This is a genomic window from Paenibacillus pedocola (assembly GCF_031599675.1).
In the GTDB taxonomy this organism is placed as follows: domain Bacteria; phylum Bacillota; class Bacilli; order Paenibacillales; family Paenibacillaceae; genus Paenibacillus_AQ; species Paenibacillus_AQ pedocola.
On sequence record NZ_CP134223.1, the window covers coordinates 5,964,460 to 6,022,130 of the forward strand.

At 45.3% G+C, this 57,671-nt stretch carries 49 protein-coding genes and 1 pseudogene (2 of these 50 only partly in view); all 50 read right to left on the bottom strand.

The genetic code is table 11. From position 1 onward, the window contains the following. Positions 1 to 133, bottom strand: the start of a protein-coding gene (gene fliT / locus QU597_RS26510; protein WP_310830494.1) for a flagellar protein FliT. It extends 203 nt beyond the left edge of the window; 133 of the gene's 336 nt are visible here — the first part of the coding sequence; the start codon lies at positions 131 to 133; the stop codon falls past the left edge of the window. Continuing rightward, a complete protein-coding gene (gene fliS / locus QU597_RS26515; protein ID WP_310830495.1) occupies positions 126 to 512 on the bottom strand; it encodes a flagellar export chaperone FliS in 387 nt (128 codons plus the stop codon). The genes fliT and fliS overlap by 8 nt, the downstream gene beginning before the upstream one ends. Positions 513 to 534: 22 nt before the next feature. Next, positions 535 to 2,037, bottom strand: coding sequence for a flagellar filament capping protein FliD (gene fliD, locus QU597_RS26520; protein WP_310830497.1), 1,503 nt, complete (start codon positions 2,035 to 2,037; stop codon positions 535 to 537). 16 nt (positions 2,038 to 2,053) lie between these two features. Then, a complete protein-coding gene (locus QU597_RS26525) occupies positions 2,054 to 2,440 on the bottom strand; it encodes a flagellar protein FlaG (RefSeq protein WP_310830498.1) in 387 nt (128 codons plus the stop codon). A gap of 170 nt (positions 2,441 to 2,610) precedes the next feature. Next, positions 2,611 to 3,300: an LbetaH domain-containing protein gene (locus tag QU597_RS26530; protein ID WP_310830499.1), complete on the bottom strand. Its 690-nt coding sequence runs from the start codon at positions 3,298 to 3,300 to the stop codon at positions 2,611 to 2,613. A gap of 43 nt (positions 3,301 to 3,343) precedes the next feature. Continuing rightward, on the bottom strand, positions 3,344 to 4,528 hold the full coding sequence (locus tag QU597_RS26535) for a class I SAM-dependent methyltransferase (RefSeq protein WP_310830500.1): 1,185 nt from the start codon (positions 4,526 to 4,528) through the stop codon (positions 3,344 to 3,346). Continuing rightward, positions 4,518 to 5,453, bottom strand: coding sequence for an NAD-dependent epimerase/dehydratase family protein (locus QU597_RS26540; protein ID WP_310830501.1), 936 nt, complete (start codon positions 5,451 to 5,453; stop codon positions 4,518 to 4,520). The genes QU597_RS26535 and QU597_RS26540 overlap by 11 nt, the downstream gene beginning before the upstream one ends. Further along, positions 5,450 to 5,983 (bottom strand): dTDP-4-dehydrorhamnose 3,5-epimerase, encoded by a 534-nt coding sequence (rfbC, locus tag QU597_RS26545; protein ID WP_310830502.1) that lies wholly within the window; start codon positions 5,981 to 5,983, stop codon positions 5,450 to 5,452. The genes QU597_RS26540 and rfbC overlap by 4 nt, the downstream gene beginning before the upstream one ends. Positions 5,984 to 6,010: 27 nt before the next feature. Beyond that, positions 6,011 to 7,237, bottom strand: a complete 1,227-nt coding sequence (locus QU597_RS26550) for a methyltransferase domain-containing protein (RefSeq protein ID WP_310830503.1) — start codon at positions 7,235 to 7,237, stop codon at positions 6,011 to 6,013. Positions 7,238 to 7,254: 17 nt separating this feature from the next. After that, positions 7,255 to 8,322, bottom strand: a complete 1,068-nt coding sequence (gene rfbG, locus QU597_RS26555) for a CDP-glucose 4,6-dehydratase (RefSeq protein ID WP_310830504.1) — start codon at positions 8,320 to 8,322, stop codon at positions 7,255 to 7,257. A 3-nt stretch (positions 8,323 to 8,325) separates the two neighbouring features. Next, complete coding sequence (rfbF, locus tag QU597_RS26560; protein WP_310830505.1) at positions 8,326 to 9,093, bottom strand: glucose-1-phosphate cytidylyltransferase; 768 nt, start codon at positions 9,091 to 9,093, stop codon at positions 8,326 to 8,328. 3 nt (positions 9,094 to 9,096) lie between these two features. Beyond that, positions 9,097 to 10,710, bottom strand: coding sequence for a glycosyltransferase (locus tag QU597_RS26565; RefSeq protein ID WP_310830506.1), 1,614 nt, complete (start codon positions 10,708 to 10,710; stop codon positions 9,097 to 9,099). Positions 10,711 to 10,738: 28 nt separating this feature from the next. After that, the gene (locus QU597_RS26570; RefSeq protein ID WP_310830507.1) at positions 10,739 to 12,625 is read right to left on the bottom strand and encodes a glycosyltransferase; all 1,887 of its coding nucleotides are present in this window, start codon (positions 12,623 to 12,625) and stop codon (positions 10,739 to 10,741) included. A 95-nt stretch (positions 12,626 to 12,720) separates the two neighbouring features. Beyond that, complete coding sequence (locus QU597_RS26575; protein ID WP_310830508.1) at positions 12,721 to 13,797, bottom strand: tetratricopeptide repeat-containing glycosyltransferase family 2 protein; 1,077 nt, start codon at positions 13,795 to 13,797, stop codon at positions 12,721 to 12,723. Positions 13,798 to 13,888: 91 nt separating this feature from the next. Then, positions 13,889 to 14,701 carry a flagellin N-terminal helical domain-containing protein gene (locus tag QU597_RS26580; RefSeq protein WP_310830509.1) on the bottom strand — a complete coding sequence of 271 codons (813 nt, stop codon included), beginning with the start codon at positions 14,699 to 14,701 and terminating at the stop codon, positions 13,889 to 13,891. A gap of 70 nt (positions 14,702 to 14,771) precedes the next feature. Continuing rightward, entirely contained in the window at positions 14,772 to 15,581 is an 810-nt protein-coding gene (locus QU597_RS26585; protein WP_310830510.1) for a flagellin N-terminal helical domain-containing protein, read from the bottom strand. 70 nt (positions 15,582 to 15,651) lie between these two features. Then, entirely contained in the window at positions 15,652 to 16,461 is an 810-nt protein-coding gene (locus tag QU597_RS26590) for a flagellin N-terminal helical domain-containing protein (RefSeq protein WP_310830511.1), read from the bottom strand. A gap of 220 nt (positions 16,462 to 16,681) precedes the next feature. Next, positions 16,682 to 16,924, bottom strand: a complete 243-nt coding sequence (gene csrA, locus QU597_RS26595; protein WP_310833418.1) for a carbon storage regulator CsrA — start codon at positions 16,922 to 16,924, stop codon at positions 16,682 to 16,684. Between the two features lies 1 nt (position 16,925). Next, a complete protein-coding gene (gene fliW / locus QU597_RS26600) occupies positions 16,926 to 17,372 on the bottom strand; it encodes a flagellar assembly protein FliW (protein WP_310830512.1) in 447 nt (148 codons plus the stop codon). Positions 17,373 to 17,492: 120 nt separating this feature from the next. After that, positions 17,493 to 18,059 (bottom strand): DUF6470 family protein, encoded by a 567-nt coding sequence (locus tag QU597_RS26605; RefSeq protein ID WP_310830514.1) that lies wholly within the window; start codon positions 18,057 to 18,059, stop codon positions 17,493 to 17,495. A gap of 14 nt (positions 18,060 to 18,073) precedes the next feature. Next, positions 18,074 to 18,991, bottom strand: coding sequence for a flagellar hook-associated protein FlgL (gene flgL, locus QU597_RS26610; RefSeq protein WP_310830515.1), 918 nt, complete (start codon positions 18,989 to 18,991; stop codon positions 18,074 to 18,076). Between the two features lie 14 nt (positions 18,992 to 19,005). Next, complete coding sequence (flgK, locus tag QU597_RS26615; RefSeq protein ID WP_310830516.1) at positions 19,006 to 20,601, bottom strand: flagellar hook-associated protein FlgK; 1,596 nt, start codon at positions 20,599 to 20,601, stop codon at positions 19,006 to 19,008. A 55-nt stretch (positions 20,602 to 20,656) separates the two neighbouring features. Further along, positions 20,657 to 21,157 (bottom strand): flagellar protein FlgN, encoded by a 501-nt coding sequence (locus QU597_RS26620; protein WP_310830517.1) that lies wholly within the window; start codon positions 21,155 to 21,157, stop codon positions 20,657 to 20,659. A gap of 12 nt (positions 21,158 to 21,169) precedes the next feature. After that, a complete protein-coding gene (flgM, locus tag QU597_RS26625) occupies positions 21,170 to 21,457 on the bottom strand; it encodes a flagellar biosynthesis anti-sigma factor FlgM (protein WP_310830518.1) in 288 nt (95 codons plus the stop codon). 104 nt (positions 21,458 to 21,561) lie between these two features. Next, positions 21,562 to 21,972, bottom strand: coding sequence for a TIGR03826 family flagellar region protein (locus QU597_RS26630; protein WP_310830519.1), 411 nt, complete (start codon positions 21,970 to 21,972; stop codon positions 21,562 to 21,564). Positions 21,973 to 22,142: 170 nt separating this feature from the next. Next, positions 22,143 to 23,018: a ComF family protein gene (locus QU597_RS26635; RefSeq protein WP_310830520.1), complete on the bottom strand. Its 876-nt coding sequence runs from the start codon at positions 23,016 to 23,018 to the stop codon at positions 22,143 to 22,145. Then, positions 23,006 to 24,345: pseudogene (locus QU597_RS28835) on the bottom strand (helicase-related protein); the annotation flags it as partial. The gene QU597_RS26635 and the pseudogene QU597_RS28835, both read right to left, overlap by 13 nt. A gap of 1,064 nt (positions 24,346 to 25,409) precedes the next feature. Further along, positions 25,410 to 25,820 (bottom strand): glycosyltransferase family 2 protein, encoded by a 411-nt coding sequence (locus tag QU597_RS26645; protein WP_310830521.1) that lies wholly within the window; start codon positions 25,818 to 25,820, stop codon positions 25,410 to 25,412. A gap of 332 nt (positions 25,821 to 26,152) precedes the next feature. Then, positions 26,153 to 26,875: a response regulator transcription factor gene (locus QU597_RS26650; protein WP_236334919.1), complete on the bottom strand. Its 723-nt coding sequence runs from the start codon at positions 26,873 to 26,875 to the stop codon at positions 26,153 to 26,155. Between the two features lie 4 nt (positions 26,876 to 26,879). Next, positions 26,880 to 28,037 (bottom strand): sensor histidine kinase, encoded by a 1,158-nt coding sequence (locus QU597_RS26655; RefSeq protein ID WP_310830522.1) that lies wholly within the window; start codon positions 28,035 to 28,037, stop codon positions 26,880 to 26,882. 58 nt (positions 28,038 to 28,095) lie between these two features. Beyond that, positions 28,096 to 30,813 carry a stalk domain-containing protein gene (locus tag QU597_RS26660; protein ID WP_310833419.1) on the bottom strand — a complete coding sequence of 906 codons (2,718 nt, stop codon included), beginning with the start codon at positions 30,811 to 30,813 and terminating at the stop codon, positions 28,096 to 28,098. A gap of 346 nt (positions 30,814 to 31,159) precedes the next feature. Then, positions 31,160 to 35,182: an Ig-like domain-containing protein gene (locus QU597_RS26665; protein WP_310830523.1), complete on the bottom strand. Its 4,023-nt coding sequence runs from the start codon at positions 35,180 to 35,182 to the stop codon at positions 31,160 to 31,162. A gap of 208 nt (positions 35,183 to 35,390) precedes the next feature. After that, positions 35,391 to 36,593 (bottom strand): methionine adenosyltransferase, encoded by a 1,203-nt coding sequence (gene metK, locus QU597_RS26670; protein WP_310830524.1) that lies wholly within the window; start codon positions 36,591 to 36,593, stop codon positions 35,391 to 35,393. A gap of 222 nt (positions 36,594 to 36,815) precedes the next feature. Beyond that, positions 36,816 to 37,088: an alpha/beta-type small acid-soluble spore protein gene (locus tag QU597_RS26675; RefSeq protein WP_206102272.1), complete on the bottom strand. Its 273-nt coding sequence runs from the start codon at positions 37,086 to 37,088 to the stop codon at positions 36,816 to 36,818. Between the two features lie 165 nt (positions 37,089 to 37,253). Next, on the bottom strand, positions 37,254 to 37,787 hold the full coding sequence (locus QU597_RS26680; protein ID WP_310830525.1) for a hypothetical protein: 534 nt from the start codon (positions 37,785 to 37,787) through the stop codon (positions 37,254 to 37,256). Positions 37,788 to 37,870: 83 nt separating this feature from the next. Continuing rightward, positions 37,871 to 40,681 carry an Ig-like domain-containing protein gene (locus QU597_RS26685; RefSeq protein WP_310830526.1) on the bottom strand — a complete coding sequence of 937 codons (2,811 nt, stop codon included), beginning with the start codon at positions 40,679 to 40,681 and terminating at the stop codon, positions 37,871 to 37,873. Positions 40,682 to 41,193: 512 nt separating this feature from the next. Then, the gene (locus QU597_RS26690; RefSeq protein WP_054942279.1) at positions 41,194 to 41,535 is read right to left on the bottom strand and encodes a hypothetical protein; all 342 of its coding nucleotides are present in this window, start codon (positions 41,533 to 41,535) and stop codon (positions 41,194 to 41,196) included. Between the two features lie 150 nt (positions 41,536 to 41,685). Beyond that, entirely contained in the window at positions 41,686 to 45,630 is a 3,945-nt protein-coding gene (locus QU597_RS26695) for an S-layer homology domain-containing protein (RefSeq protein WP_310830527.1), read from the bottom strand. Between the two features lie 165 nt (positions 45,631 to 45,795). Then, positions 45,796 to 46,923, bottom strand: coding sequence for a glycosyltransferase family 4 protein (locus QU597_RS26700; RefSeq protein WP_054942280.1), 1,128 nt, complete (start codon positions 46,921 to 46,923; stop codon positions 45,796 to 45,798). Between the two features lie 113 nt (positions 46,924 to 47,036). Continuing rightward, a complete protein-coding gene (locus QU597_RS26705) occupies positions 47,037 to 47,801 on the bottom strand; it encodes a WecB/TagA/CpsF family glycosyltransferase (RefSeq protein WP_370656218.1) in 765 nt (254 codons plus the stop codon). Further along, a complete protein-coding gene (gene csaB, locus QU597_RS26710) occupies positions 47,802 to 48,950 on the bottom strand; it encodes a polysaccharide pyruvyl transferase CsaB (RefSeq protein WP_310830529.1) in 1,149 nt (382 codons plus the stop codon). Further along, positions 48,926 to 50,962: a DUF5693 family protein gene (locus QU597_RS26715; RefSeq protein ID WP_310830530.1), complete on the bottom strand. Its 2,037-nt coding sequence runs from the start codon at positions 50,960 to 50,962 to the stop codon at positions 48,926 to 48,928. Before QU597_RS26715 ends, csaB begins: the two co-directional genes overlap by 25 nt. Before the next feature lie 113 nt (positions 50,963 to 51,075). Further along, complete coding sequence (locus tag QU597_RS26720) at positions 51,076 to 52,794, bottom strand: phospho-sugar mutase (protein WP_310830531.1); 1,719 nt, start codon at positions 52,792 to 52,794, stop codon at positions 51,076 to 51,078. A 47-nt stretch (positions 52,795 to 52,841) separates the two neighbouring features. Continuing rightward, a complete protein-coding gene (fabZ, locus tag QU597_RS26725; RefSeq protein ID WP_054942285.1) occupies positions 52,842 to 53,264 on the bottom strand; it encodes a 3-hydroxyacyl-ACP dehydratase FabZ in 423 nt (140 codons plus the stop codon). A gap of 318 nt (positions 53,265 to 53,582) precedes the next feature. Then, entirely contained in the window at positions 53,583 to 53,813 is a 231-nt protein-coding gene (locus tag QU597_RS26730) for a DNA-directed RNA polymerase subunit beta (protein ID WP_206102281.1), read from the bottom strand. Between the two features lie 8 nt (positions 53,814 to 53,821). Continuing rightward, positions 53,822 to 54,643, bottom strand: coding sequence for a flagellar hook-basal body protein (locus tag QU597_RS26735; protein WP_310830532.1), 822 nt, complete (start codon positions 54,641 to 54,643; stop codon positions 53,822 to 53,824). A 43-nt stretch (positions 54,644 to 54,686) separates the two neighbouring features. Next, positions 54,687 to 55,562: a flagellar hook-basal body protein gene (locus tag QU597_RS26740; protein WP_236334935.1), complete on the bottom strand. Its 876-nt coding sequence runs from the start codon at positions 55,560 to 55,562 to the stop codon at positions 54,687 to 54,689. Positions 55,563 to 55,611: 49 nt separating this feature from the next. Continuing rightward, on the bottom strand, positions 55,612 to 56,610 hold the full coding sequence (locus QU597_RS26745) for a rod shape-determining protein (RefSeq protein ID WP_236334936.1): 999 nt from the start codon (positions 56,608 to 56,610) through the stop codon (positions 55,612 to 55,614). A gap of 128 nt (positions 56,611 to 56,738) precedes the next feature. After that, positions 56,739 to 57,026 carry a sporulation transcriptional regulator SpoIIID gene (gene spoIIID, locus QU597_RS26750; RefSeq protein ID WP_019915029.1) on the bottom strand — a complete coding sequence of 96 codons (288 nt, stop codon included), beginning with the start codon at positions 57,024 to 57,026 and terminating at the stop codon, positions 56,739 to 56,741. Between the two features lie 238 nt (positions 57,027 to 57,264). Beyond that, a protein-coding gene (gene spoIIQ / locus QU597_RS26755; protein ID WP_236334938.1) for a stage II sporulation protein SpoIIQ crosses the window boundary here: on the bottom strand, positions 57,265 to 57,671 show its 3' portion. The gene runs 334 nt beyond the window's last position; 407 of the gene's 741 nt are visible here — the last part of the coding sequence; its start codon lies beyond the right edge, outside the window; its stop codon occupies positions 57,265 to 57,267.

The window sequence follows — 57,671 nt, forward strand, 5'->3', positions numbered from 1 at the left end:
ACCTATCTCCAAGGGCATCAATCAAAATTTGACGTTGCTCGACAAATTCCTCTAACTCCTCAAATGAACAAGTATCAAGTCGGTTAGTGATGCTCTGAGTAATTTCAACTAAACGAACGATCCCATCATCCATGAGTATTCTCGGTTGCAGGCAGCTTAGAGGCTTCCATCCATGTTATGCGAAACTCAGTTAAATATTCAAGAGCCTCTTCAGCATGTGATATCTCTTTTTTCACATTCGCCTGAACAAGCAGATAATTGATATACTCATAAAGGCCGAATAGACTTTTGGATATTTCATAGGAGGGATTCAAGGTTGACATCAACTCACTAATAATCGTCTGCGCCTTACCCAGGTTTAAGTTTGCCTTCTGGTGATTAATCTCTTCAATCCCCTCGATACCAGCCCTTACAAATCGGATTGCTCCATCAAACAACATTATAAGCAACTGTGCCGGGGTCGATGTATTCACCGATGATTGACGGTATTTTTCATAAGGAGAATTTATCATTTGTGTCACCCTTCACTTCAAATTAACTCGTGAATAAACCACTTAAACTTGACGACTGAGAATTGTATTTATTCATCGCCGTTTCCATAGCAGTAAATTGTTTGTAGTATCTAGTTTCCAAATCTGCTAAACGATCCTGCAATGAGTCGATACGCGAGTTGTAATCCTTTAACATCCGCCCCATAACGCTTTCCGTTTTATAAGCAAATTTAAGGTCCGTTGAAAATTTCGATGTACCTGCTTTCAATACAATTTTATCCAATGCCTTGTCTGCTGCTGCGGATAGCGCTCCAAAAATTCCTCCGTTTACATCTACTGCAGAACCGCGGAACACATCGTTTACCTTTTGTGGATTATTTAGTATAGCCTGCTTAAGCTTGTCTTCATCGAGATAGAGCTTACCATTCTCGTAATATTGTCCTGTAGTAATCCCCATTCCACTAAGATCACCGAGTTTATCTGTAATTGCCGCACGCATATCCGAGATGGCTGTTTGAAGAATAACATCATTTTTGAGCAGACCACTCTTTGCTTTCTCTTCCCACAATTCAATATCCTTTTCACTCATTGCTTCCTTTTGTTCATCTGTCAGAGGAGCATAGGTTCTGTATTTCTCTTCACCTATTTTGGTAGTCATAGTGTTGATTAGATCATTATATGTTTCTACAAAAGCTTTAATTGTTTCAATAGACTTATCAGCATCAGCCTGAGTCGTAATCGTCGTGGCGCCACCCGTAGTGGCACTTTTAGCAAGAAAAGTGAGCGATACACCATTTACCGTCAGTGAATTTGAAGTGCTGGTGTAGGTCTCCGCAGCGGTCGACTTACTGCTGGAAATCTCCGCAATCGCATTTTTGGCCTTGAAAAATGAATCAACTGTGTCGCTATAATCCATATCCAACAGGGTAAGGAGCGAGCCGCTTATCTTCTGATTTTCAATTACATTATCTGTACCAAACTTATTGGATGTAATTGACAACTTACCGCTCACTTCATCAAAGCTGGCTTTGACATCTGCCGAACTACTGTTTATTTTAGCCATAGCTGTTGAAATCGTATCGTCTGAAGTAAAGGTAATGCTATCCCCCCCAGCTACATCAAAAGTAAGTGGAGAAGTTGCCCCGCTCAGGTCACTCAGTTTGGTAGCAAGTGTAACCTTATCTGTCCCTAAAGTCGTAGTAAGCTTTGTAGCCGATTCTAATGAGGATTTAGTTGCAAGCTGAGTTACTGTAACCGACATCTCAACCCCGTTAGCTGCCGCGCTGGCCTCGGCCCGAACAGCTGTCGTATTACCACTCAGAACTGCTTTTTGGGTGTTCATTTGGGAAGAAGTATTCCACTTAATCAATTTATTCATCTTAAGATCGACTAACTTGGCGTTAAATTCTCTGTAGCTGTCCCGCTGCCATCCCATTAGTGTTTTTTGTTGATTCAGCTTATCCAATGGTGCACGCTTAGCTGTCATCATCTGTTTGACGATACTGTCAATGTCTAATCCCGATGAAAATCCGCTAACTCTAAGCATATCTCACAACCCCTCTCTATACTTTCTCATCGATAAGAATACCGGCAATTTCCATCATTTTCGCTACAAGATCGAGCGTTTTTTCAGGTGGGACTTCTCGTATTAATTCGCCCGTTTCTTTATTCATTACCTTTACCATCAGGGCGTGGGTCTTCTCATGTATGCTTATTTCCAAAGAGGTAGTTGGCCCTTCTAATGCTTTTACTGCACGAGCAATGGTTCGGATTAGCTGCTCTTCTCCAACCGGAACCTTGACTCCTTGCCTTTCGATTGCATTAAGATCCGAGGCACTTGTGACTTGCGCTATCCAGTTGTTGTCGTCTTTTTTTGTGGCAGTCTCATATTTCGGATTACTAATGCTCCGCTCTACTGATTTGGCTGATAGAGAAAACTGAACGTCCATTCCCAAAACCCCCACGGAAACTAGTATTTAGTTTATATATCGGTATAAGATCGGGGTTATTTAGCTTTTTCAACCCATATCTCTAATTTTCTACAGTACAGCAGATAGATGTCTCCACAAGAATGCTTAGATACATAGACAATCTAGTAAGTCGATAATAAGTGTACTTGCTATATTGCATCTACAAAGAACTGTTGTGCCCAGCATTTCTGTTGCGCTTTATACCCTATTGCCCCATTCTCGCCTTTGAATACAACCATTCCACTCTCCACATTCCGCTCATAAACCGAGGCACCTATTCCTACCGATACTCGGTCACCGATTACACAACTTCCGACAATTGAAGAGTGAGGAAGTAATGAAACCCCCTTGCCGAGTTTCGGGTAAATACCATTTTGTGCTCCAACTGTACTACCTTGCGCTGCTATCAAAAAATCGGAGTATTGCGCTTTGCCTAATACCGTACCTACGGTATGAAAAAGAAGAAAAATATCAGGTAACTTTGTATCATACATGCAGCTAAAGCCATGCAGTGATTTGTTTAAGTAAAATATTTTATTGGCTAAGGCAGTATCACCATTCTCATTCCATACACTATTCGACAAAAACCAAAGAAAAACTGCGTACTGATCTGAATGTAGATGATTTAATAATGCAGAGCCATTCTTCTGGTATGACTCAAGAGCTACCCTTGAAAAACAATAACCGGTCCGGTCCAATGCAACATCAATAGCCACCTTCTCAATTCCAGTCTGAAAATCGATGGTTTGATTATCCGGAAAAAAATGATTAAGTTGAGCAGATATATACTTTTTGAAATCATATAATGAAAGGGAGAGTTCTATACTAATTCTAATCACTTCTTTCCTTATAATTCATTCTCTTATTAAATTCGGCTGAAAATCATACATTCCAATGTTCAATATTTATTAATTCAATATCTAAATGTAGTTTTTCAAGAATGAGCTTGTTCTCTCCGAAATAATTAGGATTCATAACAATTATTGTAGAAATCCCTTCATTCCCCAAATCAGAAACGCCTATTATTTCATGTCCCGTACCAGGTACAAAATTCCCTACCTTATTAGGATTGACATCTATTACGCAATTAATATAATATCTATCTGGATCTATTAAATTCAAAAAAGTCACACCTTTTGCTCCAGCACCCCAAATCGCTATTTTACCCTTTTTACAATACCGCGAAAGCTTGTCAGTTACGTTTTTTTTCCAATCTAATTCATACTTAGCAAAACCGATGCTAGTTATATGACTGTGATTTGTGGGTTGAGGTTCATTATAAGGTCTCTCTTCAGTCTCAGCTATCCTAGCTTCTAACCACAAGTATTGATCGTTAAAAATATGCTCAATGTTCACAACTTCAAATCCAGCTAATTCAAATGCCTTTGTCAGTGAAGATTTGCTAAAATATGAACAGTGCTCATAGAAAATATCAAACATAACTTTATTCTTAAAAATCCATTCCACACATGGCGTTTCAAAAAACACTTTGGCATGGGGAGAATGGGTCAGTGCACTTCTTACATCTCTAAGCAAAAGCAATGGTTCTGATATATGTTCTATAACATGCCGACAAATAACAACATCGGTCTTTATATCAACGCATTCTTCATTGAATAACCTTTTTTCAAATTTTAATTTACCCTCTAATTCTATTTCCGATCCTATATAGCTTGGATCAAAACCATATCCGCGATTTTCTCCACCTTCTACTATCTTTCTCAGAAAAACACCTTTTCCACAGCCGATTTCAACCACATTTACGTTCCGCACTTCATTTCTATTTACAAGGGTAGCTACCAGTTCATCTAAATACTTGTCGAAATACTGAGAATGGGATTGAGTATTTTCATAGTCACTACCATAAACAACTTTACTTGAATCAAAGGAGCTGTTATAAACAAAACCACAACTTCCACACTGGAGAATAGTCAAATCTCCTTTTGCAAGCTGCCTTGCATCCTCAGAGTTATTAATCAATATATTTTGAAAAACGGGCATCTGCTCCCGAGTTAGTATACTAATCGTATTTGAAGATTGGCATATCGGACATTGATTATTGTTCACTTGGCCTGCCTCCATAAAGATATAATCGCCACCACTCTATTGTTTCATATAAACCTTTTTCTAACGTTACTGTTTCATTCCACCCAACATCTTGTTTTAACCTTTCGACATCAGCAAGCACTATTCCAGGTTCATCTTTTGGAGCGGGAATTGCATTCAAATGAATAAGTTCTTTTCTCCCTAAGATATCTGCTATAGTATAAACAATTTCAAGCAAACGTATCGGCTCACCTGAACCTACGTTAACCGGGCCTTCAATCTGTGTATCTAAAAGTTTAACCAATGCTTTTGCTGCATCCTTAACGTAAAGATAGTCACGAATTTGCTGTCCATGAGAACACTTGGCCTGGTCTCCTTTTAATAAAGATAAAATCACAGAGGGAACCAGACGAAGCTCATGCTCCCACGGACCATACAGATAGAAAACTCTTGCCCAAGCACATGAAATTCCATAGCTTTGTTGGTATGACATGAGAATATGATGAAGTGAATTTTTACTTGAACCATAAATGCTATTATAAGCCGGCGGAGTATCGAACTCCCTACAAATACCCCATTTTAAATCATATTCCGCACATGAACCTATTCCTACAATTCTTTCGCCCCCTGCTGAACAAAACATATCAAATAACGACATACTGGCTTTCAGCCATTTGAGGTTTGAGGCTGAGTTCCAGTATTGTCCTGGGGTCGTATCCCATGCAAGGTGTAAAAGATGTGTAGGCGAATTAATTAAAGAGAACATTTCTCTCAGCTCGTTCTCATTCAATAGATCTACACTAATCCAAGTAATATTCTTTGTGTTTATTTTATTTTCATGACTTGATGTTAGCGCATATACCTGATCTTCTCGACCTGCCAACTCATTTAATACATGCCTGCCAATGAATCCGTTTGCTCCCGTTATAATAATGGTCTTCTTCATTCTAAATACCTGTTATAGCTAAGATCCTTATCAGATATAATTAATTGATCTTCTTCAGGCCATACCACTCCAAAGACAGGGTCATTCCACATTATTCCTCGTGAGGATTTTTCATTATACGCTGAACCCATTTGATAAAAAACTTCCGTATTGTCAGATAAAGTTTTAAATCCATGTGCAAAACCCTTAGGTATATAAAGCATCTTATGATTTGTCTCAGACAATTCTATAGAAAACCACTGTTTATAGGTCAATGATTCAGGCCGTATATCAATAATCACATCATAAATCGAACCCTTCGTACATCTGACAAGTTTAGTTTCTTCATAAGGTTCTGCTTGATAGTGCATCCCACGAAGAGTATTTTTATTTTTATTATAAGAAATGTTGCACTGCACAAAGGAAGACGCTAATCCAAAAGCTAAGAATTCTTCCTCGCACCAAGATCTAGCAAAAAAGCCGCGTTCATCAGACAATAATTCCAGTTCTACCACGAACGAACCCGATAACGGCGTTTCAACAAAGTACATCTGCTCTTCCTCCGTTCAAAAACTATTTCAGAGCACCCTCATTTCAGGTACTGGAATTATCCATTTACCTCCCCATTCACGTATAAACGCCGTTTGTTCCATGATCTCTTCTTTCAAATTCCACGGAAGAATTAGCACATATTCCGGCTTTGTCTGTTTTAGCACATCAGGTGAATACACCGGGATTCTGGAACCAGGAAGGAAGGTACCTTGCTTATAGGGGCTACGGTCGACTGTATAATCCAAATAATCCCGATCAATACCGCAATAGTTAATTAAGGTGTTACCCTTAGCAGGTGCCCCGTAACCTACAATTGTGTTTCCATTGTTTTTAAGTTCTATTAGAAGCCCCATAATTTCCCTCTTTAATTCAACGGCCTTCTCAGAGAAGCTTTTGTATATGTCTATTTTCCCCATACCTAATGAAGCTTCTTGTTCCAGCAATGCTTGAACCGCTTGGCTTATAGAAAGATCTCTGTTTTCTGAATGTTTTGCATAAATCCGAATGGAGCCACCATGCGTCTCCAGCTGTTCAACATCGTAAATGGAGAGTTTATGCTGTGCAAATAATTTACTCACTGTTGTAAACGAGAAGTATGAAAAATGTTCATGATATATCGTATCAAACTGATTATGCTCTATAAGCTGGAGCAGATGGGGAAATTCCATCGTAATAGTTCCTTGAGGGTTAAGTAGCACCTTCATTCCCTTAACAAAGTCATTCAGGTCAGGTACATGGGCAAGCACATTATTGCCTAGCAGGAGATCCGCTGTCTTCCCTTTTTCTTTCAAGGCATTTGCTAATTGGGTTCCAAAAAAATCAACCACAGTATCGATCCCTTTTTCTATAGCAGATTTCGCAACATTGGCTGCTGGTTCGATCCCTAATACAGAAATGCCCTTCTCCTTAAAATACTGCAATAAATAGCCATCATTACTGGCGATTTCCACCACATTCGTGTCACTTGAATATTGGAATTTATCTATCATATGTTCAACATAATTACGGCAATGGTTTAACCAACTATCCGAATAACTGCTAAAATAAGCATACTCACTAAAAATATGCTCTGGAGTTTCGAAATCTTCTACTTGAACCAGGAAACAATGCTCACAGACATAAGTTCTTAAGGGATACATAATCTCCTTCTGGCTTACAGATTCCACATAGGAATTAGCTAAAGGCGAAATCCCTAGATCCACAAATATGGTGCTTAGTTCCTCACCGCAAAAACGACAGCTTCCCTTAGACATTCATTTGTATCTCCTTATCATAAGGTGTGTTTTTCACCTTTTATCTTTTCGTAATCACGAATTTGTTTTAACGTCAAATCTTGAATACCCTTACTCATATAATTTAAGTACCAGTCCATTGTCCATTCAATAGACTGGTTTATCGGCAGTTCAATTCTCCAATTCAGCATACGTGCAGCCTTCTCACTATTTAACACAAGAGTTGAAGCTTCATAGGGCTGAGTAAGGGAAGGATATAGGACATCCACAGGATGATCCAGATGCTTATTACATTCTTCAATAAGCTGGGCAACAGATATATTTGAAGCTTCGCCAGGACCAAAATTCCAGGAGCCGACATACTTTTCTCCGGATTCTCCCATGTTTTGAGCCAGCAGTAAATATCCATTAAGACAATCCAACACATGTTGCCAAGGCCGTATGGCACTAGGATATCTGATATTTAATTTTTGTTTATGGAGTATAGAGCGGATGATATCGGGAATAATCCGATCTGCCGCCCAATCTCCCCCGCCTATAACATTGCCTGCTCTGGCAGAAGACAATAGTTTTCTGCTATTCGAATAAAATGACCGTTCGTAGGCGGAAGTAACGATCTCCGAACAGGCCTTACTGGCACTATAAGGATCTGCTCCTCCAAGGGGGTCACTCTCAATAAATCCCTGTAACGAGTTAGTATTCTCATAACACTTATCTGTAGTCACATTGATAACAACCCGTACAGATTCCGTATGCCTGGCCACCTCTAACAAATGAGCTGTTCCCATAATATTAACCGAGAATGTTTCAATGGGTTTTAGATATGATTCCCGCACTAAAGGTTGGGCTGCCAGATGAAATATAAACTCCGGTTGAACCTTATGAATAAAGGATTGCAATAGTTCATAATCCAATATATTACCATAAACAGAATCCATATTTTCCCCTACGCCTGCAAGCTTGTACAGATTCGGTTCACTTACTGAGGGTGTATTGCTGTATCCAAAAACATTAGCCCCCAGATACTGCAGCCATAATGCTAACCAACTCCCCTTAAATCCTGTATGCCCTGTGATTAGCACTCTCTTTTTTTTCCAAAATCCCACTCATTACCACACCTTCCAGGGAGCAAAGCCTGTATCCCACAACTCTTCCAGCTTGTTCTTATCCCTTAATGTATCCATCGGTTGCCAGAATCCATCATGCATAAAAGCTGCAAGTTCTCCTGATTTCGCTAACTTTTCCATTGGCCCTTCTTCCCAAATGGTGTCATCTCCACTTATTAAGTCAAAGACCTGCGGCTCCAAAACAAAAAAACCGCCATTAATCCAGTTGCCGTCTCCCATCGGTTTCTCCTGAAATCCAATGATTTCATTATCATGAAACTCAAATGCACCGAACCTGCCTGGTGGACGGACTACAGTTACAGTCGCCGATTTCTTTCTCCGCTGATGAAAGTCTATAAGCTCAGTTATGTTAACATCAGACAACCCATCTCCATACGTGAAACAGAAAGAGCTATCCCCAATATATTGTTGTACCCGCTTTAATCTTCCTCCGGTTAATGTGTGTTCCCCTGTGTCTACTAAGGTCACCTTCCATGACTCTGATTTATTTTTATGAATTTCCATCTCATTTGTTCTGAAATCGAATGTAACATCCGAAGTATGCAGATAATAATTGGCAAAAAACTCCTTAATTAAATACCCCTTGTATCCTAAACATACAATAAACTCATTAATTCCGTAGCTAGAATATACCTTCATGATATGCCAGAGCATGGGAGCACCACCGATCTCAACCATGGGTTTTGGCTTCACTACTGTCTCTTCGCTTAATCTTGTTCCCAAGCCCCCAGCCAATATCACTGCTTTCATCTGCTATACATCCTTTCGAACGATTATATCAAAATCTACAGCAGATTCTTTCATCTGTAAGACGTTGTAGTATGAAATTGATAACCCCCGGTTTGTAAATGAGCTGATTATCTTTTTACAGGCTAATTCATCAAATTCAGGAAAGCTCAGACTCATTCCTAACTGCCCGCCTTTATTGAGCATACCTGTCAGCACTTCAAATACATGAGAAGTATTATCCAACTTGGTAGCATCGTATTCGAATAGAATATAATCAAAGCTCCTGTTAAGCAAATGAGTACTAATTTCATTTACATTTCCTTTAAAATAATAATCCGAAACCGTCTTTATATCCTCCAAGTATTTATCTTCCAAGCAATAGTTAGTGATTTCTGTATTTTGGATCCCTTTGTACTTTAGCATGTTTTTTAATTGCAAAGGGTTCCCCCCACACTTAGCATTTATCCCTAAAATTGTTGGATTTAACATGGACAATTTAACCGAAAATTCATTAAGAAGTAGGGGATTCATTATCGCATCCGACCACGAGTCTAAATTGTATTTTCGAATGAATATGTCTCTACTAACATTTAGTGAGTTATTATTAATCTGATCATCTCGAACCGTAACTGAGCCAAAGTGATATGTGAATGTATCCTTGCAATATACCAACTTGTATCCCGCTCTTCGAATTCGGAAGCTGATATCATCATCAGCAAATTCTCCGTAATAAAATGACGGATCATAGTAACCTATTTGTCTAAGCAATTCTGTTCTTACCATTAACACGCAAGGAAGAAGTCTTACACGTTCCTCCCATTTACGTGGATCAGAGTGGTTATATTTATTTGCAAATTGAATCATCTCTTCAATATTATTGTAATCGCCATTAATTTGCTGCATATTGCTGATCATACTTGCACCAGGAGATACGTAACCAATTCTCTCATCAGATTCTATACATACCAATAGATTATCCAGCCAACGCGGAGTAAAAATAAAGTCGTTACATACACATGCAGTATATTTACCTTCTGCCGCTTTCATCCCTTCATTAAAGCCGTTAGTAACCCCTACATTTTTTATTAAATGCAGTGGTTTGGCATTTGGTAAGCTATTGAAGTAATCCTTAGTTCCATCTGTTGAGCCGTTATTCACTAAGATCAGTTCATAGTTAACATTTTGTGTATATTGCAATATACTATCTATACATAATTTAGTATATTCTAATTTGTTATATGCTAATACTACTATACTGACGAGTGGTTGTTCAGTTAATGAAATGAGTTTTCTATTGTCATCGACCAGTTGTTCTATCACATTTACTAATTCAGCATTTTGTGCTACCTCTTTTGCTTTAGCAAAAAAGTAGTTGGATTGAATTATATTATTACGTAATTTGTAAACATACCCAAGGTTGAAAAGAATATCTACAAATTCTGAATCAATCAGCAATCCTCTCCACAATTCATCTTCCGCCTCTTGTAAGTTATCCTCAGCTACGGCTATCGCTGCTTTCATGGTACAAATCTCAATATTTTCAATCACTGATCCATCAGGTTTTAATTCAGATAATAATTTTTTTGCCTCATCGAGGCTACCTATTTGAATGAGTTCTTGAATTCTTTCCTTTATCATGTGAGTCTCCTCAATTCTCTGTCGAATGTTAGGTAGCAGCCGCCCATGTTGCTACTGGGAATTTTTGCCTAATTGTATTTTTCATTATATCCATGCCTTTAATATCATTTTTCTTTTGATAACATTGGTAACAGCGCTCATAAGTGCTATAGACAGGTTTTAAGTCCATGAGTTTGGTATAGAATAAATGAGCATCTTCGAGATAGTTACTTTGAAAACAAAGATCACCAAGTAATGTAATAACCTTTATATTATTTGGTTGTTCGTCATATAGCTTGATCAAAATATCAATTGCTACCTCTGTAAAACTATAATCCGCGAGTATAAGACATATGTTGTACTTCGTTTCTATGCTTCCCTTCAAAAGGAGCCCTAACACACTTTCAAAGATTTCAAATTCCTGCAGTATGATAAGATGACGGCAAACTTCAATAAGCAGTTTTTGTAAACCTGTAGTTAATCGAGCATTGGAACTATCTTGTCTGTTGACTAAACATATTAGCACGTCACTCTCTCTGTTGCTTAAATTCAAAAGTGGACGCGCTCTATGAAAGAGGGCAGGATCCTTAAGAATAACAGAAAGCAGAAGCAGATCTTCTCCCGCTTCAACAGGATATTCGGTAATATCAGACCATTGTTCACGTGCCTGCTCATATTTCTTATCATATTGTAAAGCTACCGCGATAATATGAGGTGGTGGTTCGATATTAAATTTCCCTACATATTTACTAAGCAACGGGTGCCTCAAGACGTATAGGGTATCCAGCAACAGCCTTAAGTCATTAATATTCTGAACATTATATATGATCTCTATATTGTGATAAACCTCCTCAACAGGGAGATTTGCTTTCGTTACGATTTCAAAATACTTTTTCAAAGCCGGAGAGTACGTTTTCTTTTCTCGTAGGACCTGAACGGTTTCTTCATAGCTTTGAGTTATTTGTCTTTGCTTGTCATATATTTCAGCCAGCATAAACCGGGCTTTATAACCACCTGAACCTTCAGATATCATCGTTCCTTCTGTTTGATCCCCAATGAGGAGACACTTCTTGAACGATAATATCGCTTCTTCCAGATAACCGGCTTCCAAGAGCATTTGTCCTTGAACATAACGCATTTCAGAGTCTGAAGGAAATAGCTGAAGAGCATCCTCTATGATTCTTAAACCATCTTCATGCTTATCCAACTTCCCCAGACTCGAAGCAAGAAAGGACAGCAGATCCGGCAAAAATGCTTTATCTTTACTCAAAGGGTAGGCTTGTTGAAACAATTTAACCGCTTTCTCTGTCTCACCAAGAGCTACATAAGTTCTCCCCATATTAAACAAATTGTATCCATTAGGATTCTCATTAACAGCTTTAATCATGATAGGAAGATTTCTTTGCAGTTTATCCTTCTCTCCTATCGTCTCTTTGTTGTAGCCCGTATGGTGAAGGAGCAGATCCGCATCTCCTCCAACGAAAGTATAACGTTTATCCAATACATTAATATGTTCATGAAGATGACTCTCGAAATAAAGCTTATCATTATTCTTAAATAACCTTACCGCTTTATGTGTAAAGGTTTGCGCATAGGATATATAATTTTTAATTTTTAATAAGTAATAATCCGCATCTGACACAATTTCCTTATAAATATCAGATTTCTCGTCCAGATATTCATCCGCATCCATGATAACAATATAATCACAGGTTGCTTGTTGAATACTATGATTTCTGGCTTCAGAGAAACTACCTGTCCATTGAAAATGGTATATCTTCGAGGTAAAACGCGCTGCAATGTCTAGGGTCGCATCTTCGGAACCAGTATCTACAATAATGATTTCATCTACCTTATTACTGACACTTTCCAGACTTCGTGCAAGTGTTTTTTCTTCATTTTTCACAATCATACATAATGATACTGTTTTATTCATAGAGGTGTCCTCTCATCATTCAAAAGTTAATAATTATACAATTATTATCGGTCTTTTTTCATAACATAATAAGATGTACAATTATTAAAAAATTATTAAGTTAGGCCCTTAGTTTTATTGATGATACCCAGGCGCTGTTGAGCCAACATGTAATTATATTCAACTGAAATCCCATAATATGTTCTTGCTTTGCCCAGATCACCGGTAGTTTCATAGTATACAGCAAGATTATAGGCCGCCAAGAAGCTTCCTGTTCCTCTAACGCTTTCGTATTTATCGGTATCTCCTATGGAAAGACATTTCAAATATGATTCTTCGATTAGCGGGAAATATTTAAAATACTTATGTGTATTACTAAAAACCAGCTCCATATAAAACAACCCGCTGACAAAATGGAAATCTGAAAAGTCACTTAAGTAATGTGATTCTTCTTCAATTAGATTAAGCCCTTGTTCAAAGTCCTTCAGTCCTAATATTGTATACAAATACTCAATCACCAATTGAGGTTTATATCCGTCATTATTCGAGATTGCCTTGTAACATCTTGTTAGGAACATCTCAGCTTTAACATATTCTTTTATAATCCGATACTCTTTGCCTAGTTGGTAAAGTATATAAGGGTCATTGGGATTTTGCTCCAACTCAACTTCGAGCATTCTTATATTACGCTTGTACTTCTCAGACTTAAAATATCCGTCATGATACACTTCAATTGGCGCATTTTTTCTTGGAAGATCGGAAACAATCTGCTCATGTATTTTCCCTGTATAGAATGAGCCTTTAGGAAATAACCGGGTCACATTAGCCTGTGATTCTCTTAGCTCTCCATCAAAATCAAAACTGTTAGTAATTCTGATTCGGCCTATTGCATCATTATTACATATGAAATCGTCAATTTCTTCACGTGACGCTTTTGTAATACGATCATCTGCATCCAGGACCAATATCCAGTCTCCATTACACTGCTCCAATGCATAGTTTCTTGCCGCTGAGAAATCATCTCCCCAACTGAAATCAAATATTCGCGCTCCAAAGCTGCTTGCAATCTGCTTAGTATTATCTGTAGAACCCGTATCAACGACTACGATCTCATCAACAATAGATCGCACGCTTTGCAGGCATCTCCCAATTTTTTCCGATTCATTTTTTACAATCATAGCTAAAGATAACATGGATTACACCTCACTTAGTTTCTATCATGCATGCTTTGTTCAAAAAAAAAAGACCTTAGTTGAACTAAGGTCTCTATTCAAACAATACAGATTAACGAAGCAATTGAAGAACGCCTTGCGGTTGTTGATTTGCTTGAGCAAGCATTGCTTGAGCTGCTTGAGCAAGAATGTTATTCTTCGTCTGAGCCATCATTTCTTTAGCCATATCCACATCACGAACGCGGGATTCTGCTGCAGTAAGGTTCTCGGAAGAAGTATTCAAATTGTTGATAGTGTGCTCCAGACGATTCTGAACAGCACCCAGTTTCGAACGTTCTGTAGATACTTTACCAATAGCCCCATCAAGAGCTGTCAGAGCTGTTTGTGCAGCAGTCTTTGTCTTCAAATCACCTACAGTAGTCATCAGGGCAGTAGCATCCATATCGGAAAAAGTATACGAAATCTTTTGTCCTGTATTAGCACCAACTTGGAAGTCTACCGCTGTGGTAGAACCGTCCCAAAGCTTCTGCGTATTAAACTCAGTGTCATTAGAAATACGAGTAATTTCTGTTGACAATGCTTGATACTCTTCATCAATAGCTAAGCGATCAGCTGTTACGTTCGTATCATTGGACGATTGAACGGAAAGCTCTCTCATCCGTTGCAGGATGGAATGAGTCTCATTCAATGCACCTTCAGCTGTTTGAATCATGGAGATGCCATCTTGAGCATTACGGGACGCTTGATCCAAACCACGAATTTGTCCGCGCATTTTCTCAGAGATTGCCAGACCTGCAGCATCATCTCCTGCACGGTTAATCCGGAGACCGGAAGACAATTTCTCGATGTTCTTACTTGTGTTGCTTGTGTTGATTGCCAATTGACGGTGAGTATTCAACGCCGTAACATTGTGGTTAATAATCATGTTAATTTCCTCCTTGAATGTAACCTCCACATCCTTGTGGAAGGTTTATAGATTAGAGTTGAACTTTAGATTAACGGAGCAGTTGAAGAACGCCTTGCGGCTGTTGATTCGCTTGAGCAAGCATTGCTTGGGCTGCTTGAGCAAGAATGTTGTTCTTCGTTTGAGCCATCATTTCTTTAGCCATATCCACGTCACGAACACGGGATTCAGCTGCAGTCAGGTTCTCGGAAGAAGTATTCAAGTTGTTGATTGTGTGCTCCAAACGGTTTTGGACAGCACCCAGTTTCGAACGTTCAGTAGAAACTTTACCGATCGCTACGTCTACAGCTGCCAGAGCTGTGGAAGCGTTGGCTTTTGTCGTCAAATCCCCAGTAGCTGTCAAAGTAGCTGCATCCATATTGGAGAAGGTATAAGAAATCTTTTGCCCTGTGTTAGCTCCTACCTGGAATTCCACAGTAGTTGTAGTACCATCCCAAAGTTTTTGTGTATTGAATTCAGTATCATCAGAAATACGTGTAATCTCAGTTGACAATGCTTGATACTCTTGATCAATAGCAGCGCGGTCAGCCGTAACGTTCGTATCATTGGAAGATTGAACAGCAAGTTCTCTCATCCGTTGCAGGATGGAGTGAGTCTCATTCAGTGCACCTTCAGCGGTTTGAATCATGGAGATACCATCTTGAGCATTGCGGGATGCTTGATCCAGACCACGGATTTGTCCGCGCATTTTCTCGGAAATAGCCAAGCCTGCAGCATCGTCACCTGCACGGTTAATCCGGAGACCGGAAGATAGCTTCTCGATGTTCTTGCTTGTGTTGCTTGTGTTGATTGCCAGTTGACGGTGAGTATTCAGCGCCGTAACATTGTGGTTAATAATCATGTTAATTTCCTCCTTGAATGTAACCTCCACATCCTTGTGGAAGGTTTATAGATTAGAGTTGAACTTTAGATTAACGAAGCAGTTGAAGAACGCCTTGCGGCTGTTGATTCGCTTGAGCAAGCATTGCTTGAGCTGCTTGAGCAAGAATGTTGTTCTTCGTCTGAGCCATCATTTCCTTAGCCATATCCACATCACGAACGCGGGATTCTGCTGCAGTCAGGTTCTCAGAAGATGTATTCAGGTTGTTGATCGTATGCTCCAGACGATTCTGAACCGCACCCAACTTCGAACGTTCTGTGGATACTTTACCGATAGCCACATCAACAGCTGCCAGAGCTGTGGATGCGTTGGCTTTTGTCTTCAAATCACCTACAGCAGTCAAAGTAGTTGCATCCATAGAGGCGAACGTATAAGTGATCTTTTGATTTGTATTAGCACCTACTTGGAAATCCACCGCTGTGGTAGAACCGTCCCACAGCTTCTGCGTATTAAATTCCGTGTCTTTAGAAATACGTGTAATCTCAGTTGACAATGCTTGATACTCTTGGTCAATAGCGTCGCGGTCAGCCGTTACGTTCGTATCATTGGAAGATTGAACAGATAGTTCTCTCATCCGTTGCAGGATGGAGTGGGTCTCATTCAATGCACCTTCAGCCGTTTGAATCATGGAAATACCGTCTTGAGCATTACGGGAAGCTTGGTCTAGACCACGGATTTGTCCGCGCATTTTTTCGGAAATAGCCAAGCCTGCAGCATCATCCCCTGCACGGTTAATTCGAAGACCGGAAGACAGCTTCTCGATGTTCTTACTTGTGTTGCTAGTGTTAATTGCCAATTGACGGTGAGTATTCAGCGCCGTAACGTTGTGATTGATAATCATTATAATTTCCTCCCTGAAATATACTGGTTCCACATCCATGTGGTAACGATGATCCGTTAAGGTCGGCCGCCCTGCCGGATCATCGTCTAAATTATATATCGTCTTAAAACCCTTATCAGTTTAGAGTAATCTTGTGGATTTCAATATTATTCTTGATTTTTTCTTTTACAAACAAAAACCGAAGGTAACCCATGGTCACCTCCGGTTTCAAGCACTCTAATTAATTGGTATGTTTCCCTTCCCGCATTCGATCAATAAGAGTGTGGATCTCTAAGGAAGCAGGTGCAGCAGATTCCTGATTAGCTTCCTTAATTGAAAGGTATATTTCTTTGCGATAGATATCAATATGCTTGGGAGCTGAAATACCAACCTTGACTGTGTCACCTTCTACACTCAAAATTGTAATTTCAATCTGATCTGTTATAACGATACTCTCGCCTTTTTTCCGGGAAAGAACGAGCATATCAATCACCAGCCTTTCCATCAACATTTGGTTCCACTGTTAATAAGCTGTGCTTAGTATGATATGGTGAGTTGTGTAGCACTATTTGCTTACCCACACCCAATTCTGGATTAAAAACAAGAGGAGCAAGTAAATTAATAGTTGTCTCTTCAACCTTATCCTTCAAAGTTATTACGCAACGTACGATTAGTTGACTTTGAATTTCCAGCTCTTCAGCTTCATCGTCAGGCAGATCAAACTCATATGACGGATAGAACAAAAAAGGGTCACTAAGTAGAAATGATAAACTCTTCTCCTTTGTGGACTGTAGATACCAGAAAGAATGATCCTCGATTGAGATTAAGGCAAACTCAGACTCTTCCTCAAATCCAGGAATCCCCTTTGGAAAATGAAACACCTGCTCCGAATTAACTTCAACTTCTCCCCAAGATAGCGTATCAATAATCATTTAATCTCACTCCTTAAAAGTATTGCTTCATATAGACTGGTTAACTTCTTTATTATTCACATTTCAATAAATAGCATAAAAGCTATAGAGGCTCTTTCAAGCACATCTATAGCTCAAGAACTACAATTGAACATTCACTTCCGGTGGAATAAACTGTATGGATGCGTACTGCTGCATATATATATTTAACTTGCCACGAGTATACTCAATTTGTGGACGATGTGCTTCAAATTGGATATCCACCTCTGCAGGGCGATATTCAATTTGGGGATCCCTTGTCTGAAAAAGAATATCTACGTTGTCATACGATGCGGGTCCTCGAGTCTCCGGAAACGAATTTGGCTCTGTGTCTGTGCCGTATACTTCAGCAATCGTATTGCCAGGTTTAAAAAACTGGGCCATCCGATTTCCCTGCTCCACCTTCATGGCTATGCCCTGAAGATACAGCTGCTGAATGCCTGAATAAATACGCTTGTTCATGTCGGCCATACTTCCTCCGGTGAAGGCCGCCCATGCTTTAGATTGATCTATCGTAAGTTCTGGACGAAATGAATGAACCTCAAGCTCTCCCGGAGTGGTTGTTACATTCAACTCTCCTTTGGATTGGGTAATAGATAAGATCCCTGGATCTGCATCCATACCAATCAAAGCAGTTGTCTGGCGTATTTGTAGTAATGGCTGCAGCACATTAAACACCTCTGTTATCTAATAAAGTCAACGAGAGTTGTAGATATAATCTTAGCACCCACTGAAAGGGAGGCATTATAGATATTTTCTTGAATCTTGGACTGCATAATAAGCCCTTCATAATCTGCATCCTCAGTTTTAGCTTGTAGATCGGTCAGATTCGTATTCAAATCACTTAACCGTTCCTGCATCAATTGTACACGATTGGTTTTCGCTCCAATTTCAGACCGAGCGGACAGAAGGGTATCTATTCTTGAGTCAATATTGTCAAGTTGATTAGATATCGCTGTAGTATTACCCGATTTCAAAGCACCTGATAGATTATTGATAATGGCAAACAGATTATCCGTATCTCCGGTATGACCAAACACATCATTACCCGTCATATTAATAGGCATCTGTACACCTTCGCCAACAATATATTGAATCTGACCCGGGTCTGTAATGACAGCTTTTGTTGTATCATAAGTGCCATCAGCACCCTTGGCAAAATCATAAGGCTTGGTAGTATATTGTTCACCATTAAAAATATATTTTCCGTTGAGCTTGCTGTTAGAAATATCCACCAGCTGTTCCTTAAGCTGCATTACTTCCTCATTAATACTATCCAGAGCGGACTGCGGATTGCTTCCGGTTGAGGCTTGTACAGTAAGTTCACGTAAACGCTGAACAACATCTCCGGCCTGTCCCAACACGGTATCATTATAATCCAGCCACGACAAAGCGCTGTCTACATTCTTGGTGTACTGCTCATTGGATGACAGCTCGGCACGGTAACGAAGGGAATACGTAATCCCTACCGGATCATCGGAGGGTTTGTTAATTTTGCGGCCGCTTGAGAGCTGAAGCTGCGTGTCGTTCATAGTACGCGCATTACGGTTCAGGTTAAGCAGCAGCTGTGAATTCATCATATTGGAGGTGACCCTCAACATTATAAGTTCCCCCTTTATCTGCCGACGGTGCCGGTAGAATTAATTAGTTTATCGAGCATTTCGTCATAGGTTGTCATAAACCGCGCAGCCGCACTATAAGCATGCTGGAACACCAGCATATTTGACATTTCCTCATCCAGCGAAACCCCGCTTACCGATTGGCGTCTGGAATTCACTTGTTCCACCAAATAATCCGCATTACTCGCCTGGCGTGCGGCTTCCTGCGACTGAATTCCCAACTGACCGACCATAGAACTTAAGTATGAACCGACCGTACCTGTCTTGGTGCCATCCGGTGAAGTGAAGGTATTATTATCTTTCATATTGCTGAATAAAAGCGCCAGAGAGTTATTTCCTTTTATGACAGTTACTTTTCCCGCAGTGTCTGTGGTTGCCCGAAGGGAAGTTGCAAACAAAGTAGGATCAGCGGCGATTTCCGGGTTCAACCGGAGATTGGCTGCAGTGATCGTCTCTCCGGCCACAGAAGGTGTAAAGAAATCTCTGCCTGAACTGCCGTCCAGCGCATAGCCCAGTTGATGTAGTCCATTCAGACCTTTGACTGTAGTCTTCAAATCGCCCGTAAGCGGTATTGGGACTGTCGCACCTGCCAGCAGTGTGGTTTTGGTACCATCGGAATTAATGATTTCTGAATCCTTCAGAACAGTCATCCCTGCCGGAAGAGTTGAGCCTGCCGGAATCGTAACCTGTACCTCGCCAGTAGCGATCGTATTGGCCATATCATCCAGCTGTTTTTTATAATCTGCAACATACGTTTTGCTAGAAAAAATCATCCCATACGCCTCACCGGCTTTCAAGTCGCCTGAGGCATATGCACTATTGAGAAAAGCACTGTCCACTGTTGCGGTTACCGCTGGCCCTTGAACGAGCTGCTGGCTGCCTAGAGATATATTATAACCAGCATCTGTATCCAAAATGGTGATGTTGGCAATTTTGGACAGCTTGTCCGTCATCAAATCTCGTTGATCCCGCAAATCGTTGGCTTGGTCACCCATGCCCTCAATTTTGGCGATAGACTGGTTCAAATCAGCGATCGAACTTAGATAGCTCTGAATCTCTTTTCCCTTAACATCGATATTAGTATTGAGATCCCGGTCTAAATTACTTAACTGGGTACTCATATAATTCATAGCATCCGTAAGGGACTGTGCGGTCTGTACTACAATCTTGCGGGCTGTAGGATCTTCCGGATTTTTGCTCAGGTCCGACCATGATTTCCAAAAGTTATCAAGTACAGTTCGGATACCTGTATCCGAAGGTTCATTCACAATGGCCTCCAGCTTGTCCAATGTATCTGATTGGATCGTCCAGTTGCCGCTGGCGGAGTTCTCACCACGGTACTGATCATCTAGGAACATCTCGCGGATACGCTCGATGGAAGTGAACTCGACCCCGGTCCCCAGCTGGCCAGGAACAGTGGAATTCGTAAGACCATACGCCTCAATAGGTGATGCGGCTTTCATATTCACCCGTTGGCGGGTGTATCCTTCTGTATTCGCGTTAGCGATGTTGTGTCCAGTCGTATTGAGTGCAGCGGTCTGAGTGAAAAGACTCCGTCTTGCCGTCTCAATTGAATGAAATGTGGATGTCATACTGCTAATTCCTCCCTATGATTGCTCCGGCAAAACGGAATGTAAAAAGATCAACCTATCCGCGCGCGTCAAAAAGTCCTGGCCGATTGCTGTTATAGCCCTTATCGGACGGATGATGATAGGTGAATTCCTGGTTTGGTCTTCCGACAAGCAAATCCAGGGAATAATCTATAAAGGTAAGCGACTGCTCAATCAGCTTCTGATTCAGCTCGTTGGCTTTTTTCAAGTGATGTAGCGTATTAGAAAGCTTCTGCTGAACTTGCTGCAGACGCAATTTGTCTTCAGGGTCAAATACAAGCCGGGACAGCTCGGTCAGGTTCAGGTTCAGATTGGAACGGATGCCTACACCCTGTAAAAAGGTATAAGCCGCCTCTGCACGCTGCTCCTCAAGCTGTCCGATCAGCTTCATCAGCTTGGACTCACGGTTCATGATGTCAATTAGACCATCCACCTTATTGTCCATAATCGTCTGTTTCTTGACTGCGGCCAGATCCAGCATTTGAATATGCGTTTCGTCCAGCCGCTCAAGAAGTTCAAGTAATCTCGTCAATGCCATGGATGGGTTCACCTAATTCTCGGAGGATTGCTTAAAGTAGGGGGCGAGTGTGTCTGCGAGTTTGGCTGCGTCAACTTGGTAGGTACCTGCGGATACTTGCTGTTTCAGGCTTTCGATCTTATCAGCACGTGCAGCATCAATTTTTCCGCTGTTCTGTGCCTGCAGAAGCTTAATGGCTTCATCGGAAATCGAAACCTCATCCTTGCGTGTGCTCTTCTTGGTTTGATCCTGGCGCTGCGATTCCGCATTGCGTTGATACGGGTTAATTGGATTGATTCGTCCGGTCTCGTTAATTTTCATAACTTCCACCTTCCTTATAAAATAAAATAGCCGATAATCTTTACTAAGTTTATCGGCCTTTAATGAATCATTCTTTATAGCTGAAAACGTTTTTTCCAAAAGATTTAGTTGTCGCGAAGTTTATCAACGGCACGATAAGCTCCACCAGATGTTTTTTGGGGCGGTTCAGGTGTCACGTTTTCCTTAGCTGCGTTGGACAGGTCTCTCCTCAAACGGTTGCGGCAGCTTTCACACATATGACCATCGCGGATTAACGTCCCACACACTTCACAAGGCAACATCATATTGGGAGCATTCGCTATGGAAATCCGTCCTTCACGGATAAAACGGGTAATTTCTTTAATGGATATTTCCGTGGCATCGGATAACTCCTGAATATTTGTTCCTCTGTTTTTCCGCAGATATTCTACACAGGTTTCGTATTGATGCTCAAGCTCTTTGATGCAAGGCTGGCATATTTCCATAATGTTTTTGACATACAGTCGGCCGCATCTTGGACAATTGTCTACATTCATTTCAACAGCGGCTCCTTTCCTTACATTTTGTGCAGCATAGAATTAACTTATGCTTAGATTACATGATTGAACAAGCATAGTCTATGATTAGTATCGGCTAGAGATGGATTTTAGTTAGATTATTCGGACAAAATTGTCAGGAAGCACATTCAATTCACTCCTGGACCGCCCTATGAACGGGCCCAGGTTAGGCTATATATTTCAGCAGCTTTTCCATAGCCGTCACACAGCGTTTGTATAGTATCTGCGCAGGCGCGTATGGTGCTCCCTGTGGTATAAATATCATCTACTATAACAATCTGCAGCGGACGCGTTCGTTTCCCCAAGGTTTCCAGCCAGATCTCAAACTGTAATAGGACAGCCCCATCCGGATTTCCTGCAAAAGCATGCTTCATATCTGCGATCCGTTCCGCCCGGTGCTTGAAGCTTTGTTTGCCGGTATGGTGGGTACGGACCAGAAGCGGGAGCTGCGGGATCCCCCTGCGCCCGGACAGCACATCCGCCACCCGCTCCGCCTGATTGAATCCCCGCTCAACAAGCCGGGATTCCGAGACAGGCACCGGGACAAGCAGATCTGCCTGCCATCGCGGGTTACTAGCAGAATGTTTATTAAGGAAGAAGGAAGCCTTAGATAACCTATGCGCGCTTTGATTTTCTGCAATCCCCCGCTGTCCCCGTTCTCTTTCTGCTTTGAGCCGGATGTAGGCTCTGTCCAGCATTGAGCCTAACAGCGGAGCGAGCTGTTCATTCCCCCGATATTTATATTGACCCAGGATTTCGCGCATCACACTTGTGTAGGATACCGCACTCCGGTTGCAGACTATCGGTACGGCTTCACCGCTGCGGCTGCAGTCCGGACAGCCGACATGGCGTCCGCATTTTTGGCAGCGGGGGTGCCGTATCCAAGGAATAGCCTCCTCACAGCCTGCACAAATACCGTGCAGGCCTGCAGCCGGGCGGCTGGTTTTGCCGCAAATCAAGCAATGAAGCGAAGAAGGCGCCAGCAAGGAGCGGACTTTGGTAAGCCATGCAGTTAATGAGTCCATGAAGGTTTCCTCCTGTTCAGATACCCCTGCTTGCCGGCAATCGAGTTCATGGTACGGATCTGCGCGATGGCCTTTCGCTGTGACTGGGTCCACTCCGGTGATAAGAAATTTACGCTGCCGGCAGGATCATCTTTGGAGCGCCCGGCACGGCCAGCCATTTGAACCAGCGAGGCTTCATCAAACAGTTTACTGTCTGCGTCCAAGATAAAAACATCGCTGCGGGGGACGGTAACTCCCCGTTCCAGTATGGTTGTTGTGACCAGGATGGTGATTGCCCGGTTACGGAAGGCAGTAACCTTGTCAGCTCTGTCCGGATCTTGGGATGAGGTCCCCCCCATGCATACTCCGGGGATTTTCCGGCGAAGAAGGGTCAGAAGCTCTTCAATATGAGCGATCCGGGACACAAAAATAAAGATTTGCGCTTCACGTGCAAGCGACCTGTGCAGGGCTTGCAGGAACGCAGCGGGCAGGGCCCCTCGCTTCATGCATAACTGAACGGGATTCATCGGTATACGGCGGGGCACAGGCAACGGATGTCCATGATACCGTACGGGCACTCTGGCATGAGGCAGCTTGCCAGAATGCGCCTGCCGCTGCAGCTTCTGCGGCGGTGTTGCCGACAAGAAGATAAACACTCCATCCGGCTTGCAGGCTTGTTCAGCAGCAAAAGCCAGCATTGGATTGTTATGGTAAGGATAAGCATCCAGCTCATCGATAATGACCAGATCAAAGCCATGATGAAACCTTAGCAGCTGATGCGTGGTTGCAATCGTCAATTGACCCGGCACCCAGCGGTCCTGGCTGCCGCCGTACAACACGGCCAGCGTCTCCGCCGGGAAGGCCTGGGCGAGCCGCGGGGCCAGCTCCAGCACGACGTCGCGGCGCGGCGTCGCCACCAGTGCCCGGCCTCCGGCAGCGAGCACTGCCTCCAGGAGCGGGAATGTGATCTCCGTTTTCCCCGCTCCCGTGACTGCCCAGAGCAGGAACCGCTCTGGGCCTGTACCAGCGGCGCGTTGGCGCCGCGCCGTCAAGAACCGCAGTGCAGCGCCGGCGGCCCCCGCCTGAGCTGCACTAAGCCCCCACCGGCGTGCCGCTACGGTGGGGCTGATTCCGGCCGTGCCCCGCACGGCCGGGGACGCCGCGCTGCGCAGCAGCAGCGCGCAGGCCCGGCTGCGCCCGAGCGCGAGGCAGGCCTCGCAGTAGGCGCAGCGCATGGCGTGCGGCCCGTGGCCACGCTGCCGCAGCGCAGGCAGCGTTCTACCGCGCGGCGGCGGGAAGCGCCGCGTCTCCAGAGCAGCAGCGGCAAGCGGAGCGCCGCGGCCAAGCCCAAGCTGCGGACATAGGCCCCGCTATCTTCTGCCCTCTTGTTAAGCGAGTTGCTTCGATCGCCTCTCTTTCCTTCGGCATTCCCGCTACTAGAGTTGCTGCGACCCGCTCTATTTCTCTCAACCTTTCTGCTACTATTATTCCTACAATCGGCTCTCTCGCCTTCTGCCTTCTCGTGACGATGGTTCTTCCACTCTTCCCACTCCCCCTCCATCCCGGCACTAACGGCAGCCTGCAGCTTCAATCGCCCCTGCAGATAGGCAAGCTGGGCAACAGACTGCCAGTCCTGCTCCATTCCAGGAAGCCGCTCTGCCAGCAATGCTTCCACCTCCGGCTGAAGCAGCGAGCGGCCGGAGAGCGTCTCCACCAAGCGGTCAACAGCAATGCCGAGAGATTCTCGGTGATCCTTCAATACATTCCCATACCTGCTACTGACACACGGTTGTGATTTGCCAATATCCTGTCCTGTGTCTCCATTGGCCCAGCAGTTATGCTGCTCAGGATCCTTCAACCGCTCCGTGATTACCTCAACATGATTCATCCATGTTCTTTGCTGTTTCCCCCCTGACTCTTCCTCTCTCCGCATCTCTGCCTTAAGAGAATCGTTCAGATATGCAGCCCACTCCTCAGATGACCACCGGCACATCATTCTATTGAAACGGAAGCGCTCCTGCAGCTTCACCGCCCAGCCGAGAGGGAGTGAATAGGAGAGAATGACCAGCTTATCAGCTGCTCTGCCACTCCACTTACATTCTCCCGCCACACTCCACCACCAGAGGTCGACAGCCAGATTCAGCGAAATCCATATGTTAAAGCGTCCGTCAATTTCAACCGTATACACACTGACCCTCATTACAACACCTCCTGGCTATATACATATCCGTAAACTTATCATTTCTCAATTTTGGAATCGCAGATACTATAGTAAATGTTTGACTTTCGGCTGCTGCCTGTCTGCTGAGACTAATCCACGCTCATGACCTTGCATTCCTGTCTCTCCCAACGCAAAAAAGCACACTCCCCTATTGCTGGAGAGTGTGCTTCACCCGTTCCTTGCATATTTAGTCAGCATTCGCCGCGTCTTGATTGCGATCCCCCGCTTCCCGGCATCCGCAAATCGATAACGATCTCCCGCTGGTATTCATCCTCGCCCGCTACGGAGCGAAAATGCATCAATGGTGCAATATCAATTGCAGAACCGCTGTATGCCAATTTAGTGGCTACTGCTAATGTCCCATCCTTCGACTCATCATCCAGCACAGTCACCTGGTACAGTATTCCAGTCCAAAAAGCATGAAAAGCCAGCATTCGGATATACCCTTCAATAACCGCTTCATGATTGCGTGTGATCAAAAAATAATGAATCCGCTTACCGGATCGCATGACCCTCCGGGTGTGCTCCCGGTGATGCAGGATGTGAATGAGGACCACCGCAGATGCGTAAACAGCCACAATCCATATTAACTGGGCTACCATGGAGATGCACCTCCTCTTTATACCGACACTATATGCCGGTATTACAAGGTCGGTGACTGCCCATGGTTTCTTGAAGCCGATTTAGCCCTACTGCTCTGCTCCCGGTCTGACATCATGTCTTCCGGGCGCACACAGAGTCAGATTCTCAATAGCCGGGTACATATTTAAATCAGCATTTTGCAAAATTCGAATATATAAAACGTCTTAAGTTCATTTTATATAACTGCGACTGAAACAATACGTTGGCTAGAGCCAGAATGCAGCCCTTACGTTATGTAATGTTGTTCCGGATCATTTGGATTCTCCAAAACGCTCAGTTAAAATTAAGCCGGTTACAGAGTAACCCAGCCATATTTGATCGAATTGATTACAGCCTGTGTACGGTCATCAACTTCCATTTTTTGCAGGATGCTGCTGACATGGTTCTTGACGGTTTTCTCGCTGATAAAGAGGTATTCCCCAATATTCTTATTGCTCTTGCCTTCGGCCATCAGCCGAAGAACCTCAGCCTCACGGCGGGTCAGCGGATTGTTGTCACCAGCGACAAATTTAACGCCCGCTTCCTTCACCGGGGTTTCAGCCATTGCCCCTGTCTCATTAAGATAGGTCATGCGGCGCAGCTGGTTAATCAGCTTGCCTGTAACCTTCGGATGAATGAAGGCATGACCCTCGCAGACAGAGCGTATGGCATTAATGAGCGACTCCGCCTCCATATCCTTAAGCAAATAGCCGTTGGCACCCTTGCGCAGCGTTTCGAACACATAGCTCTCATCATCATGAATCGATAAAATAATGACTTTAACATCCGGGAACATCTCCCGCAGCTTTTGTGTAGCCTCTACACCGTTCTCGATAGGCATATTGATATCCATCAGTACGATATCCGGCTTATTGACGTTACAAAATTCCAGTACCTGGATGCCGTCTCCACATTCCCCGATGACTTCAATGTCATCCTCCATATTTAAAATTCGTTTAAGCCCTTCACGAAACAATTGATGATCATCGGCCAAAAGAACTTTTATAGGCGATTTACCAGAGATTTGGTTCTCCATCACATTACTCCTTCCCCTTTTCCACATTCGTCGGAATGTGAATTACGATTGTTGTGCCTTGATTCTCTGCAGACTCTATTTCCATTCTTCCTTCGAGTAACTCTACGCGCTCCCGCATACCTACCAGCCCAAAACTTTCACGGCTGCCCTGCTCACTTACCTTCTTCACATTAAACCCTAGCCCATTATCCTTCACCACAATCTTGATCAGCTGCGCCTGATAAGTGATTTCTACCAGCACATAACTCGGATATGCGTGCTTGGCGGCATTCGATAAGCCTTCCTGAACAAGGCGATAGACTGCGGCTTCCATGGCTGAAGATAAACGATGCTCCTTACCTCTCGTTTCAAAGGCGGTACGGATCTTTGTCTTCTCCTCATAATCATGTACATATTTCCGCAGCGTTGGAATCAGGCCAAGATCATCGAGCGCCATCGGACGCAAGTTGAAAATCACTTTACGCATTTCCTCCAGGCTGTAACGAACCTGCCCTTTTAAATCTATTATTTCGTCCTGCACTAGCCCAAATTCCTGCTTCACCAGCATTCTTTCTACAATTTCCGTCCTAAGGACTAAATTCGCCAGCATTTGAGCAGGACCGTCATGAATTTCCCGGGCAATTCTTTTCCGTTCCTCTTCTTGTGCCAAAATTATTTTAAGTCCGATCATTTGTCTATTCTTCGCAGTTTCGACAATTCTCGTCACTTGTCCCATTTCTCCGGACAGATATTCAATAACAACACTCATTTGCGAACCGATCGATTCTGCGCGCTCTACAGAATTTTCGACACTGCGAACCCGCAGCTGCAGTTCGTCCCGCCTGCTTCGAAGATAGATTTCACGCTCTCTTGTCATCATGAGTTCAAGCTGAAGCTCAGTAGCCTTCTCATAAGCAATCCGGATGTCTTTCTCCGAATAGCGGACAAAATCACGGCTGACTTCCGTCAGCCGGATCCTGGAGCGGTGGTATTGCAGCTCCAGCTTGTCCACCTTTTGCAATGTTTCATCCGTTTCTTCCATGACCCTCTGCAGTTCTTTGGTGAGTGCAACAAGCTCATCCCGTGCAACCTGCAATATTTCAAAAATCTGATACTTGCTGCTCTCCATCACGTCGATGGTATTCTTAATGACGCGATCTATCGCATCGGCTTGAAATTCCACGGATGCTTGCCCCATTTCTATCGGATCGTATTAAAGGCTTTCCTTTAATATTACCATATCACGATTCGATAGTTACGGTCTTCGTTTTCTGTTCCCATTTTACAGTCAATCCGAGCTGTTCCGAGACGAGCCGAAGAGGTACTAAAGTCCTGCCATCTAGGATTAAAGGAGCTACTTCGGCGCTTTGCCGCTTCCCGTTCAGTATATATTCCTTCTTGTTCACTGTCAGATCAAGCGCCTTGGCACCGCGCAGCACCATGATTTTCTTAGTGCTCTGATCCCAGGCTGCACTTCCGCCAAAAGCATCCAGCACATATTTTATCGGCACATACGTGGTACCATCCTTGACGATCGGGGCTACATCAATTGACTTTTTCGTCCCGTTTACTGCCATCGCTTTGGAGCCGATGGTCATTGAAGCCGAACCTTGTGGAAGACCGGCCTCACTGGACAGCGAAGGCATCACGAAGGAAAGATTATCGAAAGCAACGGTACCTGTTTTAGCCCGTTCATCCTGACCTTCCTCTACATTTACTACATACACTCTTTTCAGCAGCGCAGGGAATTTAATGGCTGCCCCTGACAAATCAATGTTCAGGCTCTTCCAGCCGTTCCAGTCAATGACCTTAGCGAGATCAATATAGGCCGTTGCTCCAGCGCTGTCCACCACTTCCGCCCGCAGCCAGTTAAGGCTCATATCCCCCATAACATCAAGTGACATCGAAGTGGCGTCTGCCGGAATGCTCTTGCCGGAGGTTCCGTTAAGCTGGGCATAGGCATACATTTTTCCGCTGCCTGCAGTCATGTCATAGCTGAGTGACAACACTTTGGAACCTGCCCGCTCCGCCGTTCCAGCCACGATTGCAGCCGTTCCAGTGACACTGCTCACGTTCGAAGTAAAGGCGATCGGATAGGTTACATTATCAAAGTTCTCCCATGGTGTAGCCGCTGCAGTCGATAAAACCACCGCAGTACTGAAGCCGTCATACCGGGCAATCGCATACCCTGTAGTGACACCCTCGTTCACCGAGTCAACCGTCAGCTTGCCATCCTGTACTCTGCCCTTGAACCCTACAAATTCCCATTTCAGCGCTGAATTCGGCACAGCCAGTGTCGAGCCGCTTTTGGCAACTGCTGTGACTGGTACAGAAACCGATGCACCAGCCGCCAGAGGAGCTGTAGCTGTTCCTGCGGTCAGGCTGGCAAGATCGTCACCGCCTAGAACGCTAACCTTCGCAGAAGCACTTGCCGCACCGCTGGTCGCGGTCAGTGTAACTGTTCCTGCTTTGACACCAGTAACTTCGCCTGCGCTCACTGTAGCACTGCCGCCGCTGGATACCCATGCCGGATTGGCCGACGCCACATCTATCGGATTATAATACGTATCATAGCCTTTTAACGTATAGGTTGCTTTTTGCCCGATCAGGAGAGCTGGGCTGCCGCTGATTTTCAACCCTTTCACCTCACCCTGCGGCGCAGATGTGTACACTCCGAGGCCGTTGACAATGCTGCGCTGCTCCGTGCCGTATTCTGTATTAAAGGTTAGCGTAGTGGACGTTTCAGCGAGCGGACGGTCTACCATGGTCGTAGACCCGCCTCCGTCCAGATTCATTCCCTTCCAGACACCGATGTTTGTCATGAATGATTGCAGTTCTGTCAGTGACATGCCAGCACTATTGGCATTATCCTCCACTGCAATGACATATACATAACGTCCATCCTGGGAATAACCAAGTGCTGTACGGGCCCGGAAGCCGCCGATACTGCTCGTTGACCTCGAGAAGGTGGCTGCCTTACCGTTGTTGACCAGGATGGTATGTCCGCCGATCATCATTTGCAGGCTTGCCGGATCAATAGTTTGCTGTGTCGTTTTAGATTTCAAGGAATACACACTGCTCAGCTTTTGACCTACTGCCAGATGAGCTTTGACGAACTGTGCTGCAAGCCCGTGCGTCCGCAGAATATAAGCCCCTTTCGGAACTGCCATCGGCAATGCTGCATCTAATGAGATTTGAGTAATCGTATCATTCTCTACCAATACCTCTGTTGGTGTGGTGGAGCTATTCTTCGGCCGGGCAAGAGCGGTCCAGGCATCTGTATAGAGATAGGCAGCATTGGCATGGCTATATGTAGAACTGCCGCCTTCCGGGCTGTAGGCCCCTTTATTAATACCTGACAGCGGAAACTGGGCGCCGTCCTCAGCTGTGACCAGTCCTTCAAAAGCATATTCGTCGATCACCGGCTGGCGGTCTTTGGTCACTGCAAAAGCGTACATTCCTTCAAGCTGAGATGGTGTAGAAACTACAACCCCGCTTGAAATCTGTCCCCCTATCGGTGCACCTTCGCCGCCGGTGTTGAAATAATCACCGTTAACTGCAGCGACTGCTCCGGTTTCAGCTGCCATACCGCCAGTGCTTTGACGGGTAGTCAGGTTACCGCCCTTTCCGGTCATTACATCAAGGGACACATAAGGATTACTCAAGTCTACACGGATGACATCAGCCAGCCCGGTAGCATTTATGCCCGAACGTTGTGTTGTAAACTTATATTTCATCATCATTGCACCAGAAGTGATCACTTCTTCACCCAGCTTGGTCACTGTAAAAGAACTCGCTGCTGCCTGGGCTACTGGTATAGTAGAGGATCCCCATCCAGGCAGTCCTTCGCTTCCAATTACCGGCATGATCCAGAGTACACCGGCCAATGATGCAGCAATCCAGCGTTTGGCAGGTAACCTTCTCCCCCCCTGTGCATACTCTTCGTTTCTCTTCTCCATGGAAACTTCATTCATTTCAGTGTAACTCTCCCATCTCTTTTTTTAATATAAGTTCTCTGATATCCGCATCTATTTTTCCAGTCAAAGAACAGGCTTCCATTTTTCCTTAACACTTTAATAGACTGAAATGAAGCCAAAAAGTTGCGAAGTTTGCTAGATTCCGCCCGATTTAATAGCCTGGTAAGTCTATGCAGACATAAGAAGAAACGGCTTTGCCATCCTATTAGGGGAGGTATCCGTTTCTGCTGGAAAGAGAAAGATAATTTATTGGGCCAAACAAATAAGTGCTAATCGTAGCACAAAAAAGCCCCGCAAAGCGGGGCTTTAGCTTGATAACTTGTTTATTCTACAGGAAACCTGCCATACCGAGCATACGCTGCAGCATCACCGCTGCTTGGGCCCTGGTTGCATTACCCTGCGGTTGGAATTCAGTGGGGGTCATTCCCAGTATAATTCCTTCCTGCACAGCTTTGGCGACAAACTCAGCACTTGCATTCTGGATTTTACCTCTGTCTTTAAAGGCACTTAGCGCAGATGAAGCGGTGCCGTCCAGTGTGATTGGATTCTTCGTGTATTCCATCGCACGGATAATCATAATTGCCAGCTGTTCCCGGGTAATATTGTCATTCGGCCGGAAGGTACCGTCTGTATTCCCTGTAATAATTCCAGCTTTAGCCGCTGCACCAATATAATCACCTGTCTGTGTGGAAGGCTGAACATCTCTGAACTGCTGTGCGGTCACCCTGTCCCCCAGCAGCCCCAGTCCCCTGCTGAGCATTACTGCAAACTCAGCCCGGGTTATCTTCAGTTCCGGCTTAAACGCCGTACCGTAACTGCTGTCGATAATATTTTTGGCAGCAAGTAAATCTACAGTTGTCTTTGCCCAGTGCTTGCTCATATCGGTAAAGCTGCGGGTTGAGAGGAACGTGCCGACTACCTGATTGCCTGTTGTACTGGCCTTGATTACCGTATAACTTCCGGCCGAGCCAATCTTGGTAGGCAGATAAGCAGCATCATAATAGGCAAGATCCAGTCTGGCCGCTGATACCTGGTCATTGTTCAATGTTGAGGTCGTGCGCACGGCATACTCTCCAGGTACAGTAAGGACGGTACCATTGGAATAATTGCCGCTGACCACGGCGCTCAGCCTGATATCGGTCAAGCTGGTTACAGGTTGCAATCCTTGTGTTCTAAGCTTCTGCTCGAAAGGCGTGTATGTGCCGGATGGAACCTTCTCCAGCCGGAGTACAAGCGATATCGTGTTGCTGTCTGCGATCAGGTTTGCGGCAAGGCTGTTCATATTGATATCATCCAGCGCCAGAGTAAACATGCTGTCACCGTAGCGAATCCCGAAGGTCGACTTACTGTTGCGGTTTACGGCATCCAGCAGCGGCTTGAGCGGTACCGATACATAGGCTGCTTGCTCTGTCGACGGGACTTCAAACACTAACGATGGCGTGCCCAGCTTATAAAGATAATCATAGCTGGCAGCCAAGCGATCCGTGGTCAGTGTATATCGTTTGAGCGACTGGCTGTAAACGGAACGATCCTCTGCCACAGAAGCGGAGTCGCTCTTGAGCAGCGGATATTCCTTCCCAAATTCACCTGCAGTGAGCGTACCCAGATAGGAAGGACGGCTAGCCGTTGTGGTGGTTCCACCAGTCAGGTTCTGAACGGATAGTGCTGTAAATGACGCAAGCGCATTGCCGCTTACATCAAAAATGCCTCCAGCTCCTGTCATATAGGACAGGTCAACTGCTTGTCCGGTTTTCACTACTGAAGACAGAACTAATTTCAGCGTTGCTCCGGTTACAGTAAAAGATTGTACGCCTACCATACTTCCGTCTACTCTGACTGCGAATTGCCCGGCATATAGCGATGTACTGGCCTGCATACTTTTGCTGAAAGTAACGGTAAGCTCATCACCAGTGATAGTTGCTGAACTGATATTCGGCACTGTCGTTACAGTTACACTGCTTCCCGAGATAGAGACCGGTTGGAGATTAATGTATGCAGCCCTATTGCCATTGAAATCGCTGATTCCGGCAGTCCCCGGAACATAAGAGATTGTGGTGTAACTCGTTGTTGAAAGTGCACTCTCTACAGTAAGTGTTACTTGATTTCCGCTTATGGCTACGTTGGTTACATAGTTAGGCGTACTTCCCACCAGGACCGAGAACTGACTGATCATCGGCAGATTGCCCGAGGATAATCCCTCATTATAAGTAAGTATAATCTGCTTGCCTGAACCGACTGCACTCTGATATACCGGAGCGGTCGTATCGCTGGTGTTGCGGATATAGAAATCGCTGAAGTTTGTGATGTTCTGACCGTATTGATCCTGAAGCGGATAAGACCCGGCGATGTAGGTTATCCGGACAGCCTGGCCGCTTGATGCTACATTATTTACGCCTAAAGTAACTGTCGAACCACTGGAGCTAACAGAATTAACGCCTAATGAAACGCCGTCTGCGTACACATAGAACTGGCCATAACCAGCTGTAGAAGCAGTTCTCAGCACATCATTAAAATTCAAAACTACAGTCTTTCCAGACAAAGTTCCGTCTTTGGGTGTAGGCAATGCTGATTGAACCGAATTCGTTACCTGCCGTGATGAAAAAGTGTTTGCCGTATTTCCGCTCAAGTCTTGAATGGTTCTCAAGCCGCCTGAATAGGAGATCTTAACAATTTGCCCTACAGCTACACCAGTGCTAAGCGTCACATATACGCTGTCTCCCTGAATGTAAATACTTTCGATCGCTCTTTTCTCATCATTGACCGTTACTGAAAAACTGCTCATCAGCAATGATACCGATGAATTAAGCGGCTCGTCGTATTTCAAACGGATAGTACGATTGTTCTCGAGCACTGCTGAAGAGAGTATGGGGGACATCTTATCTAACGCTATGGTCCGGAAGCTCCAGGAGCTCTTTCCGTTAACTCCGTCGTATTGATTATTATTACTGTCAACAAATGTCCCTTTAGCGATATCAATATAATAGGTTGTGTCGTTTTCTAGTGATGTCGAAGGTACAATAACGTATTCCTTAGAATTAGTACCTGAAACTACAGATACAGATGTTGTTAGTTTTGTCCCGCTACTTTTATACAGAGCTACTCCACTCTCAGCGGTTAAAGTTGCCGCTTGGTTGAAAGCAATCTTAATAGGATCACCAGTACCTACAGTCTCACTGCGGTCAGCCGGACTAAGCGCTGTTACGCCAAATCCTGTAAGCGACGTGGTTGTGAAGCTCCAGGTATAAGATCCAGAGGCGGGGAAAATATTACCGTCCTGGTCATAAAAAGCACCTTGCGGAATGGTCACCGTATACTTCGTATTGCTTAACAGCGGACTCGCGGCAGAAGCAGCAGCCACTGTAATAAAACGGGTCCCCCCTCCCGTAACCGCAGAGGAGTTTACGTTGAAATACCTGGTACCGTCCGAAGTACCCGGAGATAAATTGATTACTCCCGCAGCCGGCATCATCGGTTGATCAAAGGTCAGCTGGAGATTACCTGTTGTCGAAACTCCGCCCGCTCCGTTAGCTGGAGATACATTTACAGATGAGACAGCCGATCCTTTAACTGAAAAACTCCAGACATTCCCGGTAGAAATCCCTGCAAAGGATTTATTGTCATCATCTTTAAGTGCATAAGGATCAACCAACACGTAATAACTGCTGCCAGAGATCAGTTTATTTGCTAAAGTCAAAGTCACCGTAGTTGAGGAGGCGTCACTTTGTAAATTGACATATCCCTCTCCTTCTACGAGCTTAAACTCCTGCACTACAGTGTTGTCTGCAGAGGCGATAAGCTTAATTGAGCCCCCACCCCGCTGCAGTTTCTTATTAAGCTTAAAGCTAAGCTGAGAAAGGGTGCTATCCACCCGTGAATAATTCGCAGGAGAATAATCACTTGCAGTGATCGCTAGGTTGATGGATGGCGCGGTCGTAAATGTCCAGGAGGCTGCCGCTGAATCCAGTCCCAGTCCGTCTTTAAACATGCCTTGAGGTACATTAACGGTATAGGTCTTATTGTACTCAAGGTCCTTACCTAATTTGAGCTGATATTGCGTTGAACTGCTGATTAGTCCTGAGCTCCCTACGGGGATAGTTACATAGGGTTGACTGGCCCCTAGTGCTGTAACGGTGATGTCTCCGCTCTGCGGAGTTACCTGACGGTCGAAGCTTAGTTTGATGGAAGACGCTACGCTCACATTCATCTCTCCCTGGACAGGGGATGTGGACATGCTAAATTCATTTGCGGCATGCACTGCTGAGCTTCCGATTCCGATAGACGAATACCCTGTACCGAGCAACAGGTTTCCTGTCAGAATGAGTGCCGTCCATATTGAAATTTTCCTTTTCATGCGGTGATAGACTCCTCTCAAGCCATACTATCTCGTCTTTATACATATTCTTATATTTCGGCTAAAAGGCTTCCAAAGTTTAGAAGACTTCCAAGTGCGGATCACTCTTAAATCCTAACTTCTTCAGCTGAAATTAAAAAAGCCCGCAGACTTCAATCTTCTTATAAAAGAAGATCTGTCTGCGGGCTTGTCTATTTTGACGTATAAATTAGATTCCAGCCTGAGCTTTAAGCATTTCTGCTTTATCCACACGTTCCCAAGGAAGATCGACATCGGTACGGCCAAAATGACCGTAAGCCGCGGTCTGTCTGTAAATCGGTTTGCGCAAATCCAGCATGGAGATAATTCCGGCAGGACGAAGATCAAAATTGCTGCTGATGAGGTCGGCCAGCTTTTCTTCACTGATTTTCCCTGTTCCGTATGTATCCACATTAATCGATACAGGATTAGCGACCCCAATTGCATAAGCCAACTGTATTTCACATTTGGAAGCAAGGCCGGCAGCAACCAGATTCTTCGCTACATAACGAGCTGCATAGGCAGCAGAGCGGTCGACTTTGGTTGGATCTTTTCCGGAGAATGCTCCTCCGCCATGACGGGCATACCCGCCATATGTATCAACAATAATCTTGCGTCCGGTTAATCCGGCATCGCCCTGAGGACCGCCAATGACAAAACGGCCTGTCGGATTAATGAAATACTTAGTGTTATCGTCGAGCAATTCAGCGGGAACAACCGGCAGAATAACATGTTCTTTAATATCCGCCTGGATCTGCTCAAGTGAAATTTCCTCTGCATGCTGAGTCGATACTACAATCGTATCTACACGTACAGGTTTTTCATCCTGATACTCAATCGTTACCTGAGTTTTGCCATCTGGACGCAAATATTCCAAAGTGCCGTTTTTACGGACTTCAGACAAACGACGGGCAATCCGGTGCGATAAGGCGATCGGCAAAGGCATTAATTCAGGCGTTTCATCTGTCGCAAAACCAAACATCAGACCTTGGTCACCTGCGCCAATATTTGCAGTTTCTTCAGCAACCTGTGCAGGATCACGATGCTCCAGTGCCGCATTTACACCCTGCGCGATATCAGCAGACTGCTCATTCAGTGAACTAAGCACAGCACAAGTATTATAGTCAAAACCATATTTTGCGCGGGTATAGCCAATTTCCTTAATCGTATTGCGTACAATGGCCGGAATATCCACATACTCCGATTTGGTGCTAATCTCGCCAATGACGAGCACAAGACCAGTTGCTACAGCTACCTCGCAGGCAACGCGGGCATTTGGATCATTGGCCAAAAAAGCATCCAGCACTGCATCAGAAATCTGATCACAAATTTTATCCGGATGTCCCTCTGTTACGGACTCGGAAGTAAATAAATGACGTCCTTTAATAGACACGTACAACAACCTCCCATATTGTTAGTCTGACACTGTATAAGGGGGCTCCTTAGTGATAACAGGCCAAATAAAATAAGAATAATATCAAGAAATTATAGATGCCGGCTTCAAAAAATGAACCTTTTCCATATGGAAAAGGTTTAAGGCTTTCCTCAAAAGTCATATTATCTTATTTGCCGGATGGTGTCAATTAAAGGCAGTCTCAACCGGTGTTTGCACAAGTTATGTGAAAAGAGACTGCTCAGCTTGCTTGACAAGCCTCTTCGTAATTTCTCCGCCAACAGAACCATTATCTCTGGAGCTTAAATGGCCAAGATACTGACTCCGTCCGATTCCTGCTGCCCCTCCAAGTGCTCCAAGTTCAGAAGCAAACTCCGTATCTGCGCCTCCGCCATAAGAAGCACCATATAGACCGAATTCTGCTGCAATTTCATATTGCATTTGTTTCAGCATTGCGCGACTTTCCGGTACCACTGTGCGATTAGTACGTGCCATGTTACAGCACCTCCTGAAATTATTTTTAAAGATTACAGGAAGTATTCTGCGCCTGATCCATGGCTTTGAGTCCGTTTAATGTTTGTCAACAGTGGGAAAGAGTTCCGGTGTATGAGGATCCCTCCCACAGGGTATCCTTAATATTAATGAAATATTATTTCTTCTTTATTTCAATGTGTACGAACCTCGTACCATAACTACAAGTCCTAAGGTTTGACCTTCTTGAACAGTTATCCCCCGTCCATCACGGGGAAACGATAATAAATGATTAGAAGGTGCTGCAAGCCCGTTGGCAAGATCGGTGCCGTCCGTCAAATCAGCAACGCCATTACTGTCCTGTGAATAGATTACAGCTTTACCCGCTCGGACAATAAATTCAGCACCCGCTCCGGCAATCAAAGTCTGGCCCGGTTTCACGTCAACAATTATTACTTCATTATTGCTTGGAGCCGGAGATGATGGTGCAGCAGTTGCAACAGGTGTTGCGGTTGCCGTTGGTGTCTGAGTAGCTATGGTTCCACCTTGAATTGCCTTTTGAATTTGTTGATCCACATAACTTTTCGTAACAACGGGATCATCAGCCGTACCTGGCTGCGAGCCGACACTTGCGCCTTCAGCGGTAATGTTGAGTATAGACCCAATCCATACACTGCCTGCAAGCAGCCCGGTTGCCATGGAAATTTTCCAAACGGTTTTCATCAACTTCCTCCTTCAGAATTCGAAAAATGCTAAAAAAAAGAATAGCCTCCGAAGAGGCTATTCTGGGCTTCGGTAAAACCGAATTACTTAACTGTGATAGTAACGCTGTTGTCGATAACGTTGCCAGTACCATCTTTGATATTGGAGTTGTCAGCAACTGTTACAGAAATCGAGTTAACATAAGCAGCACTCAGGTCAAGTGCAGTTGCACTTGCAGAAGTGTAGGCAATGATTTCGCCAGCTTGAACGCCTGCAGTACCGTTAGTTTCGAAGTACAGTACATCTGCGCCGTTGTAAGTGCTCTTGAGTGGAGTAACAGTCAAGAAGTACTTGCTACCGGAGCCAGAAGCTACAGTTACAGCGCCTTTAGCTTCAACACCGTTAATTTTAACAACGAAGTTCGATCCAGCCGGAGCGCTTACGGATTCACTGAAGTTAACAATCAACTTCGTGGAATCATCAACAGATACGGAAGCGGAAGCCAGCTTAGGAGCAACACCATCAGCCAGAGCGATTCCCTGTGCAAGCTTAGGAGTAATTGTGTTACCTACGGAATCTTGGATACCGGTAATCAAGAAGTCATAACCCTTAGAAGCGCTGATTCCGCTTGTTGGGATATAAACTTTAACTACCAGATTATCAGCTGCTGTACCACTGTAGTTAGTAGTTACATAAGAACCAGCTGGCAGTGCTTTTGCATCCAATGTGTAGTTATTGATGTTAGTTACAGTGCTAAGGTTCAAACCGTTAGCGTCTTGGATTGTGTAAGTGATTACTTGATCCGATCCGCTTGGAGTTGTTACAGTTGGGCTGCTCACGAACACCGGCTGGCTGGAGTCTGTAGTGGTAGTAGCAGTGATGGCTACAGAGTGTACAGATGCAGCATTACCGTTAGTTTGTGCTGATTTGTCTTTAACCAGGCTAGCTGGCAGACGCAGAGTGTAGTTACCAGCTGTAAAGCCAGTTACATTGTTGAATGTTACAACGCCATCAGTATTCGAGTAAGTAGCAGTTGCAACTGATACAGTCTTCGAAACGCCTGTGGAGTCATTGATCAGTGTGAAGCCAGTTCCTACAACATTAACGTTTTCGGAGAACTTCACAACCAGACCAGTAGATCCATAAGTAACGCTAGCTACAGTAGGAGCTACAGTGTCCTTAGTGAAAGTAACAGCCTGAGTTGAAGTTGCAGTTGTTGCATTACCCAGAAGGTCTCTAATTCCGGCAGCAATGGTTACAGTTCCGTTGAATACGCCATTAGACCAAGCTGGTGTAGCTGCAGTAGTCAAAGTAAATGTTTTGCTGTCGCTTCCTGCGGAAGGAAGAAGCTGACCTTGGCTAACACCGCTAGCGTTCAGCAATGTGAACACACCGTTCAGGGAGTTGATGTCAACAGCTTTGCTGAATACAACTTTGATTGTGTTTTCGCCGGATACAGCGAAGCTAGTGATTGTTGGAAGTTCAACATCGGCTACTACAGTTACAGTAGTCTTTGTTGGGTTAGGTGCGATGTAGTTTCCAGCGAAGTCTTTAACGTTCAGGAACGAAACGTCGTAAGTTTTGCCAGTAACCAGAGTTGTCGAAGTAGTCAATACCAATTCGTCAAGGCTGGATCCAGTTGTTGCAGGAGCGGATACGCCATCAACGTAAGCGATAGTGCCAGCTTGAACTGGTTCGCTGAATTTAACAGTAACTTTGTTGGTAGTTGCTTTAGCTGTGGAAGTTACGGATACGATTGTTGGTGCAGCAGTATCAGCAACAGTAATCAGCTGTGTGTAAGGAGTAAGAGCAACACCAGTGTCAGTCTTAACCGATTTAGTTACAGTTACAGTGTATTGACCTTTGAAGTATTCGTTTCCTGCTGGAGTCAGAGTCAACTCAGTTTTGTCGGAAGACAATACAGCATTGGCTGTGTTGATGTTAACTGTTTGAGCATCTGTCAAGTAAGTAACAGCAACTACACCGTCAACCAAAGTATTATCGGATGCGATAACAGTGCTGGAATCCAGAGCACGGTTGAATTTAACAACCAGCTGTTTGGAGTTTGGAGTAGTTACGGAAACTACTTTAGGAGCTGCCAAAGTTACTTTAACACCTGCATAGTCAAAGCCTTTGTATTTGAACGTAGGAATTGTTGTTTCTACGCCTTCAACCAGGGCTGTTGTCAATGTCAGTGTAGTAGTTGTTTTGTCAGCGAAAGTTACCAACACAGTTGTTGGAGTCAATGCTTCTGCGCCAGAAACAGCTACTTTAGTTGTCAGGTTGTCAACTGCATAAGCTGCTTCTACTACCAAAGAGCGAGTAGCGTTAGCTTTGAAGTTGGTGCCTTGAGCAACCAGACCAGCGTTGATAACTGCTTGTGCATAGCCTTTAGCCCATGCAGATGCGGAGTTATCAGTTGTTGCCGGAGTTTCCAGTTTCAAAGCGCGGAACAATACAGCCGCTACTTCTTCAACTGTTACTTTACCGTTGTAGTCGAAGATACCTTTAACAGTATCTTTACCTTGCATCAAGTTTGCTGCAGTAACAGCTTCGATGTAAGGAACAGCCCAGTTAGTAGCTGTGTAACCTTTGTCTTTGTAAGACAATTTACCAGTTACTTCTGTAAGGCCGAACAATTTAGTAACGATCTTAGCGAACTCTGCACGAGTCAGATCTTTTTCAAGGTGAGCTTGACCATCTGGGTATCCGTTAAGAACACCTTTAGCTGCCAAAGCATCAAATTTTGCTTGTGGAGTTGTTGCAGTTTCACCAAACGCTACAGAGGCAAACATCGAGAATGCCATTGCTGTAGATAATGCTACGGATAAAATTTTCTTCATAACCTTTTTTTCTCCTCCTTGGACGTTCATGAACTGAGATTTTTCTTTAGTTGGGTAGCTCATGTCACTCATTAGCCGATGCACCCCCTTTCCCGAGTTGAGCATATTAAGTATAAATAATGTCTGTGACGGGTATCACAGAAACTTGTAAACAGGTTTAAGGCATAGTTATACTAGATTCCTAATTCTACCTAAGTATTATACAATGTGCCTCAAGTCACGTAAAGCTAATTTTTCCATTCGGCATTGCCCTACCTCTTAAGGTTATTAAGCAAATGCCTGGTGTAAATGACTCTACACCTTAAACGCAGGAGTTCCGGAAAAGTTGCGCTTTGTTCAAAAATAATTTTTAAACCGCTGTATCCCGCTCCCCGTTCCAATAGAAGATAGATATGTATGTTCTACTAACTATTGTTAATGTTGGGTTGCTACGGGAATTAGTATAGCATGGAGGTTTCGTGACGTCATTAAGCAATATTTGTTAAGTAAATAAACAAAATTCCCCTTTTTCAAACTATCCCCCTTCCTCATCCTGGAAAATAAAAAAGCGCCGATCCCGGCGCTTTTCTTATATAACATATAAACTAACGGATCTTCATCGATAGTTGAATCAATTCCTGGCGTTTCTCAGGACTGGCATTTACATTCTCGTACATGGCATCAATCGCCTCACGGTTCTCGCGGTAGGTCTTCTCATGTTTAATTGTGGTATGGGACCACTCAATCAAGGCATTCTCAGCGATAACAAGATCATTGTATGCATCATGGAATCCTGTAGCTTGTACAAGCTCTTCCATTACCTCTTGTGTAATCTCCTGCAACGCCCGTTTCGCGGCGATCTCTCTTTCCAAAACTTTTGCTCTATTCTCAAACAAATTCTTTGCTTTCGTGTAATCCAATTGCGCTTTTGATAAAATCGGTTTCATCGATGGCTTTCACCTTTCAGAAAAAATTATTTTCTAAATTATTGTAACGTAAAACAGTGCAGATTACAAAGTTAATGTCGATGGCATATATTTTCATTAAAAAGAACAGGCCCGCGAACAGTTTCGCGGACCTGTCGTTCTATTGTTACATTAATTGAAGGTTTTCGGGAAGATGCTCGTACTCTTTTGCAAGAGTGACACAGCAATCTTTCCGGCTTCCGCTCTAGTCAGCTTGCCCTTCGGATTGAAATTATATACCGGTTTAGTTTGGCCCGTAATTGTCACTGCACTGCCTGTCATGATTTTGGCTTTAGACACTGCATCTATGGCTGGTCTGGAGTAAAAGTCCATACTTCCCGAATCCACAAACGACTTGGTAAGAGTGGTCAGAAGCTTGTCATCGTTGAGCGCCATTTTAAGCTTCAGGGCTCTTGCAATCATCACGGCCGCCTGTTCTCTTGTTAACGGCTGATCCGGGCCGAAGAACCCATCGCTTAAGCCTGTTATGATACCTGCTCTTGCAGCGGTCTCAATATGTTTGAAGTCCCATGTTGTCGAAACTGCCTCCGGCACAATATCAAAGAAGGTTTGCTGACTATTATTGTAGCTTAAAGGGATATTCAGCCCTTTTACCAGCAGAGTAGCAAATTCACCACGTGTAGTCGTATCATCGGCTCCAAATTGATCGAACCTAAGATTTTTCATAATTCCCTTGGAGTACAATCCGTTAAGGATATTTCTTGCCCATGGGTGATTCGTGATGTCTGTATATCCACGGCGGAGCTTCATTACTGTGTAATACCCAAATTGATCAAAAGCTACAGTAATAGTATGTTTCTTCGTATCGACCTCGCCGCCAATGTTCTCCCATTGTCCTGAGTCCGTATACCGGTACACTGTTATCGTTGATCCAACTTCATCCACAATATTGGGACTAAACGTAAGGGTCAGTTTTCCACGCTGTGAAGGAACAATTTTGCGTTCGGCTTCAATTTGTGTGAAATTACCTTCTACCGAGTATGGTGCAATACCATTCGTAGCCGGTTTATAAAGTGCAGTGCCCTTAGTTCCTTTTTCCCCAAGACCCCCGCTGATCCAGTAAATGTCGGATACACGTGAGAAGTTATTGGTTTCTACTGTAGAGTTAAACCGCAATACCAAATCAGAAGGAATTAGCAATGTGCTTTGACCTCCTGGTGTGCGGGCATCTGCATCTACGTTGATCGTGTTGCCATAATCGTTTTTACGTTCAACAACACCATCTACCGGATCTGCAATCCCGAATAGCAGCTTGGTATCAGGATAGTACTTTGCCGCGCCGGAACTAGTGTTGCCTTTCATTAGAGTACCCTTTGGAAACGAAAGCTCGAGTCCTTTGTTAAACACACTATATTTAGCCGCAACCTTTTCAGCCATGAATTGCGTGTCCACTTGAACGGCACTTGCGTAATAGACGGTGATTGTATCATTTATGGTTGCCGAAGCACGAACAATCTGGATTTTTATTGTAGTTGCTTTATCTGGTTTCAAACCTACATAATCCAGCGTAAATCTGTTCGGCAAATCTGTACGTGGCACAGCTTCATACTTATCAATTAAAACCTTTGTTGCCCCTTCAGCTTCAATATCAAAACGGACAAAGTTCTTATTGACAACAATCTGTTTCCCAACCGTTTCTACTGGAGATAAGATGCGGTATGGAGAGACTTCACGCTCTACCTCCAAACGTTGATTCGTGCGAGCACCGGTTTCATTGATTAATTCCAGATTGTATACAATACTTCCCGCGGTTTCCGCCGGAATATCCATGATCCGCAGAATGAAATCTGTGCTGCTGCCCACAAAATCATAGTAGTAGGTCTTTCCTCTGTAAGTGAACTGCGTTGGCCCTGCTTTGGCAGAGGTTGTACCCAGAATCGTATTATCCAGGGAAAGGAACAGTTCAGACCCTTGGTACAGGTTAAGCTTATTCGCTGCTCCCCCTCTGAGTACCAAATCGTAGCTGGTTTGGCTGGTGACATACTTTTCGTCCTTATAGATGAACTCAGAAGTCAATCCAAGGATATCGTTAAGCTCTTTATCCGTATAGTCCTTAATATTCGTATGGCTAAGCGCAGCTCTGCCTTTAGGCAGCTTGGGATGGAATTGTGACAGGTTGGATACATTGGTATCTACAATATAGATTTTCAGTTCCTTGCGTATTTCCCTCTTGTTACCCACATTGTCCATGGAGGTCCCGGTGAATACAATTTTATTCTCTCCATATACGAGGGGGCCCGAAGCAGAAATATTCAATACAAATGAGAATTTCGGGTCAGTCGTCGGATTAAATTTATCAGTAGGCTGTAGTGCTGGATTCAGTTTATCATTTGAAGTTCCGTTAACGAAAAATTGGGCATTGCTGATATTCTCGAACCCGATATATTCACCTGATACTAACATAGTATTTGCAGCACTAGCTGAACTAAATGTGTAGGTCTGGCCATCATTTAAGTTAGCTACATAAATATAGTTCTTAGAGACATAAGCAATGTCTGCATTATAGAAGGATTGTGAGCCTGAAAATTGAAATTTCACCTTCTGTTGTCCGTTGGAGAAGCCAACAACTTTATAGACAGCCTCATTGGAACCGAGGTTGTCAAGGTTAGTTTGTAGCTCTAGCTTCAGCGATGCACCCAAAGGGAGGTAAGAACCCAATAAAGTTGAGGGTGCCGTGCTTGATTTCACCATAATGAAAAAGTCAGGCGTTTCAACTTCAGCACCGTTTAAAGGAAGCTTAGATAATGTTTTAGCGTCAATTCTACCTGTAGAAACTTCTTTATAACCTGAAAGGTAGTACATATCCGTAATGACGTTTTCACCCGCCAAGAACTTATAGGTTTCTTTGACCGATGTTGTATAAGTCCCGTATTTAATACCGACGATTACATTGGAAGTCCCCGCAGTAAGCGCGAATGGATTGGTAGTCTGGAATGTGATTAGGCGATATTGGGGCGTTACGCCATCCGGAGCCGGGATGATGATTTCTTTTTGTGCGGTTGTACCGGGCGTTGTACTAAATGTACCGTCTGAGTTAATCGTATAGGACTCCAGTACATCGATTGGAACGACCACATCGTTAATTTTAACTTCATGATCCGCTTCAAATGACTTGGTGCTGGCGTTATAAGGCAATAGTACCTGTCCCATAATCTTGGCTGTGGTATCTTTAGCTGTTAGGGTAGGGATATTATCCAAAATACTATAAGCTTTGTATACGGGTGTTGTCAGCGTTGAATCACCGTGGGTAATTTGCAGATCGGTAAATGGCTTGTTGGTGTCAAAGTAATACACCGAACGTTTGATTGAAATGGAGTCGGCTGCATTCTGCACTACAATGTCCAGCGTATTTTCCCCAGACTTCAAAGTTAGAGCCGGTGTGAAAAAGGTTCCATCCTCAAGAAGCGAGGTTTGTAGTGAAGAGCCGCCGTTAAGGGACACGCCTACCTTGGTAGCATTCGTAACATTACCTTGGAGCGTGATCTGCTGGTTAGGTACAACAACCTTTGTACCTTCATTTAAATTAATGGCAGTGGGTCCACCACCAAGTACTTGAAGAGACGAAATGTAAGGGACCTTGTCGTAAAGTACATAAAACGATTCGGAGCGTTGTAAGGAGCCTTGCATCCCTGAGAAAGTAACTTTATTATATCCTGCAAAGAGGGTTAGGCCACTTGCAATAAACCGGTTATCCGGGTTTACTATGTCCGTAGTTACCGCTCCAGTAGTAGTATGGGTATCATCTGTAACCCATTTCCCCCCACTCTGCGTCATCTGTTGCACAGTGACCTTCATAGTGGAAGCAGTTACCTGTGCATAGGTACCCGTTATGGAGAAGTTGGGAGCACTTGTCTTATATACAGTATTTCTTGTGATTGCTGTTGCACCAGTGACCGCTGTTTGGTCAAGACTTGCTGTATTCCGCAGCGTGAGATCATCCGGACTGAAGTAGGTCGTGGTTGCTGCCGCTGCTTGCGGCGTGTATTTACCAGGAAACATGGAAACGATCAGAGCCGCCAGCAGCAGCCAAACGAATGCTCTCTTAAAGCGTAACATGTGTTATATCTCTCCTTTGAGTATATGTTCTCGATATTCTTCACTTTGTTCTTTATCGGTCATAGCGGCAATTTTTTTTAGGAATACAATAAAAAAGCTCATCCTAAAAAGGATGAGCTTTGTAAATTAAAGGAATATAATAGCATATCACAGTGTTTAGCGCTTTTATGACTTGGATCCGCGCTCCGGACTAACCTTCATTCGCATTCTTAGCAGAAAGTCAATTAAAGGCCGTTTGGTCTTACTGATGACGCCGGTAATTTCAGCACCAATCTGCAGGAAGAACAGCATAACGCAGATGACTACGAAGGTTACCCAGTTCGCTTCATAGAGTGAAGCGGACGTTTGAATAACAGCCAGTACTCCGAAGAAAGCAGCAATGCCATAAATGATGAGAACCGTTTGACGATGACTGAACCCAAGTTCACGCAGGCAGTGATGCAGATGCCCTTTGTCAGGTGCAAAGATAGGTTTCTTCTGCAGCTTGCGGCGGACAATGGCGAAGAATGTATCCGATAAAGGAACTCCAATGATCAGGAGTGGAGTAATAAAGGACACGACCGCAATTTGTTTAAATCCTAGCAGCGCCAAGAGTGCCAGACAGAAGCCTAAGAACAGTGAGCCTGTATCGCCCATGAAGATTTTTGCCGGGTGAAAGTTGAAGAACAGAAAACCCAGTATACTGCCAAGCAACAGCAGGCACAGGAGTGCAACCATCGTATTGCCCATCAAAAATGCCATAACAGCGATTGTTGCAATTGCAATTCCGGATACACCGGCAGCAAGCCCGTCCAACCCGTCGATCAGGTTAACGGCATTAGTGACACCGACAATCCAGAAGATCGTCAGCGGAACAGCGATCCAGCTCTCCAGTGAGGAATACGTATTGTTAAAAGGAATATTCACGAAATCAACAGTAATGCCAAACCCGAAAACTACGATGCAGGCTGCGGCAATTTGGCCCAGCAGCTTCACTTTTGCTGAAAGCTCGAACCGGTCATCAAATCCCCCGATAAGAACGATCAGTCCGCCGCCGCACAGCAGCGCTTTGATGAAGTTAGCCTCCCGCGGAGTAAAATCGTAAGGAATAATTGGCAATACGGCAAGCAGGCCTAACACAAACGCCAGAAATATACCTAGCCCACCAAGGCGGGGCATTATCTTCGTATGCACCTTACGGGCATTCGGCACATCTGTAGCACCAATCTTAATAGCGAATTTCTTCACCAGTGGCGTCAACAGGAGCGCAAGTCCCATGCACACAACAAATCCGGCGATGTATATAATTAACATTTGAAAAGTCGACCCCCATTTCTCTACCGCATTGAATTATACGCTGAACTAAAAGTAAATTCCAATTCCGTTTTTAGGCTGTTGTTCGGATTTTTCCGGTAAATTCACGCTTTTCACTGAACTTTTGTCACTTTATCTTTCTCACGCACCACTTTTACTGCGAATTTCGGCAGCGCAAGCATTCTTTTGTATCGGGTCGGCTCTTTGAGAAGCCGATATAACCACTCTGCCCGGAGTTTCTGGAAAGCTTTAGGAGCCCGTTTGCTTTTGCCTGAGATCACATCAAAGCTCCCGCCCACCCCCATCATCACAGGAATATTCAGCCGGGACTTGTACTTGGCTATCCACGGTTCCTGGCTGTCTGCACCTCTGGCGACAAAAAGCAGGTCTGGCTGAGAGCGGGTAATATCCGCAATAATCTCCTCGTCTGCTTCCGGTCCAAAGTAACCATCCCGGTAGCCGGATATTACGATACGCGGATATTGAGTTTGTAACCTTGAAGCGGTCTCGCGAATCACATCCGGTGCAGAACCGAGAAGATAGACCCTCCAGTTATAGATTTCGCCTTGGCGCAGCAATTCATGTAAAAGATCAAATCCTGCTACACGCTCAGCCACAGGCTCTTTGCAATATTCCGCTGCCCAGACAACACCCGTTCCGTCTGGGACGACCAGTTCTGCTGACTTCATAATCTCCATATAGGCCGGATTATCCAGTGCAGTCATAACCATGATGGGATTGGCCGTAATCACCTGATGCGGCTCCCGGTTACGTACAGCCTCGGTCAAATAGGAAACCGTAGCTTTCATGTCGACTTTGGATACCCTTATACCAAAAATTGGAACAGTGGGCAAAACACTATCTGCTTTCACGTTCAATCATCCTTTACGGCGGAAATATTCGGTAATCTGCCGGGCCGGAGCCTCGGCTGCTTCAACTAAGGCTGCGATTAACGGCTCCCGCTCCCGTTTCCATGCTTCTTGTTTTTCTAAAAGATGCAGAATTTCAGCCGCAACCATGCTGCCTTCCAGTGTTTGGGTCGATCCTACCGGCGTGCAGCGGATTCGCTCCAGGAAATGGTCAATCTTGGGGTCGTAGGAGATACCCATTAGAGGCACACGTCTGCCGGCAGCGTAGATCAGGCTGTGCAGGCGCATACCGATCAGAGCGTCACACTCCGCAACCTCACGCAGCATCTGCTGGGGATGAAGCGCATCCTCACACAGACTAACTGCTCCTCCAAGCGCTGCTATCTTCTTCTCCAGCTTCTGTATCACATATCTTGAGGCTTCATTGTCTAGCGGATGGTGAAAAGGCAGGAACCGCAAGTGAAGCGGCGCTTCGGCACAGGCTTGAACCAGCCCTTCAGCGATCGCATCCAGCTCCCGCCGCGATTCCTCCCAATACCGCACTGATACGCCTACAGTATTCAGTGCAGAAGCTGAGTGATTAGGAGATTGAGGATCCAGGGCTAGCGTCCCGGGTGCCCCTGGAAGCTCCAGACCCATAACAGGGTCGGGAACAACCTCAATCTTACTCCCGTCAAGTCCCATACTTTCCAGCAGCAGACGGGACTTCTCGTCCCGTACAGACACATAGACACATTTGCGGAATACGGATTTGATCAAAGGATGGAACAGCTTCCGGTTCACCGGGCCGATGCCTTGGGCATAAATAAAGGTCGGCTTACCCAGCCACTGGGCCAGTTTGACTATGCCCAGGTAATAAGGAATGGTTTTGCTGCTTGTTACATCCTGCAGCAGACTACCTCCTCCGCTGATCAGTCCGTCACTTTCCGATATAGCACGCCGGACCTCGCCCAGCTTCATCCGGTGGACAGATTTCACCCCATACGTGGCGGTCGTCCATTCCGGATCTATGGATAACACAATAGGTTCAATAGTGATGCCGGCAGCCTGAGACTGCTTCTGCAAGGCGTTTAGAATAGACTGCAGTACCGCCTCGTCCCCGCTGTTACGGAAACCGTAGTAGCCGGATATGATTATTTTCTGAGCAGTGGCGACCATCGTTTCCAACACCCTTCCGCAATCTGCCATACTAAGGCGGCGATAAGACCAATGATTAAGCCAAGTCCCAAGCCAAGCCCTCCGCGGATGACTGAGATTAATGCCGGAGTATGAATATGGGCGAAAGTATCGACCATCGATAGCTGGCCAATCACCGCGACAATCATGATAAAGGCAGCGTTCCGGTACTTATAGGCCATAAAGGCTCCCAGAATAAACAGCGGGTGGGCAAGCAGGAATTCCTTATTCCGAGGCCGCACGCCGACTGTATTCTCCAGGAAGGTACGGAACGACATTTCAAGCGAGCTTACACTGCCGCCGTTGCCGGTACGGCTTAAGTAATACATTCCCATCACGCCAAGAACACCGGCTGCAATGACCCAGGCAAGCGTAATTGGGGTACGCAGGAGGTTGCCTGTTTTGTTAAACGCAAACTCTCCGCGATATAAGAGTACATAAAGCCCGGTCAGGGCAATTGGAGCCAAATGCAGCAGGCTGACGCCGCGGAACTGATTGAGCACCAGACTGTAGGTAATATTGTTTAGCAGTGCGATGACAAAAGGTACGGCACTCAGCGAGATAAGAGCAGTCTTTATATAAAGCACCAGACTATGCGCCAATCGGCGCCCCGGGCTCATAACCACATAAGTTAGTGTACTCTTCCGCAGCGGCGGGCCTTGTTCATTGATTTTGCGGACGGCCAGCACCGTTGCAACCGTTGGGGCACTGATCGCCACGGCAAGTGCCAGCGCCTGTTCAAAGAGCTCCGGCTTCAGCAGCATCAGCCCTGCGCTTCCAACCAGACCCAGTGCCCAAGCCGCAAGGGTGAGCAAAGGAATGAAGTAGGAGACAAGAAGGGCAACCATGGATACGGCGCCAATCACAGCTCCCAGCTTAAAGTAACGCTGATAAGAGGAATCGACAACTTCAAAAGCCGTAGCCTGACCCAGAGTAAAGCCGTTATCTTCGATTTTCTTCACTGCCCCATCCGGGCCGCTAAGGCTGGTTACCAGGTTGTCCAAGGTGTCGGTAACCTGAGCCTTGGAGGTATCCCGTGATGGAATGGTATTGAGATAGATCATCCGGATATTACGGTCCTTAGTGGCCAGCGCAAAGCGGTCAGCGATTACTTCCGGAGATAGTCCGGAATCACCTTCGCTGAGAGAATACAGCCGGGTCACATTATAATCGAGCAGATAAGCCAGTCTATTAAATCCTTTTTGCTGTACTTTAATGTTCTCAATTGCAGCAATTCCCATTCCGCGTTCCTTAAGAAGATCTGCGAATGCAGAGAGGCTGCTTTCGGAAGCATCATCATTAAATCCCTTAACCGATTCCCCTTCAAAAAGAATCCGTTTAACTCCAAGCTCCTGATAACGATCCAGCAGCTTCGTAACAGCCTCCTGGTTGTATGTTAAAGAATCAACCAGTCGGGGCACAATATTAAAGCCTTTCTCATGCAGCATTTCCAGATTAAACGGGTCCGGCTGCAGCGGCTTCAGTGTTGCGTCCTCCAGCGGAGTTTTGATGATAAGCCCCTGCTGTCCGCGGAAGCTCCAGTTTTCAGTTGCGATATCAAGGCGATTGAAGGCTTCCTGTATGATCGGCGCGAGCACCGAACTATTCTCCGTGCTCGTAAAGAGGACGTATGTATAGTTCTCATTTTCCGGAATCACCGTGTCTGTCAAATTTGCAATGTCAGCCGCGCCCCATAACATCAGGCGGCGGGTTTTGCGGTAATCCTCAAGCGTACTCTCATAAATGGCCATACTCTGCACACCGGCATCCTTCAAGCGGTCAAGCTGCTCAGATATATAGTCCTTAGGATTTACGCGGTAGCTGGCTACCTCTACGAGATCACGATAATCAAATACAAATTCAACCGTCTTGGAAGACTTCTCCGTCTGCAGGCGGTCGTATACAACCGGGAGAGCGGCCAAAACACCAATCACCACGAGTATCCATAACCACTTGCGCGAAGCTATATTCCATCGTTGCCATTTCTGCTGCACCAAAAGTACCTCCTCTTTCACTTTAAAACCTCTAAACTCAAGCAGAAACGGACGTGCGTCCTGTGAGGAGCAGTATCCGTTTCTGTAGAAAACTTAATATCTTGTAGGATATATTATTTCCCGTCCACGCGGGACATAACCTGTTGTGTCAGCGCAGCTACCTTGTCTTTTGCATTCTGGAGCGATTCACCGCGAACGGCAAAATACACTTTGATTTTCGGCTCTGTGCCGGATGGGCGCAGGCAGAACCAGGATCCGTCAGACAGCAGGTACTTCAGTACATTTTCCTTCGGCAGGCCATTCAGGCCGAGTGAGTAATCAAGGACCTCGGTTACAGAGGCACCGGCAATTTCCTGTGGCGGGCTAGTGCGCCAGTCATTCATAATTTCTTGAATTTGCGCTACACCGTCTTTGCCCTTGAGTGTGCGGGACTCCAGGCTTTCCAGGAAGTAGCCAAACTGCTCATATAGCTCTTGAAGGACATCATACAGCGTCTTGCCCTGCGCCTTGTAATAGGCACCCGCTTCCGCAATGAGCATGGAGGCAAGCACGGCATCCTTGTCGCGGGCATAGTTGCCGGCAAGATAACCGTAGCTCTCTTCATATCCAAAGAGGTACGTATACTCCCCGGACTGCTCGAATTGGGTCATTTTCTCCCCGATATATTTGAATCCGGTCAGTGTATTAAATACAGTAGCGCCATAATGGGAAGCTACGGCTGCCCCCATTTCGCTGGTAACAATGGTCTTAACCACTGCACCGTTGTTTGGCAGCTTACCTTGTTCCTGTAGACGGCTCAGATAGTAATGGATCATCAGTGCACCGGACTGGTTACCGGACAAAACCACGAATTTACCTTCATTGTCGCGCACAACTGCTCCCATACGGTCAGCGTCCGGATCGGTACCGATCAGCAGATCAGCGCCCAGCTCCTCACCCAGCTTAATCGCAAGGGTGAACGCTTCGCGTTCTTCTGGATTCGGAGACTTCACGGTAGAAAACTCAGAATCCGGCTGCTCCTGCTCCGGTACAACATGAACCTCGGTAAATCCGATCTTCTTCAAAACGCTGCGGACCGGCAGATTCCCTGTTCCATGCAGCGGAGTGTAGACAATTTTGAAATCACGGCCAAGCGTAGAAGTGATTTGCTCACGGGCAACACTGACAGCCGCCACCGTATCTGTGAAGGCCTCATCCTCCTGCTCTCCCAGCCAATGCAGCAAGCCTTGGCTCTCGGCTTCTTCACGGGAAATACGTTTTACACCATTGAAGGAATCAACCTCCAATATGTAGGAAATCACCTTTTCCGCTTCATGCGGAACCAGCTGTCCGCCTTCGGAATTGTACACTTTATAGCCGTTGTACTCCGGAGGGTTATGGCTGGCTGTAATCACTACGCCCCCAGTAGCCTTCAAATGGCGTACAGTGAAGCTCAGCTGTGGTGTGGACCGCAGCGAAGGGAACAGATGCGCTTCAATACCGTTACCAGCCAGTACGAGTGCAGCCTCCAAAGTGAATTCCGGGGAGAAACGGCGGGAATCATGAGCGATTACGACGGAAGGTCTGCCTTCCCCGGTATGCTGTTCCAGAATATAATTAGCGAACCCTTGAGTAGCTCTGCCTACAGTGTAACGGTTAATCCGGTTGCTGCCGGCACCAATCACACCGCGCAAACCGCCTGTACCAAATTCCAAATCCCTGTAGAAGCGCTCTTCCAGCTCTTGCGGCTCATTCACAAGAAGGTTCAGTTCTGCCTTGGTGTTCTCGTCCACAGAAGGGTCCTGCAGCCAGCGTGATAAAGTTTCTTCGGCTTTCGGGCTTAATTGAGTCATATGAATCTCTCCTTCTCCATCTATGATATATGATTTTATAACAGGTACTAGCTTAGTGCGAACATAATTTCTCCGGAAGCCACGATCTTGCCGTCCACTTTGGCAGTAGCTTGGCCTTTTCCGATGCTGCCTTTAAGTCTGGTGATCTCCACTTCCAGCGTAAGCGTATCGCCCGGTACTACCTGACCACGGAAACGGAATCCGTCCAGACCTGCCAGAAAACCAATCTTCCCGCGGTTGGCTTCAACTCCCAGAATGGCCACAGCACCTACCTGAGCCAGCGCTTCTGTGATCAGCACACCCGGCATAACCGGATATCCCGGAAAATGGCCGGCGAAGAATGGTTCATTCACCGTCACATTCTTGATGCCTACTGCCCGTTTGCCCATTTCTATTTCGATAATTTTGTCCACCAGCAGAAATGGAGGCCGGTGGGGGATTATTTCTTGAATTTCATTGATATTAAGCATGTTGGCAAAGCTCCTTTCGGATATAACCGCGTGTTCAAACAATCACTGCTACTGGACTCAGCATTATTCTTTGCTAAAGGCTGCATAAATATGGACTGCTTCGGAAAAAACTATAATTATCCTTCACGACCTGCAGCAGTGGAGGTTGAGATAAGGGGCTTTCTCCGCCGCACGCGGCAGCATGGCGGAGAGGGCCCTTTTTGGACTTATCAGAAAGTAAATATCCGGGCGCCCCCTTAGTCCCCAATCATTATACATTTTCCAGTATAAAAAAGAAAACTCCCCTGTACAACAAGGGAGTTCTAAAAACGCTCTAAATTAAGGTGCGAACACCAGATCATATACATGCTTCCATGTGCTCCACTGTAGCACATCGCTGAATTCTCTTTTGCCCAGGATGACATATCCGGCAACTAACCCTCCTGCAAGTGCAGCTATCAGCAGCAGAGGAATCAGAAACCACTGAATGATCGTCCATTTGGATACACCGCGCCGTTTCACCGGCTGCTGGGTTTCCTCTTCGGGCTTATGTTTACTCTGAACACTCATTCCTTCACCTACCCGCGCATATTATTGGCCAGGCCAATCATCTGGTCACTGGAAGAAAGCGCCCGGGCGGCAAGCTGATAGGTACGCTGAATCTGCATCATTTCTGTCATTTCCTTGCTGAGATCCACATTGGACTGCTCCAGATAACCGGAACGCACGCCCACTGCCGAAGCTTCACCCGGTTCTCTTTGAAGAAAAGCCTGATCCGCCGTAACCCCTTCAGGAAGCACATAGAAATTCCCATCCACAGCCTGCAGCGCAGTCTTGCTCAGCGGCTCCACAATCATGATTGTGCCCGCTAGCTGTACAGGATCATTCTCACCCCTCTTGGTAAGTACCCGGCCCTTCTCATCAATCGCAGCACTTACATTGGCAGGTACAGTAAGCGGATTGCCTTCTGTATTCAAAACCGGATTCCCCGCATTGTCCACCAGCATCATACGTTTAGCGTCAGCCGGATCAGGAGTAAAGTGAAAATCACCTTGGCGCGTAAAGGCAGTGCCCCCGTTGACCTGAACCCCAAACAATCCATTCCCCTGCAGCGCCAGGTCTGTCGGATTACCGGTCTCCTGCATCGTGCCTTCTTCCCAGTTGCTTGTTACCGTAGCCACACGGACACCAAAACCGATATTAAAGCCGAGCGGCGTACTGCGGCCAGGCTGATCGTATTCCTTGGACTGCTGCTGAACACGGGTCAGCACATCCTCAAAGGAGCCTTCCTTGCTCTTGTAACCATTCGTGTTCATATTGGCAATATTATCTGCAATGATATCGAGCCGTGCCTGAAGACTGGACATCGAGACGGCTGCACCGATTGTTGAATTGTTCACAGATCAAACCTCCCAAAAGCTTAATAAGCAATGCTACTGCGGCCTATACTCTGCCCACTTCATTCACAGTCTTCTGCAGGCTGGTGTCATAGAATTGGATGACCTTCTGGTTGGCCTCATAAGCCCGGTAGGCAGCGTTCAAATCAACCGTTACCTGGGTAGCATCGACGTTGGAGCCTTCCAGATAACCCTGGCGCACCTGCAGATTATCACCGGCATCTGCATACCGGATTTCAGCAGCATCTGCATCATCGGCATGGAAAACACCATTCCCGTCACGCACCAGCTCCTGCGGTTTGGTGATTACACTGATGCCAAGCTTCGTTCCGGAAGGAAGACCTGTAGCCGGATCCAGCAGATTACCCTGCCCGTCCACTTTAAGATTATCCTGCGGCTCTGTCAATACCAGCGGGTTGCCGGCAGCGTCCAGTACCTTGAACCCTCCAGAGCTTAATACTTCTCCCGCTGCATTTACAGTGAAGCTGCCGTTTCTTGTATATAAATTGTTGCCTTCATTATCTTGAACAGTAAAGAACGCCTGAGGCCGGTAAATAACCTCACCGTCGGCATTTACATATTTACCCGAGCCGTCAAAAACAATATTCTCTCCGGTCGCGGGATCTTGCACCAGCAAGTCGGTGGATAACGCAAAATCATAGGGCTTGCCGCTTTCAATCAGGTCGCCCTGCAAATATTGGGAAATCGACTGCTCGGCAAATACCCCCGTATTGAGGCGGCCGACCTGCTTTGTAGTGCCTCCGCTCATCGCTGAGATCAATACATCAGGAAAAGCGTGGCTGACGCTGTCGACCTGCTTGTACCCCGTTGTATTCATATTGGCAATGTTCTGCGTCGCCGTGTCATGTCTACGCTGCTGCGTAACCATACCGGCAGCGGCCGTATATAATCCTCTAATCATGAGGGCAATTCCCCTTCCTGAATCTGCTGTTATCCCTTATATCGGCAGCTTAGAACTTTTTCTTAACGACCTTGTCCAAATGATCCAGCATAATCCCGGTTCCCTTGACCACGCAATGCATCGGATCTTCCGCCACCCAGACCGGAACATGCAGCTGTTCAGAGAGCAGCTCGTCCAGCCCGTTAAGCAGCGCGCCGCCTCCCGTCAGAACGACTCCCCGGTCAATAATATCTGCCGACAGCTCCGGCGGTGTACGCTCCAATACCGATTTGGCCGCAGCCACAATCATCGAAACCGGGTCCCACAGCGCTTCCTTCACCTCGCCGGACGAAATTGTGAGCGTCTGGGGAAGTCCGCTTACCATATCCCGTCCTCTGATATCCATCTCAGCCTTCATGCCGCCGGGGCGGACCGAGCCGATGGAAACCTTGATATCCTCCGCCGTACGTTCACCGATTAACAGTTTGTACTTCTGCTTGATATATTTTAAAATGGCCTCGTCGAACTTGTCCCCTGCGACTTTAATCGAGGAGGCGGTAACGACGTCGCCCATGGACAGGACAGCTACATCCGTCGTTCCGCCGCCGATATCGACGACCATATTTCCGCTTGGTTGATAAATATCCATACCCGCTCCGATAGCAGCGGCTTTAGGTTCTTCCTCCAGATAAACATCCTTGGCCCCGCTGCGTTCGGCTGCTTCCCGGATTGATTTCTGTTCAACTGATGTTATGTTCGTGGGGGCGCAGATCAATATGCGGGGCTTGGAGTACCAGGTACGTCCGCCAACGCGGTCGATGAAATACTTCAGCATCATTTCCGTTATGGCAAAATCAGCAATGACTCCGTCCCGGAGAGGACGAATGGTAGTAATATTGCCAGGTGTACGTCCAACCATGCGACGTGCCTGTTCCCCAACCGCAAGGACCCGCTTCGTATCACTTTCAAGTGTGACCACGGAGGGTTCATCCAGAACGACTCCCCTCCCTTTGACATGAATGAGCACATTGGCAGTGCCGAGATCGATTCCGATATCCTTGCTAAGCATAATGAAAGAGCCCCCAAAGTGTTATTTTAAATGAGAATAGTTAGTTAGTACCAAATTTAAAAATACCATACTTTAGGGGAAGTATACAATGCGATAAAACTGAATAATAGCTTAAAAATCCAAAAATATCATGGCTTTGAGGCTACAGCAACCTCGCGTTTTTTACCGGTCGTTTTTTTATACTTGATTTTTGTCGCTTCTCCCCCCCGAAGATGACGAATCGATTTGTGATATTCGAGAATGTGCTTCACCTGATCCGCTAAATCCGGATTAATTTCCGGCAAACGTTCGGTTAGATCTTTATGCACCGTGCTCTTTGATACGCCAAATTCCTTGGCTATGGTCCGGACCGTATGCCTGGTTTCCACGATGCAGCGTCCGATTTTGATCGTCCGTTCCTTGATGTAATCGTGCACGCTCCCGCCTCCCAACTGTGGATAGTTTGGTACATTATATGAGGGGCGGGCCTATATATTCGCGCTTTCAGGACGTGACAAGCCCGGGAAGGCTCATTTTATTTCATGGACAACCGTAAAGAGCCCAGATTTCGCGGAATGGGACTAAAGATGTGTTTATAGAAATAAGCTTAGAGTTACGCCTCAGAGGAGCGCACAAAAAAAACAGGGGGCCTGCGCCCCCTGAGTAAAAATGCATTTAACGTTGTGTCAGCAGATCAGACGGATTTACAGGTTTACCATCCTCGTACACTTCAAAGTGCACATGGTTGCCGAGATCCTTCTCAATTTCACTGCGTCCCGCTGTTGCCAGCGTATCGCCCTGCTTCACTTCATCGCCTTGCTTCACTTTGATATCACCGAGGCTCTGATACACAGTCTTCAGATTGCCGGGATGGGTAATCTCAACAACCTTGCCGAATACCGCAACATCTTCCACCCGTGTCACTTCACCGCTAAGTGCAGCTTTGACATCAAATGTTTTGTTATCCTCACGGGCGATGTCGATACCGTTATTGGTTACAAAGGTGTTGTCATACTGTACCATGGCTGCAACGTGATTTTCTTCGGTCCCATTTTCATCGTAGAACGGTTTAACCACTTCCA

Coding starts and splice junctions, on each gene's coding strand:
- QU597_RS26645 (WP_310830521.1), bottom strand. CDS start 25,820: ATGGTAGCCCAGTTAATATGGATTGTGGCTGTTTACGCATCTGCGGTG.
- QU597_RS26540 (WP_310830501.1), bottom strand. CDS start 5,453: ATGAAGAAGACCATTATTATAACGGGAGCAAACGGATTCATTGGCAGG.
- QU597_RS26700 (WP_054942280.1), bottom strand. CDS start 46,923: ATGTTAATTATATACATCGCCGGATTTGTTGTGTGCATGGGACTTGCG.
- QU597_RS26650 (WP_236334919.1), bottom strand. CDS start 26,875: ATGGAGAACCAAATCTCTGGTAAATCGCCTATAAAAGTTCTTTTGGCC.
- QU597_RS26575 (WP_310830508.1), bottom strand. CDS start 13,797: ATGTTATCTTTAGCTATGATTGTAAAAAATGAATCGGAAAAAATTGGG.
- flgK (WP_310830516.1), bottom strand. CDS start 20,601: ATGACATCCACATTTCATTCAATTGAGACGGCAAGACGGAGTCTTTTC.
- fliW (WP_310830512.1), bottom strand. CDS start 17,372: ATGATTATTGATACGCTATCTTGGGGAGAAGTTGAAGTTAATTCGGAG.
- QU597_RS26525 (WP_310830498.1), bottom strand. CDS start 2,440: ATGGACGTTCAGTTTTCTCTATCAGCCAAATCAGTAGAGCGGAGCATT.
- QU597_RS26630 (WP_310830519.1), bottom strand. CDS start 21,972: ATGAATGTAGACAATTGTCCAAGATGCGGCCGACTGTATGTCAAAAAC.
- QU597_RS26660 (WP_310833419.1), bottom strand. CDS start 30,813: ATGGAGAAGAGAAACGAAGAGTATGCACAGGGGGGGAGAAGGTTACCT.
- flgM (WP_310830518.1), bottom strand. CDS start 21,457: ATGAAAATTAACGAGACCGGACGAATCAATCCAATTAACCCGTATCAA.
- QU597_RS26570 (WP_310830507.1), bottom strand. CDS start 12,625: ATGAATAAAACAGTATCATTATGTATGATTGTGAAAAATGAAGAAAAA.
- QU597_RS26620 (WP_310830517.1), bottom strand. CDS start 21,157: ATGGCATTGACGAGATTACTTGAACTTCTTGAGCGGCTGGACGAAACG.
- QU597_RS26720 (WP_310830531.1), bottom strand. CDS start 52,794: ATGACTCAATTAAGCCCGAAAGCCGAAGAAACTTTATCACGCTGGCTG.
- fliS (WP_310830495.1), bottom strand. CDS start 512: ATGATAAATTCTCCTTATGAAAAATACCGTCAATCATCGGTGAATACA.
- QU597_RS26730 (WP_206102281.1), bottom strand. CDS start 53,813: ATGAGTGTTCAGAGTAAACATAAGCCCGAAGAGGAAACCCAGCAGCCG.
- QU597_RS26585 (WP_310830510.1), bottom strand. CDS start 15,581: ATGATTATTAACCACAATGTTACGGCGCTGAATACTCACCGTCAACTG.
- QU597_RS26665 (WP_310830523.1), bottom strand. CDS start 35,182: ATGAAAAGGAAAATTTCAATATGGACGGCACTCATTCTGACAGGAAAC.
- QU597_RS26695 (WP_310830527.1), bottom strand. CDS start 45,630: ATGTTACGCTTTAAGAGAGCATTCGTTTGGCTGCTGCTGGCGGCTCTG.
- QU597_RS26675 (WP_206102272.1), bottom strand. CDS start 37,088: ATGGCACGTACTAATCGCACAGTGGTACCGGAAAGTCGCGCAATGCTG.
- fabZ (WP_054942285.1), bottom strand. CDS start 53,264: ATGCTTAATATCAATGAAATTCAAGAAATAATCCCCCACCGGCCTCCA.
- rfbC (WP_310830502.1), bottom strand. CDS start 5,983: ATGTACTTTGTTGAAACGCCGTTATCGGGTTCGTTCGTGGTAGAACTG.
- flgL (WP_310830515.1), bottom strand. CDS start 18,991: ATGTTGAGGGTCACCTCCAATATGATGAATTCACAGCTGCTGCTTAAC.
- QU597_RS26680 (WP_310830525.1), bottom strand. CDS start 37,787: ATGAAAACCGTTTGGAAAATTTCCATGGCAACCGGGCTGCTTGCAGGC.
- QU597_RS26565 (WP_310830506.1), bottom strand. CDS start 10,710: ATGATAAAGGAAAGAATTCAAGAACTCATTCAAATAGGTAGCCTCGAT.
- QU597_RS26635 (WP_310830520.1), bottom strand. CDS start 23,018: ATGGACTCATTAACTGCATGGCTTACCAAAGTCCGCTCCTTGCTGGCG.
- QU597_RS26740 (WP_236334935.1), bottom strand. CDS start 55,562: ATGATTAGAGGATTATATACGGCCGCTGCCGGTATGGTTACGCAGCAG.
- QU597_RS26580 (WP_310830509.1), bottom strand. CDS start 14,701: ATGATTATTAACCACAATGTTACGGCGTTGAATACTCACCGTCAATTG.
- csrA (WP_310833418.1), bottom strand. CDS start 16,924: ATGCTCGTTCTTTCCCGGAAAAAAGGCGAGAGTATCGTTATAACAGAT.
- QU597_RS26745 (WP_236334936.1), bottom strand. CDS start 56,610: ATGCTTAGCAAGGATATCGGAATCGATCTCGGCACTGCCAATGTGCTC.
- QU597_RS26550 (WP_310830503.1), bottom strand. CDS start 7,237: ATGTCTAAGGGAAGCTGTCGTTTTTGCGGTGAGGAACTAAGCACCATA.
- csaB (WP_310830529.1), bottom strand. CDS start 48,950: ATGGTCGCCACTGCTCAGAAAATAATCATATCCGGCTACTACGGTTTC.
- QU597_RS26690 (WP_054942279.1), bottom strand. CDS start 41,535: ATGAAACCGATTTTATCAAAAGCGCAATTGGATTACACGAAAGCAAAG.
- QU597_RS26590 (WP_310830511.1), bottom strand. CDS start 16,461: ATGATTATCAATCACAACGTTACGGCGCTGAATACTCACCGTCAATTG.
- QU597_RS26685 (WP_310830526.1), bottom strand. CDS start 40,681: ATGAGTGACATGAGCTACCCAACTAAAGAAAAATCTCAGTTCATGAAC.
- fliD (WP_310830497.1), bottom strand. CDS start 2,037: ATGCTTAGAGTTAGCGGATTTTCATCGGGATTAGACATTGACAGTATC.
- rfbF (WP_310830505.1), bottom strand. CDS start 9,093: ATGAAAGCAGTGATATTGGCTGGGGGCTTGGGAACAAGATTAAGCGAA.